Origin of the sequence: Candidatus Sysuiplasma jiujiangense (genome assembly GCA_019721075.1) — an archaeon.
Taxonomy (GTDB): domain Archaea; phylum Thermoplasmatota; class Thermoplasmata; order Sysuiplasmatales; family Sysuiplasmataceae; genus Sysuiplasma; species Sysuiplasma jiujiangense.
Map to the genome: position 1 here is coordinate 53,773 of JAHEAD010000003.1, position 57,671 is coordinate 111,443.

The 57,671-nt window shown below is 50.1% G+C and carries 47 protein-coding genes and 3 tRNA genes (2 of these 50 only partly in view); 33 read left to right on the forward strand and 17 right to left on the reverse strand.

All coding sequences use genetic code 11. From position 1 onward, the window contains the following. The 3 genes from KIS29_03115 to KIS29_03125 all read left to right on the forward strand — a co-directional run. Window positions 1-372: the 3' portion of a PIN domain-containing protein gene (locus KIS29_03115; GenBank protein MBX8639312.1), read on the forward strand. The gene continues 15 nt to the left of window position 1, outside the view; 372 of the gene's 387 nt are visible here — the last part of the coding sequence; its start codon lies off the left edge, out of view; the stop codon is at window positions 370-372. Window positions 373-821: 449 nt separating this feature from the next. Further along, window positions 822-986 (forward strand): cysteine-rich CWC family protein, encoded by a 165-nt coding sequence (locus KIS29_03120; GenBank protein MBX8639313.1) that lies wholly within the window; start codon window positions 822-824, stop codon window positions 984-986. Window positions 987-1,070: 84 nt separating this feature from the next. After that, window positions 1,071-1,856: a nucleotidyltransferase domain-containing protein gene (locus tag KIS29_03125; protein MBX8639314.1), complete on the forward strand. Its 786-nt coding sequence runs from the start codon at window positions 1,071-1,073 to the stop codon at window positions 1,854-1,856. Window positions 1,857-1,912: 56 nt separating this feature from the next. On the opposite strand, the gene KIS29_03130 is transcribed toward KIS29_03125, so the two are convergent. After that, window positions 1,913-2,155 (reverse strand): hypothetical protein, encoded by a 243-nt coding sequence (locus tag KIS29_03130; GenBank protein MBX8639315.1) that lies wholly within the window; start codon window positions 2,153-2,155, stop codon window positions 1,913-1,915. 100 nt (window positions 2,156-2,255) lie between these two features. Between KIS29_03130 and KIS29_03135 the strand changes: the two genes are divergently transcribed. The 3 genes from KIS29_03135 (at window position 2,256) to KIS29_03145 (ending at window position 3,773) form a co-directional block, all read left to right on the forward strand. Next, on the forward strand, window positions 2,256-3,230 hold the full coding sequence (locus KIS29_03135; GenBank protein MBX8639316.1) for an ROK family protein: 975 nt from the start codon (window positions 2,256-2,258) through the stop codon (window positions 3,228-3,230). 85 nt (window positions 3,231-3,315) lie between these two features. Beyond that, window positions 3,316-3,630 carry a hypothetical protein gene (locus tag KIS29_03140; protein ID MBX8639317.1) on the forward strand — a complete coding sequence of 105 codons (315 nt, stop codon included), beginning with the start codon at window positions 3,316-3,318 and terminating at the stop codon, window positions 3,628-3,630. Window positions 3,631-3,685: 55 nt separating this feature from the next. Next, window positions 3,686-3,773, forward strand: a tRNA-Asn gene (locus tag KIS29_03145). On the opposite strand, the gene KIS29_03150 is transcribed toward KIS29_03145, so the two are convergent. Together KIS29_03150 and KIS29_03155 are read right to left on the reverse strand one after the other, a co-directional pair. After that, window positions 3,774-5,816 (reverse strand): DUF835 domain-containing protein, encoded by a 2,043-nt coding sequence (locus KIS29_03150; GenBank protein MBX8639318.1) that lies wholly within the window; start codon window positions 5,814-5,816, stop codon window positions 3,774-3,776. Window positions 5,817-5,882: 66 nt separating this feature from the next. Then, the gene (locus tag KIS29_03155; protein ID MBX8639319.1) at window positions 5,883-7,115 is read right to left on the reverse strand and encodes an MFS transporter; all 1,233 of its coding nucleotides are present in this window, start codon (window positions 7,113-7,115) and stop codon (window positions 5,883-5,885) included. A gap of 129 nt (window positions 7,116-7,244) precedes the next feature. Between KIS29_03155 and KIS29_03160 the strand changes: the two genes are divergently transcribed. From KIS29_03160 to KIS29_03170, 3 genes are all read left to right on the forward strand, one after another. Next, a tRNA-Thr gene (locus KIS29_03160) sits at window positions 7,245-7,318 on the forward strand. Window positions 7,319-7,395: 77 nt separating this feature from the next. After that, on the forward strand, window positions 7,396-7,794 hold the full coding sequence (locus KIS29_03165; GenBank protein MBX8639320.1) for a hypothetical protein: 399 nt from the start codon (window positions 7,396-7,398) through the stop codon (window positions 7,792-7,794). Between the two features lie 104 nt (window positions 7,795-7,898). Beyond that, complete coding sequence (locus tag KIS29_03170) at window positions 7,899-8,372, forward strand: universal stress protein (protein MBX8639321.1); 474 nt, start codon at window positions 7,899-7,901, stop codon at window positions 8,370-8,372. Here KIS29_03170 and KIS29_03175 read toward each other — a convergent pair. Further along, window positions 8,365-9,360, reverse strand: coding sequence for a zinc-binding alcohol dehydrogenase family protein (locus KIS29_03175; GenBank protein ID MBX8639322.1), 996 nt, complete (start codon window positions 9,358-9,360; stop codon window positions 8,365-8,367). The two genes, KIS29_03170 and KIS29_03175, sit on opposite strands and share 8 nt — an antisense overlap. A gap of 78 nt (window positions 9,361-9,438) precedes the next feature. Here KIS29_03175 and KIS29_03180 point away from each other — a divergent pair, with 78 nt between their 5' ends. The 6 genes from KIS29_03180 (at window position 9,439) to KIS29_03205 (ending at window position 22,916) form a co-directional block, all read left to right on the forward strand. Further along, window positions 9,439-10,368, forward strand: a complete 930-nt coding sequence (locus KIS29_03180) for a GNAT family N-acetyltransferase (GenBank protein ID MBX8639323.1) — start codon at window positions 9,439-9,441, stop codon at window positions 10,366-10,368. 183 nt (window positions 10,369-10,551) lie between these two features. Further along, on the forward strand, window positions 10,552-12,477 hold the full coding sequence (gyrB, locus tag KIS29_03185) for a DNA topoisomerase (ATP-hydrolyzing) subunit B (GenBank protein ID MBX8639324.1): 1,926 nt from the start codon (window positions 10,552-10,554) through the stop codon (window positions 12,475-12,477). Window positions 12,478-12,486: 9 nt separating this feature from the next. After that, on the forward strand, window positions 12,487-15,123 hold the full coding sequence (gene gyrA / locus KIS29_03190; protein MBX8639325.1) for a DNA gyrase subunit A: 2,637 nt from the start codon (window positions 12,487-12,489) through the stop codon (window positions 15,121-15,123). Between the two features lie 82 nt (window positions 15,124-15,205). Next, complete coding sequence (locus KIS29_03195; protein MBX8639326.1) at window positions 15,206-15,910, forward strand: RAD55 family ATPase; 705 nt, start codon at window positions 15,206-15,208, stop codon at window positions 15,908-15,910. Window positions 15,911-16,110: 200 nt separating this feature from the next. Next, window positions 16,111-17,043 (forward strand): zinc ribbon domain-containing protein, encoded by a 933-nt coding sequence (locus KIS29_03200; protein MBX8639327.1) that lies wholly within the window; start codon window positions 16,111-16,113, stop codon window positions 17,041-17,043. Between the two features lie 221 nt (window positions 17,044-17,264). Further along, window positions 17,265-22,916 carry a hypothetical protein gene (locus tag KIS29_03205; GenBank protein MBX8639328.1) on the forward strand — a complete coding sequence of 1,884 codons (5,652 nt, stop codon included), beginning with the start codon at window positions 17,265-17,267 and terminating at the stop codon, window positions 22,914-22,916. 33 nt (window positions 22,917-22,949) lie between these two features. Here the strand turns inward: KIS29_03205 and KIS29_03210 are convergent, their stop codons facing one another. Further along, window positions 22,950-23,717: an SDR family oxidoreductase gene (locus KIS29_03210; protein ID MBX8639329.1), complete on the reverse strand. Its 768-nt coding sequence runs from the start codon at window positions 23,715-23,717 to the stop codon at window positions 22,950-22,952. A 172-nt stretch (window positions 23,718-23,889) separates the two neighbouring features. Here KIS29_03210 and KIS29_03215 point away from each other — a divergent pair, with 172 nt between their 5' ends. The 6 genes from KIS29_03215 to KIS29_03240 all read left to right on the forward strand — a co-directional run bounded on the left by KIS29_03215 (window position 23,890) and on the right by KIS29_03240 (window position 30,653). After that, entirely contained in the window at window positions 23,890-24,822 is a 933-nt protein-coding gene (locus KIS29_03215; GenBank protein ID MBX8639330.1) for a hypothetical protein, read from the forward strand. A gap of 2 nt (window positions 24,823-24,824) precedes the next feature. After that, complete coding sequence (locus tag KIS29_03220) at window positions 24,825-26,558, forward strand: type II/IV secretion system ATPase subunit (protein MBX8639331.1); 1,734 nt, start codon at window positions 24,825-24,827, stop codon at window positions 26,556-26,558. Between the two features lie 85 nt (window positions 26,559-26,643). Next, on the forward strand, window positions 26,644-27,627 hold the full coding sequence (locus KIS29_03225) for a type II secretion system F family protein (GenBank protein ID MBX8639332.1): 984 nt from the start codon (window positions 26,644-26,646) through the stop codon (window positions 27,625-27,627). Continuing rightward, window positions 27,624-28,541, forward strand: coding sequence for a type II secretion system F family protein (locus tag KIS29_03230; GenBank protein ID MBX8639333.1), 918 nt, complete (start codon window positions 27,624-27,626; stop codon window positions 28,539-28,541). The genes KIS29_03225 and KIS29_03230 overlap by 4 nt, the downstream gene beginning before the upstream one ends. A gap of 3 nt (window positions 28,542-28,544) precedes the next feature. Then, window positions 28,545-30,269 carry a type II/IV secretion system ATPase subunit gene (locus KIS29_03235; GenBank protein MBX8639334.1) on the forward strand — a complete coding sequence of 575 codons (1,725 nt, stop codon included), beginning with the start codon at window positions 28,545-28,547 and terminating at the stop codon, window positions 30,267-30,269. Window positions 30,270-30,371: 102 nt separating this feature from the next. After that, the gene (locus KIS29_03240) at window positions 30,372-30,653 is read left to right on the forward strand and encodes an antibiotic biosynthesis monooxygenase (GenBank protein MBX8639335.1); all 282 of its coding nucleotides are present in this window, start codon (window positions 30,372-30,374) and stop codon (window positions 30,651-30,653) included. A gap of 1,195 nt (window positions 30,654-31,848) precedes the next feature. Here the strand turns inward: KIS29_03240 and KIS29_03245 are convergent. Beyond that, window positions 31,849-33,789 carry a type IV pilin gene (locus KIS29_03245; protein MBX8639336.1) on the reverse strand — a complete coding sequence of 647 codons (1,941 nt, stop codon included), beginning with the start codon at window positions 33,787-33,789 and terminating at the stop codon, window positions 31,849-31,851. A gap of 246 nt (window positions 33,790-34,035) precedes the next feature. Between KIS29_03245 and KIS29_03250 the strand changes: the two genes are divergently transcribed. The 5 genes from KIS29_03250 to KIS29_03270 all read left to right on the forward strand — a co-directional run bounded on the left by KIS29_03250 (window position 34,036) and on the right by KIS29_03270 (window position 38,488). Next, window positions 34,036-34,710: a DUF47 family protein gene (locus tag KIS29_03250; GenBank protein MBX8639337.1), complete on the forward strand. Its 675-nt coding sequence runs from the start codon at window positions 34,036-34,038 to the stop codon at window positions 34,708-34,710. Continuing rightward, window positions 34,710-35,615, forward strand: a complete 906-nt coding sequence (locus KIS29_03255) for an inorganic phosphate transporter (protein MBX8639338.1) — start codon at window positions 34,710-34,712, stop codon at window positions 35,613-35,615. Before KIS29_03250 ends, KIS29_03255 begins: the two co-directional genes overlap by 1 nt. A gap of 90 nt (window positions 35,616-35,705) precedes the next feature. Next, a complete protein-coding gene (locus KIS29_03260; GenBank protein MBX8639339.1) occupies window positions 35,706-36,398 on the forward strand; it encodes a transcriptional regulator in 693 nt (230 codons plus the stop codon). Between the two features lie 72 nt (window positions 36,399-36,470). Further along, complete coding sequence (locus tag KIS29_03265; protein ID MBX8639340.1) at window positions 36,471-37,625, forward strand: amidohydrolase; 1,155 nt, start codon at window positions 36,471-36,473, stop codon at window positions 37,623-37,625. Window positions 37,626-37,696: 71 nt separating this feature from the next. Beyond that, window positions 37,697-38,488: a hypothetical protein gene (locus tag KIS29_03270; protein ID MBX8639341.1), complete on the forward strand. Its 792-nt coding sequence runs from the start codon at window positions 37,697-37,699 to the stop codon at window positions 38,486-38,488. 18 nt (window positions 38,489-38,506) lie between these two features. Here KIS29_03270 and KIS29_03275 read toward each other — a convergent pair. Both KIS29_03275 and KIS29_03280 read right to left on the reverse strand, forming a co-directional pair. Continuing rightward, a tRNA-Phe gene (locus tag KIS29_03275) sits at window positions 38,507-38,595 on the reverse strand. Window positions 38,596-38,894: 299 nt separating this feature from the next. Beyond that, on the reverse strand, window positions 38,895-39,344 hold the full coding sequence (locus KIS29_03280; protein ID MBX8639342.1) for a single-stranded DNA-binding protein: 450 nt from the start codon (window positions 39,342-39,344) through the stop codon (window positions 38,895-38,897). A 669-nt stretch (window positions 39,345-40,013) separates the two neighbouring features. Between KIS29_03280 and KIS29_03285 the strand changes: the two genes are divergently transcribed. After that, window positions 40,014-40,454, forward strand: a complete 441-nt coding sequence (locus KIS29_03285; protein MBX8639343.1) for a hypothetical protein — start codon at window positions 40,014-40,016, stop codon at window positions 40,452-40,454. Between the two features lie 11 nt (window positions 40,455-40,465). Here the strand turns inward: KIS29_03285 and KIS29_03290 are convergent, their stop codons facing one another. Both KIS29_03290 and KIS29_03295 read right to left on the reverse strand, forming a co-directional pair. Further along, window positions 40,466-42,112 carry a recombinase RecA gene (locus KIS29_03290; GenBank protein MBX8639344.1) on the reverse strand — a complete coding sequence of 549 codons (1,647 nt, stop codon included), beginning with the start codon at window positions 42,110-42,112 and terminating at the stop codon, window positions 40,466-40,468. A gap of 384 nt (window positions 42,113-42,496) precedes the next feature. Further along, window positions 42,497-43,729, reverse strand: coding sequence for an NAD-dependent epimerase/dehydratase family protein (locus KIS29_03295; protein ID MBX8639345.1), 1,233 nt, complete (start codon window positions 43,727-43,729; stop codon window positions 42,497-42,499). Window positions 43,730-43,873: 144 nt separating this feature from the next. Between KIS29_03295 and KIS29_03300 the strand changes: the two genes are divergently transcribed. After that, window positions 43,874-44,446, forward strand: a complete 573-nt coding sequence (locus KIS29_03300) for an SIS domain-containing protein (GenBank protein ID MBX8639346.1) — start codon at window positions 43,874-43,876, stop codon at window positions 44,444-44,446. 115 nt (window positions 44,447-44,561) lie between these two features. Beyond that, a complete protein-coding gene (locus KIS29_03305) occupies window positions 44,562-44,768 on the forward strand; it encodes a hypothetical protein (protein MBX8639347.1) in 207 nt (68 codons plus the stop codon). 139 nt (window positions 44,769-44,907) lie between these two features. On the opposite strand, the gene KIS29_03310 is transcribed toward KIS29_03305, so the two are convergent. Next, window positions 44,908-45,435 (reverse strand): hypothetical protein, encoded by a 528-nt coding sequence (locus KIS29_03310; GenBank protein MBX8639348.1) that lies wholly within the window; start codon window positions 45,433-45,435, stop codon window positions 44,908-44,910. A 461-nt stretch (window positions 45,436-45,896) separates the two neighbouring features. Between KIS29_03310 and KIS29_03315 the strand changes: the two genes are divergently transcribed. Continuing rightward, window positions 45,897-48,107: a CDC48 family AAA ATPase gene (locus KIS29_03315; GenBank protein MBX8639349.1), complete on the forward strand. Its 2,211-nt coding sequence runs from the start codon at window positions 45,897-45,899 to the stop codon at window positions 48,105-48,107. A 175-nt stretch (window positions 48,108-48,282) separates the two neighbouring features. Further along, window positions 48,283-48,888 carry a peptidase C39 family protein gene (locus KIS29_03320; GenBank protein ID MBX8639350.1) on the forward strand — a complete coding sequence of 202 codons (606 nt, stop codon included), beginning with the start codon at window positions 48,283-48,285 and terminating at the stop codon, window positions 48,886-48,888. A 23-nt stretch (window positions 48,889-48,911) separates the two neighbouring features. Here KIS29_03320 and KIS29_03325 read toward each other — a convergent pair whose 3' ends face one another. Then, entirely contained in the window at window positions 48,912-49,157 is a 246-nt protein-coding gene (locus KIS29_03325) for a PRC-barrel domain-containing protein (GenBank protein MBX8639351.1), read from the reverse strand. A 182-nt stretch (window positions 49,158-49,339) separates the two neighbouring features. Between KIS29_03325 and KIS29_03330 the strand changes: the two genes are divergently transcribed. Next, window positions 49,340-49,996 carry a phosphoribosyltransferase gene (locus KIS29_03330; protein MBX8639352.1) on the forward strand — a complete coding sequence of 219 codons (657 nt, stop codon included), beginning with the start codon at window positions 49,340-49,342 and terminating at the stop codon, window positions 49,994-49,996. A gap of 15 nt (window positions 49,997-50,011) precedes the next feature. On the opposite strand, the gene pgk is transcribed toward KIS29_03330, so the two are convergent. Both pgk and KIS29_03340 read right to left on the reverse strand, forming a co-directional pair. After that, window positions 50,012-51,253: a phosphoglycerate kinase gene (gene pgk, locus KIS29_03335; protein MBX8639353.1), complete on the reverse strand. Its 1,242-nt coding sequence runs from the start codon at window positions 51,251-51,253 to the stop codon at window positions 50,012-50,014. Between the two features lie 9 nt (window positions 51,254-51,262). Continuing rightward, window positions 51,263-52,279 (reverse strand): type II glyceraldehyde-3-phosphate dehydrogenase, encoded by a 1,017-nt coding sequence (locus tag KIS29_03340; GenBank protein ID MBX8639354.1) that lies wholly within the window; start codon window positions 52,277-52,279, stop codon window positions 51,263-51,265. Window positions 52,280-52,642: 363 nt separating this feature from the next. Between KIS29_03340 and KIS29_03345 the strand changes: the two genes are divergently transcribed. Beyond that, on the forward strand, window positions 52,643-53,152 hold the full coding sequence (locus KIS29_03345) for a 50S ribosomal protein L16 (protein ID MBX8639355.1): 510 nt from the start codon (window positions 52,643-52,645) through the stop codon (window positions 53,150-53,152). Window positions 53,153-53,184: 32 nt separating this feature from the next. Here the strand turns inward: KIS29_03345 and KIS29_03350 are convergent, their stop codons facing one another. From KIS29_03350 to KIS29_03360, 3 genes are all read right to left on the reverse strand, one after another. Further along, window positions 53,185-53,757 (reverse strand): hypothetical protein, encoded by a 573-nt coding sequence (locus KIS29_03350; GenBank protein MBX8639356.1) that lies wholly within the window; start codon window positions 53,755-53,757, stop codon window positions 53,185-53,187. 178 nt (window positions 53,758-53,935) lie between these two features. Beyond that, window positions 53,936-55,117: a cell division protein FtsZ gene (ftsZ, locus tag KIS29_03355; GenBank protein ID MBX8639357.1), complete on the reverse strand. Its 1,182-nt coding sequence runs from the start codon at window positions 55,115-55,117 to the stop codon at window positions 53,936-53,938. Window positions 55,118-55,355: 238 nt separating this feature from the next. Then, window positions 55,356-57,671 carry the 3' portion of a S8 family serine peptidase gene (locus KIS29_03360; GenBank protein ID MBX8639358.1) on the reverse strand. 2,001 nt of this gene lie beyond the right edge of the window, so 2,316 of the gene's 4,317 nt are visible here — the last part of the coding sequence; its start codon lies beyond the right edge, outside the window — the gene reads right to left on this strand; the stop codon is at window positions 55,356-55,358.

A 57,671-nucleotide genomic window follows, 5' to 3' on the forward strand; every position in this document is an offset into this window, starting at 1 on the left:
TCCTCATATTTCATAGCGCTTGCCGACAAGAAGGATCAGTGGCATCGTAATGCTGTTGCAGTCAAAAGCCGGATTCCGCAAGAGTTCAAGATTTCGACACTGACTGTATCTGAAGCGGTTACCGCAATCGGATACAGAGCCGGAGGAAAAGCAGCAAGGACACTTTATGATTATTTCGCCGACAACTGTTCAGTGGAGACTGTTGACAGACAATTGATGGATCTGGCCATGACTGTTCACCTCAGGTTCGACGGAATCCTTTCTGTTGCCGATTCGGTTTCTGCCGCGATAATGACCAGGGATGGATTCAGGCAAATAGTGTCTTTTGATAGCGACTTCGACAAGATCAAGGGGATACAACGTATCTACTAGGCAGGCGCGCTCATTACTGCTGACCAACTCAGGAAATTGCCAGCCACAGAGTGTGCCTTTGTCCCTGCAGGCGGAGCAAGGTGTCCAGGTCTCTCACGATTAGTGGTCGAGAAGTCTGCCGCATTTCCTTAATGATTCCGTGAAGGAATCGAACCTTGATGCGTATATTTCGGCAGCCACACATAGTTCTGGTTCGGATTCACCTGCGATCAGATGGTTTCATGAACGCTGAATGGAAATACACCCTCATGTGATGAGCGCATCCTACATTTTTCAACCGCCCGGAGTAACCAGTAGATGAAAACATTAAACAAATGAGACAATAATTATTATTGATATGTCTGGCAAAAGCAAAATATCCAGGGGATTCCTGACAATCGTTCCGGGAGAGGTGCCCAGGAAAGTCGATCGGAAAAGCTTAATCAATACCTCCGGAATATCCGCTTGCTGTGACACGAAATAAAAGGTGCGAACTCTGCGGGAACGAGTTTGTGTGCGGCGGCCTGTCAGGATGCTGGTGCAGAAACATCAGCATATCCGCACAGAGGAGACAGATTCTTTCCTCAATAGCAGAGGATTGTGTCTGCCGGAATTGCATTTCGGATAAAAAATGATCCGGCCAGAACAAATAACAGTGACGGGAGTCCCGTTACTGCAAACGCGGAAATCCGTAATGCCGAAGAACGGATGCACATACAATGACCTCAAATACCTACCCGACTGGAAATCACTCAAGAGCCGCGTCTAAATTCGTCGAGCTCTTCAGCAGTGAGAAGAGGATCGTTGCCATACTGCTTGTTGGATCCTGCGCGCGGGGATCAGCGAGCCCGGACTCATGTCTGGACATAACAGTCATGATGGACGATGAACGGGATGCAGATGTTTTCGCAAAGCATGTAGAGAGCATCTGGAACACCACGGAGGAAAGTTCTGAACTGCAACGGACAGGCAGATTTTCGAACCTCGACCTCAACTTCACCGATGGGAAATTCAGACCTGGCAAGAGAGGCTGGACTTCAGGACCGGACTCTTTCGAAATTGAAGTGGGCAATACTTACGTCTACTCTGTGCCGCTGTTTGACAGGGACGGGGCATTTGAAGAACGAGGAAGGGCATTTCTGCCCTATTACGATGATGAGCTGAGAAAGGAAAGACTCGCAAATATCGAGAAATATTTCTACAACAACCTTGACCACATACCGCTTTACGTCAGGAGAGGACTGCATTTCCAGAGCCTGGAGAGACTGATCAATGCCTCCAGGGAATATCTGCAGGCACTCTTTGTTTACAGCAGAATTTATCCAATTTCCTACGACAAATGGATCAGATTCCAGCTCGTGGATATGCTGAAGAGATCTGACATTTATTTCGAACTTGTTGAAATGTTCCAGATAAAAAGGATCGAGAGCAACGAGCTCATTGACAAGAGCGCCAGGCTGAGGGACATGGCGGAGAGAGATCTGGGGTTCTCCGACTTCGGCTGAACCTGTGAGACTCCTTTTGATACTGCACCCCGCTTTTCATTGCACGGAATCAGATATCAATCAGATATCAGCCTGGAGCCGGACTCGGTTATGAATACAGTGAAATCGTCAGGTCCGTTTTCTTCGACAAGTATCGCCTCGTTCTCACTGAGCTTGTGAATCCTCTTTGCAAGGTCTGCGTATGCTATGCCTTTTACAACCTTTCCTAGCTCAAAAAGGAGCTCTTCCTTGTCAATTCCAGCCTTTCCTTTTTTGCTTGCGATCTTGAGGATGTCTATGTCAATTGCGCTGAGATTCACAGTTTCACCGCAGGAGCATAGTGATTATATCCGTTAAAGTTTATCCCTGCGATTCGCGAAAACACTTTCCGCCGTAGTCTGGTCGCGGGAGACATATAAGTTGGCCGAAAAGAAGTTTGCACTCGGATGCGATGTGGGAGCAACAAAGGTTTCTGTCTCGCTGGGCACGCAGCCCGGCATCATTGCAGACAGGATGGTTGACAGGACGCACAGAATGGAGTCCCCTGATGAAATGATATCGGAAATATCCGGTATGGCCCACAGGATGATGGACAAAAACCAGCTGAACATATCCGACTGCCTGGGGATCTGCTTCGCGTTCGCAGGATTTACTAACAGCGAGGAGGGTGTCATCATAACCTCTCCAAACATCAAAGGCTGGCGCAGAACACCTGTAAGGTCAATGCTGGAGAAGGAAATGAAGGTGCCTGTAATTGTTGAAAATGACGCGGACGTCGGAGCATACGGGGAATTCAGGCATGGAGGAAGCATCAGCAGCGAAGATTTCATGTATATGACGATCAGCACCGGCATAGGCGCGGGAATTATAATCGGAGGCAGGCCGTACCATGGGCAGAATCATAACGCAGGGGAGATTGGCCATACGACTGTGCTGGCAGACGGCCCCAAATGCAACTGCGGCAAGAACGGATGCCTGGAAACATTTTCTTCGGGTCTGGGAATAGAGAGGGCTGCAAACGACAGGCTGCAGACGGAGAGAACATCTCTGAGGAGCAGGGCGGATGACAACGGAGGGAGGGTCGACGCCAGGATTGTGTTTGAGGAGGCAAGGAAAGGAGATCTGCTTTCCCTTGAAATTGTTGATACCGCGTGCAGGTATCTGGGGATGTCGATATCCACCGCAGTCATGCTTCTCAGCCTTTCGAGTGTTGTCATCGGCGGAGGACTGTCAAACGAGGGAGAATTTCTTCGTGAAAGAGTCGAGCATCACATGAGGAAGAACATTCCCGCGGGGCCAAACGAAAATGCAAGACTCCTCGTTTCAAAGAAACCGCTTGATGTTGTCGATCTTGGCGCACTTCAGATGGTTTTCGACGCTTTCGCGGGCCGGTAACTTCATTTCGCCATGTAAAACCGGAAACCTAGGTTTAAAAAGTGACATGGGATACTATATGACAGGCAGGCAGGTGGCATTTCCAATGAACCCAGAAAAGAATCTGTTGACGAGCAAGATGGAAGTTGAGATAGATCTGTTGAAGAGGCATGTTGCCGTTCTGAAGGCAATTATCGGCAGCCAGCCGATAGGTATCCTCAAATTATCGGAGCAGCTCAGCTATCCGCAGCACAAGGTAAGATATTCGCTTCGAATCCTTGAACAGGAAGGGCTTATAGTTCCGTCGCCGAATGGAGCGGTGACCACATCGGAGATAAGGCCGTTCCTGGAGCATCTCAAAGGTGTCCTCATGGAGATGAGCGAAACAGTCAACCAGCTGAAACTGGCAGTCGGCGAATGACCTCGGACCCTTCAAAAAGACTTAATACCATTCGGCTTTTGGACGATGTGTGACTGCCGTTGTAGCTCAGCTGGCAGAGCGTGTGGCTGTTAATTGATGCAGCTACCATAAGGTCGACGGTTCAAATCCGTCCAACGGCGCCACTAAATAGCATCCATCTCTCTTTCCAGTATCGCCAGTTCCTGTCTTCCGAGCGTTTCCCTGCCAACCGAGACGAGAAGAAGCGAATTTCTTTCAGACATCTCATCCATCATCCTTCTTATCAGCCGGACGGTTCCTTCAAAGTTTGTATTGCTGATGACGTACTGCAGATCGTCGATGTTGACAATGACCTGGACACCTGCCCTGGAATATTCCTCCAGAAAACTCTTTATTTCGTACTCTATTTTCTCAAGTGACGGAACGAGTGTTGTCTCCTTTTCGCTTTCCCTGTCAGTCAGCCAGACAACCCTGGCATTTGCCAGCCCCGGATATTTGTTCCTCAGCCTGGACGGGTTCATCCGCGTTATGTCGAGCGCCGCCCAGTTTTCAGACAGCTTTTCCTGGACCAGCAGGTGGCATAGGTCCGGCCGATCCTCCTCAATCAGGTATCCATGACCGGATTTGAGCTCAACATGCTCCCTGTTTTCCTTCTTCTGCTCCTGTGAACCGTGAACTATCCTTTTTGCAATTTCGACGGAAGGGGGAAGTTTCATAAGAACACTGTACGCTACAATCCTGTTCAGGGCGCCTGTAAGTTCCCTGATATTTTCTTCAAAGGACTCGGCTATGAATTTAACAACGGCAGCGGGCACTGAATAGTTCTCCTGCTTGATCTTCATGTCAAGTATTCTCTCCCGCATTTCAAAGTCAGGCCTGCGTATGTCCACGATAAGACCCGACTCGAGCCTGGAAGCAATCTGTCCGTCGAGACCTTTGATCTCCTTTGGCAGCCTGTCCGATGCGCAGACAACATGCTTGCCCTCCTTCAGCATTGAGCTCATCACGGCAAGGAATTCGGCCTGTGCCTCCTCCTTTCCCGCCAGAAACTGAATATCGTCGAGAAGAAACAGATCAAGGTTACTGTATCTCTTGACTGCAGAATCGCGGCCGCCGGATCTACGGCTTTCGGCAACCTCGTCACAGAATCTTTCTGCTCCTGTATAGAACACGTGGGCGCCCCGATTCTGTGAAACAAATCTGTTGCCAATGGCGTTGAGCAGGTGAGTCTTTCCCAGACCGGATGCGGAATAGACATACAGAGGGTTGTAGTTTTCCTCCTCCCCGTTGGCTATTGAAAGAGATGCGGCATACGGGAATTTGTTCCCTGCTCCGACAACATAGTTTGAAAACTGCATTGACGGATTCAGACCGCTATGGACGGCATTCCTGGTGGAGTAGCCGCATGAACTGCAGATGCCTCCGGACATCCTGCTGTTGCAACTCGGGCAAAGGTTTGAACCGTTGACCGTCTTTTCAGCTCCGAATACAAGTGAGTAGACGCCGTCGTAATCTCCCTGAACCTCTGAATAATTGCCGCCAGATCCTGACTGCTTTTTTGCCCTGCGCCTGTCGTCTTCTGCAGGCCCTTTTCCGATCTGCTCCACTTTCATTGAAGAAGTAATCGCACCGTCGATGCGTTTGTCTGGCTTTTGCCGGATGGCGCCGGAAACATCCTCTCCGGCATCGGCCGCTTCGGTCCCGCTCCAGGAATAGGTCGTTTCGCCTTCATTGCCTGATGCCTCCCGTCCGATTGTTCCGGCACCCCTGGCGATCGACTCTTTCGGAGAAACCACGGTCCTGTCTGCCGCCCTGTCTTTCAATTTTTTAAATTTTTTTTGCCTTTCCGTATGCTCCGGCACGGATGGCTCAACGGCGGGTCCGGCCTCCTGGCCGGGAATGTAATATACCCTGAGCTTGCTCATTTTATTAAGCGCCTCATGCCAGACATTTTTCAGTGCCTCTCTTCCCTGCTTTGCCTCAACTGTCCCTTCGGGAAGCGATTTCTTGTAAAGTGCCTCTGAAACGGAACCGTTTTTGAAGGATATGTAGCCGCGGATTTTCTCCCTGCCTTCTGAGCGTTCGAGTATAATGACTGCTGAATGCCTGCCTTTCTTGAGTTCATCGGACAGTGTCTTCATGCTGTCTGCTCCGCCTGAAACCGTCCTGATGGCATTCGTTCTTGAGCGATCGCTATCCAGTTGCATGAAATTTCATGATCTGAAACTTGTCGTCATTAAAAACATCATTCTTTTGAATTTGAGATGTGATAATCAGACATAGCCCATTTTGCTAATCTCTGAACGTGCCAGCAGCAGAAAGGCAGCAAGCAGCGCAAGCGCAAAACCGAATATTTCGGCACCGGCGGCAAGACCCGAATAGAGAATAAGTATGCCTAGTGCGAGGTTCCCGCCTCCCCTTCCCATTCCGCGGAGAAGGTATGCGTTGCCCTTCACCCTTGCCATATGGTCGTGATCGACAGTGGACTGAATATATGAGTTATAACCGTTGTAAAAAATCGGATCGAAAGAGCCTACCAGGAACCATATCATGTCAGTAAGCACAATACTGTGCACTGTCACCGGGCTGAGCGCTATCAGAAAGCCTTCGACAAAAGTGGTCAGCAGCATTACGCGGCCAATTCTCGGTGTAGGATTCAGCTTGCCAAAAATGAAATTGCCGGCAAAACCGCCCGCAAGGAGCAGTGCATTGAGTATTCCGTACTCGGTCACATCGTCATGCAGATAGGTGAACGATATGACCGTTATCAGGAGAATCGGTGCGACAGAGAAAAATCCCTGCAATCCCGAGACGAAGAAGAGCTCTCTGAGATCCTTTCTTGCGCCATGCATAACATATCTCCATCCCTCGATCAGGCTGGAAGAGAGGGCACCGGCAGAGAGGGAGCGTTTTTCCGTATGCGGGACATTGACTGTCCTCATAATCGCAGCCGAAGCCAGAAAAGTAATCGCATAAATTGTTGAAACACCCTGGACACCCACAATCGCGATGACAATGCCCGCAAGCGCGTTGATGAATATTGTTGAGCCGCCACCAAACGCCTGCATCAGCGAGTTTGCCTGGAGCAACTTCTGCCTCTTCAGAATCAGCGGGAGCATCGCTGATTGCGCAAGCCAGGGAAAATCCCAGAGAAATGCCATAAGGAATGCAATAAGCAGAATGAGCGGGACTGTCACAGCCCTGAAAATTATCAGTACGGTTACGATGACTGCAATGCCGGCCTGTATCGGAAATACCTTCGTGATAAACAGCTTTTTGTTTGATGTGCTGTCTATGAGCGGCCCGACCACGGCGGTAAGCGAATATGTTGAAAATTCAACAAACAGGACACCGCCTGTGACTGCGGCAGAATGACTCGTCGTTATGACAAGCCATGTAATTGCCAGCTCGAACATGCCGTATCCCAGATCGGCCGAAAGGGTGGATGCCCAGAATCTGAGGAAGTTTCGGTCCTGGAACAGTGCAGAATAATTTCCGCGACTCATCCTTCCGCCAATCCGGGATCCGGAATAATATGCCTTTGTCATCGTAAAACGGCGGAAAGATTGAAATTCAATGCTGCCTGAAAGGCAGCGAACATAAAAAATACTTTCAAATCTTAGTCCGGGCCGGAAGCCACTGTAGCTCAGATGGCTAGAGCGACGGTTTCGTAAACCGTAGGTCGGGGGTTCAAATCCCTCCAGTGGCTACTGACAACGGTTCATATGGAAGTGTGCCATAAAAAGAACTCAGGAACCGGAGAGACTAATGCATGTGCAGCATGTCTTGGTAACTGAACTCCGCAAAACGTTTATCATTCTGATGACCGGTTTGTCTTCAATAATACCCGGGTCAGTTCAGGATCACGCTAATCGCCGGTGGTTACCGGCTAGCCGGCCCAGTGGACAATTCGGCGAAGATAACGTCAGATATAATGATGCAGCCTTAGCCCGGCTGAGACAGGGCGAATTTCTTATCAGAAACTTCTGGCTTTCGTTCGAGCCTACCCGGCTTGGGTGGATGAAAGTCGACTCGTACAGGCCTGAGATTCCTCTGGGCGAAGTGGTGCGGGACATTGCAGTCTGGCAGGTTGTCGAATCGCTGCACACCGGATTTAGGGCCGGGAGATGGTTACATGTCTGTTCGGCTGGCAGGATTACGTCATCACAAACGGATATGACGTGAAACTTGGGCCGGAGGAGAGAGGATAACTTAAGATTAAAACCTGCGCCCGTCATGATGAAAGGCACACAATAGTTTTTTACTGTATGCTTCGATACACTCTCCATATGGAGAAGAATACTGTCTCTAACCCCCTCAAACTCAAATCGGTTCTTGTCGCCATCGACTCATCAAAGAAATCCATGAAAGCGCTTGAGTTCTCCTTCCGTCTTCTGAGCAGCAACAAGGAAGGCAAGCTTTACATACTCAACGCCGTGAACCCGGTGCTGCTGCGCGTCAGCGGTGATGCACCGCAGACTGGCATCATGGTCATCGAGAAGCAGGAAGAGGAGCTGAGGGAAGCGAAACAGCTCATAAATCATGCAGTCGCGCATGCGAAGGCGAACGGTATACTGAATGTTGAGGGAATAGTCAAGGAAGCAGATCCGGTAAGGGCAATAATACAGACAGCCGATTCGGTGAAACCGGATCTGATCGTCCTGGGAAACAGGGGGAGGGGGTTCAGGAGAGGTATTTTCTTCGGTTCCGTTTCACAGAGAGTTGCCGCCGATTCGCCTGTATCGGTGATGATCGTCAAGTGATGTCCAGTACTGCGGCACCGTTTATTCTCGATTCCCTGAGAGCGAGGAGCGCCTCATTTGCCCGGAGCATCGGATATTCCTCCAGGACGCTCCTGATTTTCAAACTACCTGCAAGTCTCATAAATTCATTCGCGTCTGCCCTCGTGTTTGCCTCTACCGTTATAACCTTCTTTTCATGGAACAGATGCTTCTCATAATCCATATCCGATACCGCATTCATATGAATCAGCGGTATCGAGAGCGTGCCGCCGGGCTTCAGGCATTCAAGTGCATCTTTCATTGCAATACCGCTCGGTGCAAAGAGCAGGGCAGAATCAAGTTTTTCCCTGAGGGCTGAAGGGGCATCGCCCGATACAAATGACCCGGAGGCACCAAGCCTCCGCGCTAGCTCCAGGTGTTCTTCGGATCTGGACACGGCGGCAACTTCATAGCCGAGCATGTATGCGACCTGGCAGATTATATGAGCCGAACTGCCAAAACCGAATATACCTATTTTCCCGCCGGGCGAGGGTCTTGCAATCTTGAATGCGCGGTAACCGATAATACCGGAACACATCAGCGGTGCAGCCTGCGCGGAGGAAATTTCATCCGGTATGCGCAATACATAGGAGGAACGGGCAAGAACAAACTCGGCGAATGCGCCGTTTACGGTATAGCCGGTAAAAATCTTTTCCGGGCACAGATTTTCCCTTCCGGAAACACAGTATTCGCATCTGCCGCATGTGCCGTGAAGCCAGGGCACTCCGACCCTTTCACCCGCTTCAACCTCAGTAACACCGCTGCCTGTGGCAACGACCCGTCCGATGCCCTCATGCCCGGGAATCAGCCGTTTGTCTGTCACGCCGAGATCGCCCTCGGCGATGTGCAGGTCTGTTCTGCAGACACCGCAGTTTTCCACCTTCACAAGCACTTCCCCTTCCGCGGGATTGCCGATTTCGACATCTTCCTGCTCCAGCCAGTAACCCGTCTTTCTGCTCGCAAGAGTCATTGCCTTCATCGTAACACAGATAAAAATTAACAGTTCTGGAACTAATAGTTTTTTATCGGATGGCTCAATCCCCAATGCATGATAGGCGTTCAGGAAGTCAACCCGGCTGTTACGGACATAAAGAAGTTCATAATCCAGTTCGGCGAGCTGGTAAGAGCTTCCGGAGAGGATCTTCCAGCGCAATGGGCAGAAGAAAAGATAGACTCGATAAAGAACAGGCAGGAATACTGCTATGCGGCCGTCGATGGGAACAGGATCCTGGGCATTGCCGTGTTCAGCCAGAAGGAGGGAAGGGGTTTCTCATTTGTGTCGTGGGAAAACGAGGAAGTTGACAGGGAAGCGCTGCTTTTGCTTGTCAGAGAATATGTCAGCCGGCTCTCCCCAAGCTCATGGCTGAGAATCAGCGGAATACATCCGAATATACCTGAAGAGACGATGACATCCGTATGCGCCGGCCTCGGATTTCAGAAGAAGAAAAGAATCGAAATGTCAAGGGGTCTGGCAGACATACCGGAGGCGACTGAGCCGGAAGGCTCGTTTGCTCTTGTCCCTATAACGGATTTCACTGAAAGCGTCCTTTCAAGACTCGACTGGGAAAGCTACAGGAACACGCCCGATGAGGGCCTCTTCGCGAACAGTGCAGAGGAAAATGAGAAGATGATGCATTCTCTTCTTACGGGGGACTACGGACCGGTGATAAAGAACGCATCCGTATGTGCAGTGAACGACGGTAACCCGATTGCGATGATTGCCGTTACCGACATGGGTGACAAGGCATTTCTTGCAGATCTGAGCGTATCGCAAAATTACAGGAGAAAGGGACTGGGACGTTTCCTGATAACCAGGGCAATGAAGGAGGCTGCTCTGCTCAGGAAGAAGGAGATGTCTCTCTGGGTGTCTGAAGAGAATCTCGGGGCATTTGCGCTCTATAAGCAGCTTGGCTTCAGTGAGTTGAGGTCCGGGACATACTACGTAAGGAAGAGCATGGCGGAAAATGCGGTCAAATAACTGTTCCGCGGAATATGTTTCCAGCCTTGTGGTATTTAAATATTACTAATTTCGTAAATTGTGCCGGATCGCCGTATTCCGATAGGTTATTTATAGGCTCAGATTATAGTGTTGGCAGCCATCGAAAAATCGCGGTTTTCAGCCGGATAAGGGAAGGGAAAAAGGCTCTAACAACAGGATGTGATTCAACTGCAGGAAAACAGCTACAATGCTGACAGCATCCAGGTTCTGGAAGGGTTGCAGGCTGTCAGAAAAAGACCCAGCATGTACATAGGAAGCACTGACCACAGAGGACTGCACCACCTCGTGTACGAAATACTGGACAACAGCATAGACGAAGCGATGGCAGGCTACTGCAGCAATGTTGAGGTGAAGATATTTCGCGACGGGTCGGTATCCGTCAGGGATGACGGACGCGGCATACCGACGGACATACATCCGAAATACGGCAGATCGGCAATGGAAATCGTCATGTCAACACTGCACGCCGGCGGCAAATTTGACAAGAAAAGTTACCAGGTTTCGGGAGGACTGCATGGCGTTGGTCTTTCAGTCGTAAATTCGCTGTCCGAATGGCTGGAAGCTTTTGTATGGCGCGACGGCAGGGAGCACTACCTTCATTTTGAACGGGGCGTAATGACTGCCCCGATGATTACAAGGGACGCGACACTGGGCCTGTACGACCAGGAGGGAAAACTGAAGACCGGAACAATGATACATTTCAAGCCCGATGCGACCATATTCACCGAAGTATCGTTCGATTATATGACAATCGAAACGCTGCTCAGGGAGCTCGCCTACCTCAACAAGGGGCTGAGGATAACATTCATCGACGAGAGGATTCCAAAAGAGAACATTTTCTACTACCAGGGCGGCATCGTCGATTTTGTAAAATATCTGAACGCGGCCAAGACCCCGCTCCACTCTGAACCTGTCTACCTCTCGGCGTCATCTGACGGCGTACAGATTGAAATTGCGATGCAGTACACCGACTCGTATAACGAAAGCGTTCATACTTTTGTAAACAATATAAACACTGCCGAGGGAGGAACGCATCTGATCGGCTTCAGGGGCGGTCTCACAAGGACGATCAACGACTATGCCAGGAAATGCAATTTTCTCAAGGAAGGAGAAGAACAGCTCACCGGGGAAGACGTCAGGGAAGGGCTGACGGCAATAGTGAGCCTGAGGGTTCCGGAGCCGCAATTCGAAGGACAGACAAAGACAAAACTGGGAAACAGCGAAATAAGGGGAATTATGGAATCCGCAGTCTACGAGAAGCTGAGTATTTTTCTTGAAGAGAATCCAAAAACAGCTTCTGCAATAATCGGGAAGGCACTGCTTGCATCACAGGCAAGAGAGGCCGCAAGGAAGGCAAGGGAGCTCACAAGACGGAAAGGACTGCTTGAGGGCGGAAATCTGCCTGGAAAGCTCGCTGACTGCAGTGAACGCGACCCTGCAAAATGCGAAATATTTGTTGTCGAGGGAGATTCTGCAGGCGGCAGCGCAAAGCAGGGAAGGGACAGGAGCGTTCAGGCAATCCTGCCGCTCCGCGGAAAGATACTGAATGTCGAAAAGTCACGACTCGACAAGATACTTAAAAATCAGGCAATACGGACATTGATAACTGCCATCGGGGCAGGAATAGGAGACGAATTCGACATAGGCAGGACGCGTTACCACAAGATCATACTGATGACGGATGCTGATGTCGACGGTGCGCATATAAGGACGCTGCTGCTCACTTTCCTCTACAGGCACATGACTCCGCTCATAGAGGCGGGCTTTGTCTATATCGCGCAGCCGCCGCTCTACAGGCTAAAGAAGGGGAACAGCGAACTCTACGTCTACTCCGACAGGGAACTTGAACAGAAACTCAAGGAGATGGCAAATGCCACTGTCCAGAGATACAAGGGGCTCGGCGAAATGAATCCCGAACAGCTGTGGCTTACAACAATGAATCCTGAAACAAGGGTCCTTAAGCAGGTGACTGTGGAGGATGCGGTGGAGGCGGAAATGCTCTTCACAACGCTGATGGGCGACGCCGTTGAGCCCAGGAGACTGTTCATCGAGAATCATGCGGCAGAGGTTGAAAACCTGGACGTGTAGGTGTTTTAGATGACAGACGGAAGCATTTCACCGGAGCCTGCACCGAACAGGATAATCAACAGGCCGATTGAAATCGAGATGCGGAAGGCTTACATCGATTATGCGATGAGCGTCATTGTGGGAAGGGCACTGCCCGATGTACGGGACGGACTGAAGCCCGTTCACAGGAAAATACTGTTTGGAATGAATGAGCTTGGCGCCAATGCGGGAAGGGCACACAAGAAAAGCGCGAGGATTGTCGGAGAGGTGCTCGGCAAGTATCATCCTCACAGTGACATCGCAATCTACGATGCGCTGGTCAGGATGGCACAGACCTTTTCAATGCGGTACCCTCTCATAGACGGCCAGGGAAACTTCGGCAGCATTGACGGTGATACGGCAGCCGCAATGAGATACACTGAGTGCAGGCTTTCGCGAATTGCGGAAGAAATGCTGCAGGACATAGAGAAGGAAACAGTCAGAATGGTTGACAATTTCGATGCAACGCTCAGGGAGCCGGAGATCCTGCCCTCAAAGTTCCCGAACCTGCTCGTGAACGGGACAAGCGGAATTGCGGTCGGCATGGCGACCAACATGCCTCCGCACAACCTCGGAGAGGTAGTTGACGGAATGAAGCACCTCATAGATAATCCAGAGGCTGATCTTTCGCAGCTGATGCAATTCATCAAGGGACCCGACTTTCCGACCGGTGGCACAGTATACGGTCTCAGCGGACTTGTCGATGCCTACACTTCCGGCAGAGGCAGGATAACAGTCAGGGCAAAGACACATATCGAGGAGGAGGAAGGCAGAAAGAAGATCATCGTGGACGAAATACCGTACCAGGTGAACAAGAGTGCAATGCTCGAGGACATTGCGCGCCTTGTCAAGGAGAAACGTGTCGAGGGCATCTCCGATCTCAGGGACGAATCGGACAGAAGCGGGATGAGAATTGTAATCGAACTGAAGAGGGATGCGATAGAGGACGTTGTTCTGAATCAGCTTTTCACGCACAGCCAGATGGAAGTCACCTTTGGCATAATCAACATCGCACTTGTCAACAATGAGCCCAAGGTGCTTTCGCTAAGGGAGCTCATGCGCAACTTCATCGATTTCCGCAGGGAAATAGTGAGGAAGAGAACGGAATTCGAGCTGAAGCAGGCAAGGGCGAGGATGCACATTGTTGAAGGGCTGATGGTTGCGATAGAGAACATCGACAGGATGATAGACATCATCAGAAAATCAACTTCAGGCGAAGAGGCAAGACTCAGGCTGATGGATGTTTCAGACTGGTCCACAGTCCCGCTGATAAACCGGCCTGAGCAGACTCGGGGATTCAGCCTTTCGGAGGAACAGGCAAAGGCAATACTGGACATGAGACTGCAGAAGCTCACTGGTCTTGAGATGGACGGGGTGCGGACGGAGTACAGCGGTCTGATCGCAAGGATAGAGGATTACACCAGAACGCTGGGCGATGAAACAAGGATACTCACAATCATAAAAACAGAACTGGACGAAATCAAGGAGAAGTACGGTGACAAACGCCTCACTGAAATAAATTCCGAGGGACTTGAGATGACCATAGAGGACCTCATTCCCGACGAGGAGGTTGTTGTCACAGTGACCAGCAGGGGTTACGTGAAACGCGTCCCTCTGGCAACATACGAACAGCAGCACAGAGGGGGCAAGGGTCTTGCCGGCGTGGATACACATGAAGAGGACTACGTTGTGGACATGTTCGTGGCATCAACGCACAATTACATACTGTTCATAACAAACAGGGGCAGGGCCTACTGGCTTAAAACATATGCCATACCCGCAGGATCGCGCCACAGCCCGGGCAGACCGATCGTGAATCTTCTTCCACGCCTCGAGGAAGGCGAGAAGGTTATTGACAACATACCGCTCAAATCGTTCGACGAGGGGCACTATCTGCTGTTCGCCACAAAGAGAGGGAAGGTCAAGAAGACATCACTGATGGCATATTCGCACGTGAGGGCCATGGGAATAATTGCGGTTGGCCTTGAGGAAGGAGACGAAGTTATCGGCACCGTTCTCACGGACGCCAGCCAGGACGTTGTGCTCGCCACAAGGAACGGTTACGTCATCAGGTTCGGAGAGAGAGACGTAAGACCGATGGGAAGACAGGCGGCAGGGGTCAGGGGCATAAGGCTGCGCGAAGGGGACGAGGTGGTGAGCATGGAATGCTCTTCCAGCGAAGGGAATGTGCTTCTCACGGTAACCGAAAACGGATACGGCAAACCGTCGTGGGTGGGCGAATACAGAAAGATGAGACGCGGCGGAAAGGGCGTAATAACAATAAAGACCACCGAGAGAAACGGGAAGGTCGTCGCTGTCAGGGCATTCAATTCCGGTGACGAAGTACTGCTCACATCGGAAAGCGGGATGGTCATACGTGTACCCATAGACGACATAAGGGTCATGGGGAGAAATACGCAGGGGGTGAGCATCATGAAACTCGAAAGCGGCGACAGGGTCACGGCGATGACGCGGCTCGTCGGCTCGGAGATGGAGGAGAGGGTGATGAAGGAAGGGGAGCAGGAGGAGATGATGAAGAAAACGCTTTCCCGGGAGCCTCCGGCAGACACAAAGCCGCTGCCGGACAGCAAACTCATTGAGCCGAAGGAAAAGGAAACGGATGAGTGATTTTAACAAATTAGTGCAGATGCAACTCGTCTGGTAATCTTTATATTGAATGCGCCTGAATTGTTGAAACGGTGCATATTGATTGCTCAGGGATACTGTTTCAGGTCTGGAAAAAATAATCAGGAATGACGTTGAGGCGCCGAAGGTTGTCCTTGTAATCGGGCCGCCCGGCTCGATGAAGACATCCTTCTGCTTTTCAGTAATGTCGAAACATCTTTCCGGAAGCGGCGAAATAGGGCTCTACCTCACGCTTGAGGAGACCACGGAAAGCCATACAAAGAACATGAAGAGTCTGGGAATAGACTTCGGCCGCAACCTGTTCGTTTCCGACTTCACGGATATCAGGGAACTGGAGCTCGTCGGCGACGATGCGGAAATGGACTACATATCACTGATTGAAAGGCTGGTAAAAAACTTCAAGCAGAAGCATGGAAAGGCATTCACGATGCTTACCATTGACTCGCTCGGAGCACTGTACTCACTGATGGAGGACGGCGTTTCCCTCAGGAAGAGCATGTATCACTTTTTCAAGAATCTGAGGGAAATGGGGCTGTTCACGATGCTTATCATGGAAGGGAGCATCGCAGAAGGCAGATTCTATGCGGGAACCGAAGCGTTCCTGAGTGACGGTGTTGTCTATCTGGGCATGGACAGCAACCGGGGCAAGATCACCAGATTCGTCCAGATTGGTAAAATGAGGGCATGCGACCACAGCATGGAGAGGCACGCGCTGGAAATCGGAAGAGGTGGTCTGCAGGTACTCGGACCGCTTCTCGGCAATATGTAGGCTGATGACGCGAAAGTGACGGCATACCGTGACTGAAAAACAGAGACGAAGAGAGTTGTTTGCTTAAACGATAAGCGGATGAAAAGTGCTTAATATAGTCAGTTCGTGTTATGAAACAGAATGAATAAACATATGTGCTTTCGGATCGTTGACTGGACATCCGGCCTGATGCACGCTTGTTTGTTTCCGGAGGAGTGGTAATGGGTTCAAGTGAAACACCTATATGGCAGGTAATCGAAGAAACTGCGACCAAGCTTAAGAAGCAGCACGAAGAGATGAACACCAGGCAGGAGAGTCTGGACAGAAAGGAACAGGAATTGAATTCCAAGCAGGGACTGCTTGATGAGAAGGAAAGAGGTCTCAATGCAAAGGAAAGCAGCCTCAACGAACTGCAGTCCGTGCTGACGGGCAGGGAGAGCAAAATAGCCCAGAAGGAAAATGACATTCATGCAGCAGAGTCGGCTCTGAACACGAAAATAGCGGAAGTGCAGAGCAAGGAAATTGAGCTCAACGGTAAAGAGAAGCTTATGGCATTCAGAGAGCAGAATCTGGAGGCAAAGGCCTCCGAACTGAATACGCTTGAAAAGGATGTAAAGGAGAAGCAGTCTGCATTGAAGGGCAAGGAAGACGAACTGCTGAAGCAGGAGCAGGAACTCAAGCAGATAATCGAGCAGGTGGTTGCGAGGAGACAGTCCATTGTCATGCTTGAGGAGACGCTGAGAAAGGAGCTTCAGAATATGAGACCGGCGGATGCGACACTGCCGAAGGAGCAGGAAGCGCATGTGCGCCAGCAGCAGCCGCAGGCAAGACCTGAACCGGTTCATGCTGCACCGGATACGAAGAAACTTGCCGAAGACGAAATGTACTGCAGCAACTGCAATGCCATCATAAGCAGGGATGCGGTCATCTGCTACTCATGCGGCGCAAAGGTGAACGAGACGGCACAATCCCAGAGTGATCTCGCCGAAGACGAAATGTACTGCAGCAACTGCAATGCCATCATAAGCAGGGATGCGGTCATCTGCTACTCATGCGGACAGCGAGTTACACCACAGGGGGAAAACGCCAATCACGGGACCCAGAACAGTGCAGGTGATGATTCCAGGAAGATCATAAAAAAGAAGATCGCCTGAATGCACTGAATGCATTGCCGAAACAAACCCTTTTAATATCCCCTTTTCCGGTATTTTTAAAAACAGCTGCGTCAAACCAGCACCTGTTTTGGACGCATTTTCGCTCTTTTTTCAGGCAGCGGCAGTTGGGGATTGCTTTGATAATTACAGAAAAGCATTTTTATATCGCACGATAACTCAAATTTTTTAAACTGTTAATCGCGCTTGAAGCGGGTAAAATTATGCAGAGATCCAGAGCAGAACTGATCAGACTTGCGTGCATGTCTGTTGTTGCGCTGTTTGTAATGTCCGCAATGTTCGGAGGAATAGGGAATACCCCTGGAGCGAATGCTGCAAGGCCGGATGCCCTTATATCCTCGCAGCAGGGAGGCAATGTGACCGTCGGAACGGGATACAGCCTCACCAGCTGGAATTTGAGCGGAGGCACCCAGGTAATGCAGGGCAACCTCACGATCAGGGAAGGGGGCGTTGTCAGGCTGTCCAACGAAACAATGATGTTCGACGAGTTTGCATCTAGCGGAACCTACCCGGGAGCATCGATATTCCACATCACTGTAGAGGACGGAGGCAGGCTCATAATGAGCCATTCGACAGTGACGACCAATCTGCAGCTACTCAACGACATACCGGTGCTGGGCGTATTTGAGAGCAACGGAGCATCAATTCTGATGCAGGACAATTCATCCTTTGTTTTCCCCGGGCAGTTTGTCGTATACAGCTCAAACTTCACTATGATTGACTCATCGATAAGCGGTTTCAGTGCATCCCAGTTCAACCCCAACTACATCAACGAGAGTGTTTTCCCGCCCAATGTGTTTGCAAATCCTCCGGTGTCTTCGTTCTATTCCGCGAACGTACTGCTTCAAAATTCAAAGATTTACATGTATTCACTGCACGGGCCATACAATCAGACTACGGTGTTCGTCGAACACTATCCCTTTGCATCTGACAGCGCACAGAAGAACAGCGTGTCTTACAGCCTTGAGGCCTTACCCACTTCGGTATTCAGGCAGGCACCCCTTGCCGATACAACAACCAACCAGAACATATTCAATCTCACGGCATTTGACCAGTCAAACTATGTGGTTCAGGCCGGACATCAGCTTTCGGTGACTAACTTCACGACCGGGGGCCTGAACGAGCCGCTGGGCGCGGTAACGCTTAATGTGGAATACGAAACGAGCGGAGCAACATCAGGGACACCGGCTACAGTCTACTGGGCATACGGAAACACCACGGATCCTGTGCAGCAGGCTTCACTCATCAATACTGCGACCTACTATGCTCCGAATGCCAACAACTATTACACCTCCTCCATAACCCTCCCTGGAGGGCTTACAGAAAATGATCTCAGCAGGATAATTGTCTGGATATACGTTTCATCTGGAACACTGCTTGTCAACAAGCTCTGGTTCCTGATGACTATTAACCAGCCGGCTTACAAGAATATGACAATAGGCGGTGCTTCAAGTTTCACAGCAATTGACAGCTTCATCGACGCGAATTTCATAGACAGCGGAGCATTGCATGATGCTATTTCCGTTGCAGACACTGCTCATGCCTATCTCTATGGCGTCACGGTAAATCAGTCAGTCACCTCCGGATACACCGGCCCGTTCGTGCCGGCCATAGTGGGACAGATTGCGTCGATGACAGCGAAGGCGGCGACTTTTGGACCTTCAAACACAGCAAGTCCGACGGAATTGAATCTGCTTGACTCCAACACATCCACCTACTACAACATAACCGCTGGAAGCGCTATGCAGACCTATGGAATGAATGTTTCAGGAGGCGTTTCGCTCAACACACAACTCAAGTCTGCGACACTATATTTGTATACAAACACGGTAACAGCGCAAGAAGTATTGATAGGCCAAATAGGAGAACCTATTTCTAATTACGTTTCGACAGGCATTACTATAGGAAGCAACGGAATTGGTCAATATTCTGCGAATCTGAATTCCTTGGGCATAACCAATCTAAATGAACTGAAAAACTTGGTTGTCTATATCGACAATAGCGGCGGTGTAACAATAAGCATAAAGGATCTCAGGGTGCAGGCCCAGATTCTGCCCCAGGCATACATTTACAGATTTGCGGATGTCACCGTCCACAATGGACAGGGACTCCCTGTAAACAACAGCAGACTGAGTTTCAAATACAGCAGCAGCACCCCAACAAACGTTTCTGCGGGAACATCCGCAGGATATTATGTGGCACCTCTCAACAACTATCAGATGACGCCGCCTTCATCCGTCCTCTCATATCTTGGAAAAACATCTTCAAACTACAACGTGACCAACTACTTCGGAAATGCTGTAGTGCCGCTGCTTACAGATCTGATAGATTATTCCACATACCCGGACTCGATGTTTGTCGGAAACTATACAATGACTGTCATTTACAATGGAGCTGATTTCGGTTTCTCAATGGCCTTTGAGCCGTTCCCGAATATTACGGCAGCTTCACAGCTTGTCTACTTTAATGTGTCCATTCCTGTCACTGTACCGCTCCCGCTCGTTCTGGTGGGAAAGCCATATGTCACACCGTCATTTGTTTACCAGAACCAGACCGGACAGATTACTTTCAATATCACCGATGACGCTCAGACCGGAATTAATTCCATTACGATAAATGTATCAGACGGAGCGAACGGACAACTCGTTTCGAGCGAAAATGTAGTTACATCATTAAGTCCGTTAGAGACCAAAACAATCACTCTTCCATGGACTTTTTCCGCTGCCGGCAACAATTCAATAAGCGTGAATGCCAACCCGAACAAGACTGTTCCCGAGTCCAGCTATTCCGGAGACTTCAACTCGACACTCTTCTATGTTGAACCCAATTTACCCGAGCTTGTAGTATCATCTTCGGGAATAACGTTCAACCCGAGCCCGGCTTTCAGCGGAAAGGCTGTCGTGATAACTGCCACCATACAGAATACGCTTGGAAGAGCGGGAGTCAAAAATCTGACTGTCGGTTTCTATTACGGTAACCCGCTCAGCGGCGGAACACTGATCGGCACCGGTATCACCAGCGTGTCAGCAGGCGGAACCAACACCACATCAATAAGCTGGATACCGACAACAATAGGCTCAGTGCCAATCTATGTTTACATAGATCCGTCGCAGACAATCGTGCAATACAGCCACGCGGGAAACCTGAATTACAGCGTGTTGCTGATTTACCTCTCTGTCGGGCAGCAGGATCTTGTTATAAATGATTCAAATTCAGGACCGTCACAACCCTTCCAGATCATATCATCAATAAACATGTCATCGAACATAGTGGTGACACAGAGCGGGTACCTGATGGTCTCAAACGGCGGCATCAACTTCATTGAGTCGTACAGCGGAGAATATGCATTCCTTGTGAATCAGACCGGAAGGACCGTAATTGAAAATTCACTGATAACCTCAAACTACCTTGTAAACCTGTACGTCTTCGGCAGTGCACAACTGGTCCTCATCAACTCGGTTCTGGGTCCCAATATCAACGTTGTAACCGGCGGAAGTGCTGCAGTGTGGATTAACAACAGTGCGGTGCAGGGCAGCCTTGTTACAGCAGCTTTCTCGGGTGCTGTCATCAACTCATTCAACAGCGTATTCTCGAATCCCATATCACTCGGTTACAGCGAAGTTGCAAATCTTTACAATATCTCGGCACCCTCGGTCAGCGCACAGTCCGGTGCAGCCGCGTACATATACAGATGGCTGACGGTTGATGTATACGGGCAGTCAGGAACAACAATAGGAGGAGCGCTTGTATCTGTTTACACATTTGCAAACCTCACCGAACCGCACGGTACGCTGTTCTCGCAGGGCTACAGCAACTCAACGGGTGCGGTCGTGTTTGCCGGCCTGTCTGACATAATCAACTCGCACGGAGACACATACAGGGGAGACTATGTTGTAAACACAAGCTATGTGAATGCAGGCACCTGGTATGCTCCAAACGAGACAATATCACTCGCTCACTACTCAATACCGTTGATCCAGCAGAATTCAATGCTGAGAACAGTTCTTTTCATAAAACTGCCTGATCTTGAAATAAGCTCACAGAACATATTCGTAACGCCGTCGCTCGTGGTTGAAGAGAGCACGGTGAACATAACTGCACTGGTTTACAACATCGGATACGCTGCAGTTACACAGAATTTCACCGTAGAGTTCGGCATATCAGGCAACAACTACAACACAGTCATAGATCAGACGGCAGTAGCGTCCGTCTCGCAGCCCCTGAGCGTCAGCAGCTCCATTCCGCTGCCGGTGATTGCAGAATGGGCCGTACCTCAACTGTCTGGAAATGTTACCGTGACAGTCAATGTAAATCCTGCCAACGCAACGGGAGTCAGGGCAGTTTCCGAAATAAGCTATACGAACAATATCGCGCAGACAGCTGTTGATGTCTATTCTCTCCCGTACCTGTCTCCGACAAGCATGACCGCATCGGGACCACTGCAGGAGGAGACGAACGTCACATTCAATGTCACCGTCCGCAACACAGGGCAGCTGCCGGCAGATAACGTCCCTCTGACAATACTCGAGGGACCATCCGTCGGAAACATAACCACGGCTGTTGCCAACACGACAATCCCTGTGATAGCCGCAGACTCTTCGCTGAATGTGGCGGTTGTCTGGACGGCTCCGGCACTTCCGAGCGGTGTTAAGCAGGAGACAATGCTCTTCCTTGCTGTGGTGAATCCGAATGAAACGATAAAGGAGACAAGTTATACCCAGGACATACTGTCCGCACCGCTTTCCATAAACATCACGATAGCAAAGGTGAATGCCGCGGTGTTGATTTCGAGCAGCTCGGTAAAAGCCGGAACATACATCGTTCTGACAGTAACCGTCACTTCCCAGGTGACACACAAGCCGATGAAGTCATTCCCTGTGAACATTGAGCTCTACAATATCAGGGGCCAGCCGCAGTCATCCACGACATTCAGCGGGACGACGAACTCCAACGGCGTCATGATTGCAAGAATATTCCTGCCCGCATCCCAGACACAGGGGGCATACCACTTCGAAGTGTTTTCCGGCGGCCAGTTCGTGAGCTCTTCACAGTCGTTTAATGTCATCTCACCGCAGACTTCGACAGGCATACCGCTGCTTTACTGGCTGCTTATCGGCATTGTCATAATAGCCGGATTTGTAGGCGTATCGCTATATCTCTACAGATACGGTCTGGCAAGGGTTGTAGAATGCGGCAATTGCGGCGCTTTCATACCCGAGACCTCAAAGAAGTGCTCCTACTGTGGTGTGGAATTCGAGACAGGCACCGCGAAATGCAGCAACTGCAATTCCTGGATACCTGCCAATTCGAAGGACTGCCCGATATGCGGCGTCAGATTCGTGGACGAGGGAGTGGCTGACAAAGAGGACGACACGAACGCCGAAATGAGAAAGGGATACATGGAATTCACCGACAAGTTCAAGGCGCAGGCAAGGGCAGAAATGGGAGGCAAATATTCGGACAAGGCATTCCTTTCCTGGTGGAAGAAACAGCCCACTTACCTTTCGTTCGAGGACTGGCTGGCAAGGCAGCAGGAAATGAAGAAGGCAAAAATGATCCAGTGTCCTTCCTGCGGCGAAATGAATCCGGAGAATTCCATCGAATGCATGAAGTGCGGAACTGTGCTCAAACCTGCAAAGGGCGAGACACCGAAGGAAAAGCCGCCCGAGACACCGCCGCCGCAGAACATCGAGGGAAAGGCGCCGCCACAGGAGCCCAGGAGAATAGTCGTTCCGAAGCGGATAATAAGGAAGATAGAGGACAGGCCACAGGATAAGCCACAACAGCAGGAAAGCCAGCAAACCGACGGTTCCGCAGGCGGGGATCAGCAGAGCAGCAGCGGCGGCAGCCAGTAAAACGGCGCAAAATGAAATCTTTTCAGGGAGCGCTCAATAAGCGCTCCATCCGCCGTCTATGCTCACTGCAGAGCCGGTGATGAATGCGGCATCGCCTGAGGAGAGGTATATTATCAGTTTCGCCACTTCCTCTGCCTTCCCGAATCTTCCGAGAGGATGCAGTGCCTTGTCCTTTTCCACGGCCATATTTTTGTCGTCCACCCTGTTCAGTGCCTCCCACATCATTGGCGTCTCGACGTCCCCGGGACAGACTGCATTTACCCGTATGCCGTCACTGGCATAATCAAGGGCCATTGCCTTTGTAAGCTGTATGACACCGCCTTTTGAGGCGCAGTAGGCAGCCTCGTTTTTCACACCGACAAGACCGCTGACCGAGGCCACGTTGACTATGCAGCCGCTGCTCTTCCTGAGAAGAGGAATGGACTGCTTGCTTACAACATAAACTCCCTTGAGGTTGGTATTCATAATCCAGTCCCATTCCTCCTCGCTGGTCTCATCGATCTTCTTTGCGATGTAGACGCCCGCATTGTTGACAAGTATGTCGAGGCCGCCGTGCTTCCGTTCAGAAAACGAAACAAGTCTTTCGGCATCGCTCTGGCTGCTCACATTGCCCTTGAAAAATTCGACACTGCCTTTTCCCCTGATCTGTGCCAGAGCCCTGTTCCCCTTTTCCCTGTTTTTGCCAGTGATTACGACGTTTGCACCCCTTGCCGCAAAGAGACTGGCGGTTGCCAGACCAATGCCTGATGTTCCTCCTGTTACGATTACCGACTTGCCGTTGAACTCATCTCTCGAGGGCATGATTGATAGTAATTCAGAGGAGGTAAATAAGCTGTCTGAATGTTTGCGACCGGGAAAGACTGTTTTGATGGATGACGTGCGGGGCACAGAAATACAGAATAAAACATGATAACCAGAGCATCACAATTATATAACCAACTGAAGGCTTTTTAACCCCGGAACAGTGCAGTTGATGCCCATTATAGAGAGAGGGAAGACAGCCATAAGGCCATCGAAGAAGATGGCTGACAGGGAGGGAGTGGCCTCTGTAGTCGGAACAATACTGGCGTTACTTGTTTTTCTCTCAATACTTGGAATATTCACAAACCACTATGTGCCTTCGATGATGGCCGGCAACGAGCACAACCATGACAGCCAGGTGATAACGCAGATATCGGAGCTCAAACAGGCGATAGACAACATGATGATGTATTACATCAACTCCCACTCGAGCACTCTTTCAGCCTACACGCCGCTTACGCTTGGCTCATCCGGCGTGCCGATGTTTGCTACCGGGACCCAGGGACAGCTGGGCATAGTGCCTGAAGCTGGGATGCAGGATCCTTCATTCTCGGTTGTATTCAATTACACTGCTGACGGCCACAGTTTCTCTGAGAATTCAACGTCTGGAGGGGGTGTCGTCGTGAACATACCCAACAGGTACTATATCCCTCAGTCAATCCTCTATGAGAATGATGCTGTTATCCTAGGGCAGAGCAGCGGTCAGGTAATGCTCGCGAATCCAGGCTTCAATGTCACTAGCAGCGGCAATACAGTTAGTATGCGTTTGCTGCAGTTGTCTGTGGAGACACCGACATCATCAAATGTCACTTATTCCGGAACAAATACCGTGGGCCTTACTTCGCAGCTGCTTGAATTCTCGCAGGGGACATACAGCGTGAATGGCTCCATCAGAATGCAGATAGTTACGCCATTCGCCTCAGCATGGGAGAATTTCATAAATTCAGCATTCAGACAGGCAGGACTGAGCCAGGGGCATGGATTGAAGGTGAGTGTCGGAAATCTTAGCTTTCAGAATTACATTCTGACAGTAACAGTGACACCCAGTAAGGGATTTCAGATTACACTTTCTACCGCGATTGTGAGTATCGCTGCGGAGGAGTGAAAATGGCATCAACCGCAGAAACTTCACACGAGAGCGAGACACAGAGAAGGAGCATCCCATCACTCATAGGTGAAAGCTACAAACGCTTCCTTTCAAAGAGAGGGAACAGGCGTGTCAAGATCAAAATGCCCAGGGATGAGGTTGACAGGAAGATGGACTGGGCTGAGGGCAAGGGCTCTCCGTACACCGTTATACCCCCCCTCCTCAAGCCGACTATGGAAGTTGTCGAAATATACCCTGTCAGGAAAATGTATTCCTATATCAGGGTCACATACGACAGCGAATCCAGCGAATACCTTCTTGAAGCAATCGAACCGCAGCTGACAGAGACCGAGACGAAACTTCTCTCACTGCTGAAGAATTCACTGCAGCGGACGCTCGATTATGAATACAAGCAGCTCTCGCAGATGGACAGGAAGGAATACCTGAAGCGCAGCATTGAGAGTTTCCTGAGCACAAGGGGCCTTAACCTGACACCCATTACAAAGGACAAGCTTGCATATTACATCATAAGGGACTTCATCGGATACGGTCCTGTGGACATTTTTATAAACGACGTCTTCGGAGAAGACGTGAGCTGTGATGGAGTGGATGTTCCGATATTTGTATTCCACAAGAAGTACGAGAGCGTCAAAACAAATGTTGTCTTCAGGGATGAAGAACAGCTGAACTCATTTGTTGTCTACATAGGCCAGAAATGCGGTAAGCAGATAAGCGTTTCAAATCCCATACTTGACGGCACCACCCCTGAAGGTCACAGACTTCAGGCGACCTATGCGAGAGAGGTGACAAGCAGGGGATCCTCATTCACCTTCAGGCTGTTCAAGGAAAAGCCGTTCACTCCGGTGGACATGATAAACTACGGGACTGCGTCCCCAGAAATGATAGCATACCTCTGGATGAGCGTGGAAGCCGGGGAATCCGCAATGATAATAGGAGGAACGGGAAACGGCAAAACTTCCACACTCAACGCGATCTCCCTCTTCATTCCGCCGAGTGCAAAGATCGTCACGATGGAGGACACGAGGGAAATAAATCTTCCCCATGAAAACTGGATACCTGGAAGCACAAGATCCGGCGTGGGAGAGAAAAACGCCCAGGGGAAGGCGCCCGGGGAAATAGACATGTTCGACCTTGTGAGGGCAGCTCTCAGACAGAGACCTAACTACATCATTGTCGGTGAAGTCAGGGGAAAGGAAGCCTACACGATGTTTCAGGCAATGGCAACCGGGCACACGACCTACTCGACCATGCATGCAGACAGCGTCAAACTGATGATCAACAGGCTGGAGAATCCGCCAATCAACATACCGAGGATACTGCTAACCGCGCTCAGGACGGTTGTGGTACAGCAGCAGGTCAGGGTCGGAAAGGAAAATGCAAGGCGCATCCGGAATATCGTTGAACTCATAGGATTCGAGCCGGGCACCAACGAAATCATAACCAACGTTGTCTTTGAATGGGATCAGGTCAAAGATTATTTCAACTTCAAGGGGCACAGTGCCCTGTTTGACAAACTCATGGATCTGAAAAACTGGACCCACGAGGAGCTGAACGACGAGTTCAACAGAAGGATCGACATAGTGCGGTACATGGTTCTGAGAGAAATGAACAATCACATGGATATCTGGGCCCTCATCAATAAATATTACAGGGATCAGGAAGGAACGATGCAGATGGTGCGGTCGACACTCAGCAGGACTGTTAAAGTTGCGGAGGATGCGGTAGTTGTCTAGTCAGCAGGATGAGTCAAACCTGTTCAGCAGGTTCGAGGGTGTCAAGAAGAGCTACCTGGGAACAAAAACAGTAAAGTCAAAGAGGATGCTGGAAGGGCCGCATCCCATCAGGCTTCCTCATGGAACTGTCCCCGACTATGTGAAACTGACGCCCTACCAGCAGTTCTGCTGGAGAACGATGCACAGGTTTGTCGAGGCACGATTCAGGCAGAACCAGTCGCTTGAGGACAGCCTTATAAAGGCGCATATCAAGATCAGGCCCGAGGAGTACACGGCGTACGTATGGATGTCCACAATCATCGTTTTCATTATCGGTATGGCCGTGGGCGTTGTATTCGGCGGTGTCATACTCGCGCTGCTCAACCAGATTGTTGTTCTCAGAATCTCTGCCCTGATTCTTCCCGCACTGCTGCCTCCGATAATCACTTATTTTGTCCTCAATTCCCTCCCGTCCTCAAAGGCAAACACCAGGGGAAGGGATATCAACAGGCACATCGGGAGCGCAATGAGCTTCATCTCCGCGCTTGCATCCGCGGATGTCAACATTGATGTAATATTCAGCGAGCTCGCAAAACAGCCAATTTACGGAGAGGTACAGAAGGAAGCCGAGTGGATTACTAGGGATACAACACTTCTGGGTGTGGACATACTGACAGCAATAAGAAATGCAGCCGCCAGGACACCCTCGACAAAATTCCAGGACTTCCTGCAGGGTGTTGTGACAACCGCCACTTCCGGAGGCCAGCTGAAGCCTTATTTCCTCGCAAAGGCCGAACAGTTCGAAAAGGAGGACAAACTCAACACAAAGAGGGATATGGAAACACTCGGCCTCTTTGCAGAGACATTTGTGACTGTTGTTGTGGCATTCCCCCTCTTCCTTGTCGTCATTATGGCGATAATGGCGATAGTCAACGGCGGCGGTTCCGCGGCACCTGTTGCAGTCCTGTTCGGAACACCGCTGACCTCCACCGTGCTCCTGCTGTTTGTCGTTGTGCTCCTGATGATACCGGCATCACAGGCAGGCTTCATCTTCTTTGTTTGGAACCTTAGTAAGGAGGCCGCACAATGAACGCAACAGTCTCATCTTACGTTGATCTCAAGCCGCTGATGAACGTAAGGAAGGATCTGGGCAAGCAGATACTCGCTGTCTCGGTAGCAACAATGTTCATTTTCCTGCTCATCGGCATCGTAGGTGCCATGAACAGCCAGAATTACTTGGGATTCGGTTTTCTTGACTGGATTGTGCTGGCGCTGGCAGTAATGACCGGACCGTACGGTATCTATGCAAGCATGCAGGTCAGGAAAATCGCACTGATTGAAGAAAGGGTGCCGGATTTCCTCAGGGATGTTGCGGAGGCTGGACGATTCGGAATGACACTGGCGCAGGCCATCCTCATTGCATCTTCGGGAAAGTACGGAAAACTCACGCCTGAGATCAGAAGGATGTCCGCACAGATTGACTGGGGGGTTCCGGCGACAGAGGCAATCAGGATGTTCTCCGAAAGGATGAACAGCGCACTGATAACAAGAATTTCAAACATAATCATCAAGGCAAGTGACGCGGGAGGGAATGTTTCAGATGTACTGAACATGGTTGCGCACGATGCAAGAGAGAGGATACTCGACAGAAAGGAACGGACAATTGCAATGAGCACATACATGGTTGTAATCTACATATCATTTGCAGTGTTCCTTGCAACCATATTCATACTCGAGGCAACATTCATACCCGAGATAAAGAAGGCAGGCACGCAGCTCCAGAATGCCGGGGGGGTCCTCACCACAAGCGGCATATCGCAGGTCAATGTCCTGGCAATAGGACCGGTAACACTCGCGTTCTACATAGCAGTCATTGTTCATGCAACAGGTGACGGTATTATGGCTGGAGTAATACAGGACGGGAAGATTACGAACGGAATGAGGCACAGCGCCATCATGCTTGTAATCGGGCTTGTCTTCATGCATTTCCTGCTGGGGGTCTGAGAAATGGTAAGCGCGGAAGAGCAGAAACAGCAGGAAGAGGAACAGCAGAAAAGACACATGGGAATGAAATCCAGATACATCCGTTTCCTGAATTCCCTCGGAAACAAGCCCGTGCGTGTCAGGATAACCGAGGAAGAATTTAAGGAAGGACGCAACGAGAAAATAACCCCGGTTCCGCTGATTAACGAGAAGACGGTGGAAGAGGTGGAGCTCATACCTCTGAAGGAGCCCTATTCTTACGCACGCATAAAGTACGACACCATACCGAATGAATACATATACGAGCTCATAGAACCCCCGCTATCCCTGGATGAGCGCAGCGTACTGACTAAACTGAAGGAAGCGCTGGTCTCGACGCTCAACTTGTCCGAACAGGATGAAAAGGAGGAGAGGGAAAAGGTTCTCAAAAAGGCAACCCTTGAAGTAATGCGTGCCCTCGATATTTCACTCAACCCCATATCAATGGAGAGAATATTCTATTACCTGAGCAGGGATTTGGTCGGACTGGGCACAATAGAGGGCGTTATGCTCGACAGCAACGTGGAGGACGTTTCCTGCGACGGCGTCAACATACCGCTGTTCATTTTCCACAGGAAATACGGCTCAATAAAGTCGAACATCAGATTTGAGAAGGAGACCGACCTCGATGCATTTGTTGTCTGGCTTGCACAGCGCTCTGGGAAGACCATATCGGTGGCAAACCCGATGCTGGACGCCACGCTTCCAGACGGCTCAAGGCTGAATGCGACACTGGGAAAGCATGTTACAAAGAAGGGCTCCTCGTTTACAATCAGGCGGTTCAAGGACGACCCGTTCACACCGATAGACCTCGTTCGCTTCAAGACAATGAGCATCGAGATGATGGCCTATCTCTGGCTCTGTATAGAATATGGCAGCTCGATGATGGTCTGCGGAGGTACAGCAAGCGGCAAGACCACTACACTCAATGCTGTTCTGCTCTTCATACCGCCGCAGATGAAGATAATAAGCATCGAGGACACCAGGGAGCTTAACCTTCCGCACGAGAACTGGATTGCATCCGTGACAAGGGAAGGTTTTGGCGGCAAGTCTTCAGGCCAGATGGCCGGAGCTGTTGACATGTTCGACCTGCTGACCGCAGCAATGAGACAGAGACCCCAGTACCTGATGGTGGGAGAAGTCAGGGGCAAGGAGGCGTATGTGGTGTTTCAGGCAATGGCCACAGGCACAATAGCCTATTCGACATTCCATGCCGACGATCTGAGTGCAATGATACACAGGATGGAAAGTGAGCCGATAAATCTCCCGAGGTCACTCATGACGGCACTGAACATAATGCTCCTCCAGGGGCAGGTGAAGGTCGGCACCAAGATGACAAGAAGGGTCAAGTCGCTCACCGAGATCGTCGGTCTTGATCCGGAAACAAACGAGATCATATACAACTCGGTGTTTAACTGGAATCCGGCCGATGACCGCTTCCACTTCTCAGGGCACAGCTACATATTTGAAAAGATAAGATTGTCCAGAGGATGGTCCCCGAGGCAGATGGAGAACGAGATGCGCAGAAGGGTTCTCGTCCTCGAATACATGAGGAAGAAGAACTACAACAACTACAAGAAGGTCGCATCCCTGATATCTGCATACTACAGGGACCCCGACAGGACAACAGAAATGATTGAGAAGGAATTGACTGATGTGGGCCAGCCGGGCGGCCAGGGACAGCCCGGGCAGCCCACAACAAAGGCATAGATTGTATTTTGTAATCTGCAAGAGTGAATATGACCTGAACATCAGTTTCCATTCTCTGAACAATGCTGAAATATCAGGCGCGGCTATCCCGGAATTGATAAAATGCTGACAGTAGGGCTCTATTACGACGTCGTGCCGGGAAAGGAAAATGATTTTGAAAGCTACTTCAACCTGGTCGTCGCGGAAATCAAGAAAAAGAAAGGTTTCGTTTCCGCTCTTCTTTACAAACGGGTGGATAAACCGGGCAGCTATCTCATTTATTCGGAATGGAAGGACAGAGAATCGTTTGAAGAATTCATCAAGTCAAGAGACTTCAGCAGCGCAAAGGAAGGCGGATCCGATATGCTCGCCGGAAGACCATCTCACAAGATTTACAACGCCTGATGAGGAAGCCGTCGCATCATGTGTTCATAAAGTCGAAAACGTTGCCCTTTTCGTGCCTATATTCTTGTTTTTCGGGAATGACCAGCCTCCATGATGAAGAGTCCAGATGGAAGGGGGATGGTTGTGGCGGATTTTCTCATTTTCATTGTTCTGCCTCCTTCTCCTTCAACTCGATGAACTCACCTGACGTCAACGTCACATGGCGAGGGAAGAGGAACGCATTTATCCGTTGTAACCGAGGTTCTACAATGTGAATTGCCTCCCTGGTGAAATGATGATTTTGCGTTGGTAATTTCGATTTATCGTGCATGTGTGTATTGAGTATACGAAACACAATAAATCTACCATTGTTTCTCCGGAAAAGCATTCTTGATGGGGGCTAATTACACCATTGAAGAAACGTACAGAACAGAGCGCATAATGCTGCAGAGAACGTTCAGACAGCGGAACAACTAAGCGACGACAAGGCCAGCAGGCAATTGTTGGTTTAGAGCCTCCAATTTCATCAGGATGAAAGTTCCCAGTATCCACCCTATTGAGACAAGTTTTACTCCGACAAAAATGACAAAAATTGAAATGTCATTTCCAAATTAAGATCATCGCTCGATGTCAGGCCTGTCGGTTACAGGCCTTGTGACAGGATTGCTGAACACATATGGATCTGCGTGCTTGCGTATCTCATCGAACGCATTGCCGAGATCGATGTGAAGACAATGCACGAACGTAATAGCCCGGACAGGCAGCTGCCAGCAATAAGTGCTGAAAGCGTCTTCAGTTCATTCGGCAACATAGTTCTCAGCGAACATGCGGTGAAGGATGATTCGGCACGCAGGTGATTCACCGCAACACAGCGCACAGGATGGCAGACCGCACTCGCAGAGTCGCGGGACATCGGAGAGAAGGTGTTTACGGAAGAGAAGAATGTTCAGTTTGTCTAAACAGACTTCTCTTCTCGATTACCACTACAAACGAAAGTGAAATTCCCGAACAATCACGCAAAAAATCCTGTCGAACTTGGGTAATAAAAGTCGATAACACATGCCAGCAGTTGAGAGATGCAAAGTCTTTCACGAAAGAGGCAAGAAGGATGGATGTTCTCTGTCGAGAATGTCATATCCATTCCTTTTGCGAGAAGTCAGGTTAAACGAGTCTCACGAAAGTGCAGTTCACAAATTGACACCATGATAGACTTCATTCAGTACCAGTAAATTCCAGTGAAAGGAAGCGATTGCCCATATGGTATCCCAGTTGTTGTCAGAGTTGTAGGTGGAGTTTCCGCCGGCCATTGATACCCGAAAAGTATCAGGAAATCAGCAGATACCGCTGGCGTGCCTACACCACTTGACCCGCTACCAAATGCGCCGGTTATAAAAGGACCGCCAGTTGATGTTGGCGGTGGAATCGATGGTTTGGTGCCTAATGATGATTCGGATATTCCAAAACTCACGTTTACTGAAACGGCAACCCCTCCAATCGCTGCTGGAAGGAGTATATAATTTGACGGATTATAGGAGGAAGGACTCCCAAGAGCAGGATAAGTAGCACTGCTTTGACTTACTGTGGTCTGATGGTATCCAGGCGTGCCGGATGAGTTGACGAACCATTCAGTGGCTCCTGCAGATTCGTTCATTACTATGAATGACATATCAGCATAGAATTTATTGGGCGTGGAAAAACTGAAAAACACAAAAGCAATTTGGGAGAAACCATCAAGGTAGATATCATGCGAAGTCGTCACACTTCCAGACCAGTTGTGATTTTCAAGGACGAGATTGAAATAAACGCCTGCGCTTGATTTATGCGGAGTAGATGAATATATCACATCACTGGTAGGTATGCTATATCCGGAATTATAACTCGGATTTGCGCCTGTACTCATGTTTCTCCAGCTGAACTGTGAAAAGCTCATGCTTGTATCTCCAAGATATTTCGATGGGTAAGACTGATTCAATAAGGAGCTCGAATTGAGGGATTGAAGCACCACCAACTCCACAGTGAAGTAAGCTTTATTGCCACTCGAATCGGTCGCTGTTATCAGGAATGGTTCCACGCCAGAAGCTGAGGAGTTTACTTTACCGGACAGGGTGTATATTCCAGGATAGTCCGTGGTATTCATTGGTTTTGGAGAACCGCTGACGGATATGTTCGTCAATGACGGACTGAGAGCCCTCACTGTAATGCTTCCAACACCTTTGCCGTTATTAAGAGGATCAAATGCCAGTTGATTATTGTCAACAACATACGCGGTTATGCTGAACTTACCTCCCATTGTCGTCGGGGTTGTCGGATTCGGGTTAATGCTCGCGGTTACAATATTAGGACCTGTGTTTTCCACTGACACCATAAAAGTGTAATTGGAGGATGTATGAGAGTTCCCGACTGTGTCATTGACAGTTACCGTCACCGGATAAGAACTGCCCACCTGGACCATGGTTGCATTCACACGAAAGGATGTTGTATTATAGAGACCACCCGAAGAGCCTGCTGTGAGCATTGGCATCCACTTTGCCTTGCTGGAGTCATTGAGAAGACTTACGTTCGCGGTAACAGTGATCGCATGGTTGCTTCCATATATACTTGCATACACAGTGATGTTGCTTCCAGGACTTACCGGATTGGGCAAAGCCCAGGCGCTCTGAATTACTGGCCGAACATGTGAAGGTTTTCCTTGAAGAACAGAGCTCCAGACAAGATAGTTATTGGCCTTGTCAATAATTGATACCATTACAACGCTTGTGCTCGTAACGGCTAAAGATCCGGTCAGATTTACTCCCCACAGTATATCTATTGTCCATCGGACAGAATTCCAATGTGAGAAATTCTGGCCATATCCCTCATCCAGGGAAAAAACAGATGTGTTCTGGTTCACCTGCACAACAACGGCCGTAAGGGAGCTTGTGAGTGCCTGGCCCCCTTCATGCGTAATGTTCAGATAAGTGGGAGAGGTGGTGTTAGACAGTGTAGCATTGAAGTCGGCATAGGTCTGGGCATTCGGCGTCGGAAAGGCATTCACATAGAGGAATATTGTCGAAAACAGGGTTACCGTTATTCCCAGTATCAGTATGTCGCCAATGATTTCAGAAACGCCCGAGTCCTTCCTTCCCTTCCTTGAAGTACTCTTCCTCGAATTAATCATGAAACTCAACACCGGTCTGGTTACAATTACCCTCAGAACTGAATATAAAACAGAGCGACATGAGTTTCATAGTTTGATAACATCGGCTGGCATCGGCTGAGGCAACGGTCTGGCCGGTTAAACAGTTTCAATGCATGCAATGTAACGAATATCGTAATTTCCTGTCTGCGGCATAATCGACTTTATAAACTTCACCAGTGTAAGGGCATTTTCACTCAGCTTTGAAAAATTGAACAGGGCGGACCGATGAACTTACGCGATTTGAAGGGAATGCTCATAATAGGCGAAAGAAAGGTGTTCGGAGAGGTGGCAGAGATCATAGACACTGCCAGGGAAGCGGACAGCATAATAACCGCCATGTTCGTCAATCCCCGCGGAGATTCGATACAGCAGGAAAATGAGAAGATAAGGCTTCTCGAGAAGAAGTCGGACAATTTGAGTTTCCGTATTAAAAACGAAATAACAAACGGTGCAATAAGCTCCAACATTATCGACAATCTCCTTGAATGCGTGGAGATGGCCGACAGCGTGATGGACGACTTCTACTACATCAGCAGGGAAATGAACCGCATGAGAACGGTTGATACCCAGAAAGAAGACGGCAAACTTTCAGTTTTCAACGAAATGGCCCTCTCGATGATGAAACTTGCAGATCAGGCTATGGAACTGCTGACAAGGATGCTGAAGTCAAAGGACATAGGCGAAATGAAGGAGGACAGGAAGAGCATCGAGAAACTTGAGGAAGACGGCGACAACATAAAGGATGCGGCATTTGACAAACTTTACAGCATTGCCGCGGAGATCAATTTCCTCCAGTTCAACCACGTAAGCAACATGATACACAAAATTGATGACATACTGGACGGCTGCGAGGATGTCTCCGACCTGGTGCTGGCAATAGCGACATCGATCTCGAAGTGATGCAGACGTTCTACATTACCACGGCAATCGCGCTGCTGGCAGCAGTCTCGCTTGTGGCGGGAAACAACCTGAGCGCCTGCGTGGGCACAACAATCGGGTCAGGCATCCTGGGCAGGAAATCAGGAATTGCGCTCGGAACACTGGGATACATTCTGGGCCTGCTGATACAGGGCTCATATCTGGAAAAGGCTGCCTCAAGGCTTCTGCCGTTCCCGACTCCCGCAATTGTGACGGAAGCCCTCGCGGTCACAGTCATTGTTTTCCTGATAGGTCATTTTCTGAAGGCGCCACTGTCCCTGACTATGTCCCTGGTCGGACTGATGGCCGGCATTTCATATGCACACCACCAGTCGATAGACCTCCATTACTTCGGGGAAGTTGCGGCAATGTGGGTTGTGGCTCCGCTGGTTGCGCTAGTTTCCGCATTCATTCTGACGAAGGCTGTAAACAGATCCGATCCGCGGGACATCTGGAATCGTGTGGCCGTTTACAAAGTCATGCTCATCGCAGCCTCCTTCTTCGCCTCCTATGTTCTCGGCGCAAACACCATTGGCCTAATGGTTTCCGTTGCCGGCTACAGTCTGCCAAACCTCATTGTCGCGATAGCTGCAATTGTAATCGGCACCGTCCTCCTCAGCTCCAGGGAACTCAGGCGTGTCGGTCATGAACTCTTTTCTCTGCGATACTCGAATGCACTCATCACGCTTGCGAATTCCATACTGCTTGTTGAACTTGCCACGCTGTTCGGCATACCGCTCTCCAGCACGCAGACACTGTCCGCAGGTCTCTTTGGCTCCGGTCTTTCATATAAGCAGAGATACATTTCGATGAAGCCCTTTGCAGTCATCGTGCTGGGATGGATCATTGCTCCTGCTGCGAGTTTTCTGGCCGGATACTTGATATAAGCGGAGGACTGTGTAAAGATTTTGAAAATAGTTAAACTATTAAGCTTATAAAAGATAGGGCTCCCGCCGTAACTGTGCCAAAGGAGAGAAATGATGCCCGGAAGAAAACATTACGAGATTGACAACGAGCTGGTCAGGACAGATCTGATGGACAAGGCCAGCCATTCAACACGCAATGCGATTATCGCCATAGTGAAGCAGAACGGAGAGACGAGCATGAAAAACGTAGCCGCATCACTGGGCATCAGCAAAATGGCGGTGAGCAAGCATCTTTCAAATCTGGAGAGAGACAGGCTTGTCCAGAAACGGGTAATGAGGTCAGGTGTCGGCAGGCCGGAGTACAGATATTCACTGACGCCCAGCGCACACTATCTTTTCCCTACATCGTACCCGTACATTGCGTTGTCGGCACTGTCATTTATAGAGGAAAAGGTGGGAAAGGAGGGCATCACGGAGTTCTTTGAAAGGAGGAAGAACGAACTCCAGGAAAGATATTCGGCCAGGCTTTCAGGCCTGTCGTTCGAAGACAGGGTGAAGGAACTTGCACGGATAAGGGAGGAGGAAGGTTTCCTTGCAGAATCCGGGAAGCTCGATGACGGGACAGATGTGCTCGCAGAACACAACTGCCCCCTAATGCAGGTCGCATCAAAATACGGCGCGGCGTGCACAAAGGAACTGGAGCTCTTCAGGGCTCTTCTCGGAGACAGTGTTGAGCGGACTCACTGGATGGTTGAAGGAAAACACATGTGCCGCTATCTGATCAGACCGAAGAAGACAGAATGAAGCATTTCTTTGTGCCGGATATTGTGCGGCATGAATTCATGATAAATATGATCTCAGGCATGCGGTTTCACTATGCCTGACGCCAGATACCTCAGCGAGCTTCAATCGCATGTCAGGAAAATACTTCCCGAATGCATAGAGCTCAGAAGGAAAATACACACCCGTCCTGAACTTTCATTGAAGGAGAATGATACAGCTGCGGCAATTTCAGCATTCCTGAGCGGACACGGCCTGAACCCTCACAGTTACGGGTTCCCGTCCGTTGTCTGCGATTCCGGCGACCCGCCGGTTATCGCGCTGAGAGCCGACATGGACGCCCTCCCCATCATTGAGAATTCCGGAGAGGAATTTTCGAGCAGGGTGGAAGGAGTTATGCATGCATGCGGTCATGATGCGCACTCTTCGATGCTGGCGGGAGCGGCTGCCGTCATACACGACAGGAAGAGGGCTCATGCCAGGTTCCTTTTCCAGCCGGCGGAGGAAATTGGAAGGGGTGCGAAGATGATGATTGAGGCGGGAGCACTCGAAGGAGTGGAAAGGGTTTTCGGTCTGCATGTATGGCCATCGCTTGATACCGGAACTGTTGCAATCCTGGACGGCCCGGCAATGGCCGCACCGGACGAGTTCTCAATTACAGTCAGGGGCGCGGGAGGGCATGGCGCATATCCCCATCTCGCGAAGGACACGATACTTGCATCCTCATCCATCATAGACAGCGTTAACTGGCTTGTTTCCAGGACACTGGATCCGCTGCAGAGCGGGGTGGTATCGTTCGGCGAAATAAAGGGAGGAAATGCAGCAAACGTCATACCTTCCGAGGTTGTGATGAAAGGGACGATGAGAAGTTTTTCAGAGGATGTCAGGAAAAGGCTTTATGAGGGTATGAAGAGAGCCTGTTCGGCAGCGGAGACAAATTTTGGAGTGAGCGCAGAAATCAAATTGCTGAACAGCGGACCGGCTGTGATAAACGACCGTGAATTCGCAGAAAAATGCAGAACTCTTGCCGGCGGATTCATGGGCAATGCAGCCTGCAGTCCCACCATGGGCAGCGAGGACTTTGCATACTATCTCAAAAAAGTGAAGGGGGCATTCGCATTTCTGGGCACCGGAGGGGACTTATCGACAAGGGCTTCCAAGCACAGTGCTGTCTTCCGTTTCGATGAGAATGCCATGTTCTATGGCATCATGCTGGAGGTAATCATTGCAGAGAACTGGAACAGTCCATAGAACTGAGATGCACGAAACCCACTGGAGATGATCTGCTGGTCGAAATATGTGAAATAAACGATCCGGAAAAAATGAAGGAGGTATTAGCCGTTGCTGAAAGCGCCTGGGGAATGGAGGAGCCGGAGTCGTTTGTAGGAGATCTGCTGAATGCAGTCAGATACCACGGCGGACTCGTTCTTGGTGCGTACGATGGCGCAGAACTCGTCGGCTTCCTCTTCGGGATAATAGGAAGGGCCGGGGACAGGTATTACGTTTATTCACACATGACTGGTGTCATAGAGCAAAAGAAATATTCAGGCATTGGCCGCAGACTTAAACTGAGGCAGAGGGAGTGGGCCAGAGAGCATGGTTATGAGCTGGTCGCATGGACTTTTGATCCCCTGATGAGCCTTAACGGCAATTTCAATATCAGAAAACTGGGCGCAATAAGCAGAACATATCTTGTGAACTTCTACGGGACGATGACCGACAGGCTGAACGCAGGCATTGAAACAGACAGACTCATAGCCGAATGGTGGACAGGCGAAGAAAGAGAATCGGAAACATTCAGGCCGGAAGATTACGAGACTTTAACCGAAACCAGGATTGGAAGAAGCGGGATGAGGGAGATTGCCTCGGTGCACGAGCCGGCCGGCGACAGGGTGACTGTCGAAATACCCTATGACTTTGTGCGATTGAAACAAGAAAAGATGGATGCGGCAATCAGATGGAGGATGGAGACAAGAAAATTATTCAGAGAGCTGTTCAGCGGCGGTTATGTCGTGACATCGTTTGTGTCGGAGGGCGGGAGGAGCTATTATCTGCTCGACAGAAAATATCCGATGCCGCCTGCGTGGAAGGATCGCGTCTTCAAACAGGAGTGAGCGGTGCCGGGGAGCATGTGCCGCAGACCGGATTTGAACCGGCGACTTTGAGATTTCCGTGTTGAAACACTTCAGTCTCACACTCTCCCAGGCTGAGTTACTGCGGCGCGTCGAGAAGGTAAACGCTGCCATTATTTAATTTAAATTGCGCGATGACCTGCAGGACGCACATGAATTATGCGACAGATCATCTCAGCACAGGCGACTCGCTTTCTGGAAATACATTCGGAAATCATCTGTTTCACAGGCCATTCCTTTGCAGCTAAAGGGGAAAGCTAAATCTGCCATTGCCATCGGAATGATGAAAAAATGCAAAAATTAAGCCTCAGATTTTAATCTGAGACGATAAAATTAAAGGATTTGGTAGCCGCATATGCAGCAAAGTCAAAACCTGCGGGTCAGTTATTCAGTATCTGTCTCTGTCGTCCCGCCTGCCGCCACCGCCGCCGCCAAATGACCTGCGCCTGTTGTTGAACGGGCGCCTTTCCGGCTGCTCGTATTCCTTGTCGCTTACGTTTACACCGGTGCTCGGGTCAGCTATGTCCACTTCGCTCTTCGCTATCTTTCCGTACTTCCCAACGTTTACTCTTATGTGTCCTTTTACAAGCGATACGTATCCATTTTCAATCTGGATCGTTTCGCCCTCAGAGACTGTTCCAATCTGATCCTGCCAAAGGCTTAGGACCACGCTACCGGACTCGTCTGCTATAGGCACTTCAGCGACCTTTCTCGAAGGTCCAAACTTGGAGGGAATCTCTTTCGGCTCCCCCACTGAGAGTACTTTTGCTATCACATTGACGCTCTTTGATTCGGGCGTCAAATCGGCTATTTTTGTCAATTCCTTGCTCTGTTCCATCTATATTCTTCCTTGTTTACGCTTTTTGTCCCCTTATTCGGAGACTAACATTCAATTTACGGTGCTTTATTTAAAGTATCGCTTCGCAGGGGAGCAAAACAAAAGATACTTTATAACGTGCTATTACAGCTCAATAATGAACATTTATGGCGAATGCACATTCAGAACAGCCGAATTCGAGGCAGCGGAAGCGTTTCGCAAACTTACGAAAAACGAAATTAAACAACTGTTTTGCAACGCGTGTTAATGTAGTTCCCTTCCGGACACTGTTATTTCAGCCCATGTCTTGCAGGCCATGTCCGTATCCGGTTAATGCCTGATTTCTACAGCTACATACAGCTATGTTCATGGAAGTGATGTCCGCGGGGAGAGGTCAATGCCTCAAAACATGATCGGCAACGGTGTACCGGCTGCACGCTGCAAAGCTGGATGACACTCCCTTCAGGGAGTACATATGCCGGATGACATTCAAATGCCAATTTACGATAATCATGGGTTTGGACGGAAATCAGAAATTAAGCAGACCCTGTCGATGGCCAAATGGATTTATAAGCGGGGACATGTCTATGACAATATACTGCCGCAGGAAAAAGGAAGACAGATGCCGGTAATCGTGCACTCTGACGGTTGCCGGAGTCTGCTTCAATTTCAAAGGCGGAGGGATATTTCATGTTGGGAATAAAGGGCTGGGAAGTCAATACACTTGAAGCAAAGAGATTTTCTCAGCTTGGTGAAAAGATGGTAAATGTCAGGATAGACCACAACAGTACCGTGACGGCGATGAATGCAGTAAGCAACACGGATGTCTCAATCGAATTCCGTTTTACAGCCAATTATACCGGAATGGGCTTCATCAAAATCGAAGGCAAGATAACAGTCAGCGATGATTCCAGATCACCGGAATCGGTCGTGAAGGAATGGAGACAGACGGGCAACATGCCGACAGACTTTGCCAATGCTGTCCATAATGCGGTCATGGCCAACTGCATCCCCACAGCGCTGCTGGTATCAAGGGATTTGCAGTTGCCGCCGCCTGTTCCGCTGCCGCAGGTTGACGTGGGACAGCAGAAACAGGGAAACAAGTCGGTCAAGGGGATGGAAGTGGCATAAACAGAAGGCGCTTATTTAATGTGGCCCAGAGTAAAGGACCCTATCGTCAGTGAGCGCTTTGAAGCCGTGTATTTTATCTTATCCCTTGTCTGTGTTTCGCATATACCCTGAATTGAGATGAAGTTGTTCTGCCCGTCCGTCATGAATTCCATGACACCGTCCATTATCGAACTGATTATCTGGACATCCTGATCGTTCATTATCCCCTTCTCCACACTGTACATACCGACGCTTCTGTCCTTCTTCCTCTTTGCGACGAAAGGCCTCATCAGCCTGAAAATGCTCCTGACGTCGTAGCTCGCACTCAGGCTCGAAATTGATCTGAAAACAAGACGGTAGCTCTTCTTCTCGACAATGTCGTTTATCGTCTTGAGGTGCTCCTCGACCATTGTGTTTATGCGCTCAATATCGGCACCATTCTCCAGGTATGCGGCGTTCTTGACTGATGTATTGTCTCCGATGGAACGGGAATATGCATCTATGTAGAAAACCAGACCGAGTTCCTCATACTGGTCGTAGCCATTGATAACAACAGACATCTCCTCCCTTATCTCTGCAACTGTCTTGTCTGTTGTCACCCAGATCAGCGGTATTCCCTTCCTGAGTCCCTCAGCGGCAAAGGAGTTCATCGCAATTTCCTTCCCGACGAATGACGGACCGAAGATGATAACCTGGGCGCTTACCGGCAACCCGCCAAGGAGCAGATCGTCCAGACGCGGAGTTCCTGTCTTGACCTTCTCCTGCCTCAATTCGGAAACTGCAAGTTCCTCCATCGCCACGATCTCCTTTCCTATGAGAGCGTTTTCCCGGTTCCTGATTTCTGCTTCCTTCTGGGAAAGATATTTTTCCGTGGCCCTCAGTTTTTCTTCCTTTTCTTTTATCTGCTCTCTGAGATCCTCAAGGGCCTTCTTCAATTCCACCTCCTTCATCGAGCCGAGCTGCTGCTTCTTTATTTCTATCTGCCTCAATTGCTCCTTCATCAGCTCCTCCCGGTGCTGCAGATCCACCTCATGCCTGTTGAATTCTTCCTCCTTGAAGCGCAGCTTTTCCTCGAGTTCCCTGGATTTTTCATCCTTGAACTTCATTTCGTTTCTCAATTCGTCAATGGTCTTCTCGTAGTCCTTCAGTTTATTTTCATAAACAACCCTGTCTCTGACGAGTTCCTTGACTTTATCCTCGAGATTACCAGAACCCATGACAGATACTGCTTCTATCGCCTTTATTTCAGTCCTCAGACTGTTCACTGTCGATTCGGCCTCTGAAAGTTTCTTCCGGAGCTGAATAACTTCGCTTTCATCCACGGAATTGGGCAAGTCGGCAGTTGACTCATTCTTATGTTCTGTTTGCGTACCTTCGGATGCCGGAGTAGCCGGAGTGCCGGTTTCATCTTCGACAACTGAAACAAAGTGTTCCGAATTGCCCGAGAGCCACTGCAGTATGGGTTCGAGATCCTCCTCGCCGTTTTCAGTGACAGTGGGAGGGTACACTCCAAAACTCGCACTATCATCTCCATTCCGGTGAAATGAGGAATCGCCCAGTGGCCCGCCCGTGCTGATGGAGACTCTATTGCCGCAGTACGTGCAGGAGCCTGACTGATCGAGCTCATTGCCGCATACGCTGCACTTTCCACGTGTCTGCAGACCGCCTTCTCCGTTCAAGAATATTCACTGGCAGAGGATTACCCGATAAGTCCGTATTTAACCGTTCGCTGTAAATTTTCAATAAAAGCATTATTGCATACTCAATAATCTGGACAGGCAATACGCATTCCCGCCCGGCCCTGACACTCCTGACAGCGTGTTTTTGTCTGAAAGGCCCTGCATGCCGCAGAAATTTGCCGATTGAAAAGAGCATGGATGATGTGGTTCAGGTCATTGAGTGGCACCCGGATCCTGGAAACAATCAATACGCATCCAGTTCAGATTAACCGCCACTTCGGTATCCGGGGCGCTATGCAAACCAGGTATTGCATCCGGGCCCTGTCTAATCCTTCTGAGCCCTGGCCTGAAACAGCGTTAAACGGCAGGTGACGCCCGTCTCTCTCACTTCGGTTTCCTGTAATCCATGATAGACTTTGGCATAGCAAAATCCTTCATATTCAGTTCCGTAGCGGTCTTCCAGTAGACGGTGGGGTATATGAGCTTCTTCATCGCAGAAGCCCTCTTCTTGTTCTGTATGACCGCGTCGAATATCTCGTGTATTACTTCATCCATGCTCTTTTCCCTTCTGAATCCCAGCGAAGGAAGTATTTTGTGTTCAACCTCGTAAATATGCTCCTCCTTCTCCACCCTCGGATTCTCAACGTACTCCATGCCCGCATCTATGCCGTATTCCCTGCCGATCTTCTGCACCTTTTCCGCCAGCTGGAGCGTATCGTATATTTCATCTATCTGGTTGACCACCCTGTATTTTCCCTTCTCAGGCGGATTGTCCAGCAGAAGCGTGAGGCAGTTAACGCTGTCATAAAGGGAAAGGAAGCCACGCGTCTGCCTTCCCTTGCCGTATATGAGCAGCTTGTTGAGCAGGACCGACTGAACCACATACTTGTTTATCACGGTCCCCCATATCGAGTCGAAATCGAAGCGTGTGGCGAGTGCGTCGTTTGTGATCTCGTCGACCCTGGTGCCGAATACGACACCCTGCATCACGTCCGTTGCGGTTATGTCGTACACCCTGTTTGCCATTGCCACATTATACGTATCGAATATCTTGCTGAGGTGGTACCAGCTGCCTCCCATCCTCGGAAACATGAGCCTGGCTTTTTTCCCATTCCTTTCCAGCTCTATGTCCCCTTCTGTAATCTCTATTCCGGGTGTTCCGTACTCTCCCATGCTTCCCATCTTCAGCAGATGCGCATCAGGCACGTGCCTCACCATTGAGAAAAGCACGTTGAGGTTTGTTGCTATGTTGTTCAGCTCGGTATAGAGCACATGCTCCTGATCCACCATACTGAAGGGCGCAGATCTCTGCTGTGCAAGGTGGACAATATTTTCCGGTTTATATTTCTCGATTATCCTGTCAACCGCCTTCGGGTCGCGTGCATCGGCCTCCACGAAGGTGATGTTCCTCTTCCCGGTCTCCTTCGTGTATGCTGAAAGCCTCTCCTTCATTGACCGTATGGGGACAAGGGTGTCGGACTTAACCGATTTGACCAGTTTCCTGGTGCACAGGTTGTCAACAATGATTATTCTGTCGTCCCTGCGAGCACCAAGATGAATCGCGAGGGGCCATCCGATATATCCGTCTCCACCAAATATAACAGTATTTGACGTAATGAACACCAGCCGGGATTAAATTCGACAGAATCATGGCACTAATAAACCTTTCCGGTGTCTGCGGCTCCGGCACTCATAAACGGATGAATTGAGGCAGTTCGTCTCATTTTTATACTGACTTCACAATGACTTGAAGGAGTTAGGATGACCGGAGAACTGGAAAGGGAAATTGCCGCGGAGATCGAAGAATCGCTCAATGTCCACAGAATGCTCCTATCCGTCACAAAGGAGATTGCACAGGCTGCGGCAATTTTAATCGGATCTTACAAATCCGGAGGCAGGATGGTCATTTTCGGCAACGGCGGAAGTGCTGCCGACGCCCAGCATATTGCAGGCGAACTGGTAGGAAGATTCAAGAAAGAGAGGAGGGCCATCGACGCAATTGCACTCACAACCAATACGTCGATACTCACGGCAATTGCTAACGACTATTCATATGAGGAAATATTTGCCAGGCAGGTGGAGGCAAACTGCAGCAAAAATGACACGGCAGTCGGCATTTCCACAAGCGGAAAATCAAAAAATGTACTAAAGGCGCTTGATTCGGCAAGGAAAATAGGATGCAGGACGATAGGTCTTGCAGGGGAGAACGGTTTCCCGGCTGGCAAAACCGATATCGACATAAAGGTACCGTCGAAGAATACCCAGCGGATACAGGAATGCCACATACTCATCGGCCACATACTGTCCGGGCTGGTGGAGGATGCGCTGGCATAAGGGATTGCACTGAGCAGGGCCGTATGCGCAGGGGCAGGCAAGAACAGACACAAAAGATAATATCATCACAAATCAATTAATCTTACAGAGGCCGATACTTGAAGCTGGTGCAGGCTTGAACAAAAACGAGAAGAAAATACACGTCAAAATCAAGAAGGGAAGCAAGCTGACGTTGAAGGACGTGTTGAAGAAGATAAAGGAAATTCAGGCCTCGAATCCGGATCTTGATGTTTTCTTTGACGGTGACGAATACGCAATCTGCAGCAGGCCGATAAAGAAAGAAGGACAGTTGACTGAAGCGAGAAACGGAGAAAGAAAATAGCCGGGCTGTTCAAACTGTGGAATACACCACGCCTGCGGACATGGACAGTTTTTCTCCGCGATTCCGCTTCCGAAATGGGTTGTTCATTCCGATCTTAAACAACCGGAATGAAATACGGGTTTTTCCTGACACCGGGATTTCAGGCTTCCTGGGCTGCGGTCTCCTGATAGTTTCCAGCGCTTTCCTGATGTACCGGATTTGCGATGTCCTCGACCGACTGGATATATTTTTCAACAAAAGACTGCATTACTCTCTGGAACGGAGCAAATTCATGCGTCTTCACATACCCTGGATATGTGTTCTCTATCCATTCCTTCTGGTTGTATGTCAGTTTTACGACAAACTCCTGGCCGCCCGGGCTTCCTCTCTTCAGTTTCGGAGGTTCGTTTGCCAGTAATGCCGCGATCTTGTTCAGAGTGTCGTTAGCCTCCGCCTCAATTCTCTGCGAGGGAAGCTCGGCAGCACTTGCGAGCGCAGTAACAACCGCCTCTTCTGCAGCGAGTGTCTCCTCAGGTGTGGGCGAGGTCACAACAGAACTTTCCGCAGATACGGCTGCTGCCGTCACATTGCCTTTTCTCCGACCGAACGCACGTTTCAATCTGTCAAACATTTTCCCATCCTCTTCTTCGTTTTGTTTCACCGAATAGGGAAATCTTCCGATTTCCAATTCCAGCAGGCATATTGCATTTCAAGTATAAAATATTGTCTGACGATCGTATGACATATCTGGAAATTGGTAAAAAAGCGGAAACTGCAGGGTTATTTTCATTTCTGTCAGGCATACACAATATAAATAATGAATTTATTATTAAAATATATTTCGATGACCAGCTGCTGATTTATTTTAATCGCAAATTGTGGTTGAGCACACGGTGAAATATCCCTGATCCTGGCATTGGGAGGGGGTGTCATTCAATCTCCGGGCGGAATGCCCTCCACTCACCGTAAGAATTCCGGAAAGCGGAATCCAGAGCAGGTTTCGCCGCAGTCAGGGCGTATTGTGATTGAGTCCCGTGACTCCCGCAATCTCAAAATGTAAGCAAAAAGACTTAAAGCAAAAGGAATTGAATCAGTAGCGATCGAAGGAATGCTTTGAACCGTTCGGGAGAATTGCAGAGTGATTGAAAAATGAGTGAAGGAATTACGCTGAAGGTTGCGCGTGCACACCATCAATCGGAAGTCGGCCTGGGAAGGGCCAGAATAGACACTGCGACAAGAAAGGAACTCCAGATTGAAGTCGGGGACATCATAGAAATCATAGGAAAGAGGAGGACAGCGGCAAAAGTCTTCAGGGCTTCGCATGAGGATGAGAACAAGGGCATAATCAGGATAGACGGCATGATCAGGGGCAATGCCGGCGTCAGCATTGGCGAGAAAGTGGTTGCCAAAAAGGCAGACGTGCAGAAAGCCGGAAAAGTGGTTGTCGCTCCGAAGATACCGCAGGGCAAAAAGGTGAAATTCGGCCAGGGCGTGGAAGAGCTGTTCAAAAAGGGGCTGATGAACCGGCCGCTTGTCAAGGGCGATGAAATAATAATTCCGAATATAGCGCTGATAGGCGACTTCCTTCCGTTTGTTGTAATCTCGACAACACCGGCAGGTGTTGTCCTCGTTGTTGACACGACTGAACTCGTAGTCAAAAGCGAGGCTGTCGAGGTAAGCGAGTCGGCAGCGCCAATGATAACATATGATGACATCGGAGGGCTCGAAAATGAACTTCAGAGAGTCCGTGAGATGATAGAGCTCCCGCTGAAGCATCCCGAGCTCTTTGAGAGACTCGGTATTGATCCGCCGAAGGGTGTCCTGCTTTACGGTCCGCCCGGTACGGGCAAAACACTGATTGCCAGGGCTGTGGCGAGCGAGGCAGGTGCCAGCTTTTACTCGATTCAGGGACCGGAGATAATGAGCAAATATTACGGCCAGAGCGAGGAAAAACTGAGGGAGAAGTTTGAGGAGGCGGAGAAAAATGCGCCAAGCATCGTATTCATAGATGAGCTCGACTCCATCGCTCCGAAGAGAGAAGAGGTACAGGGCGAGGTGGAAAGGAGGGTTGTTGCGCAACTGCTCACGTTAATGGACGGACTGAGCAAGAGGGGCCATGTGATAGTCATAGGGGCGACAAACAGGGAGGATGCAATTGATCCTGCTCTCAGGAGACCCGGACGTTTCGACAGGGAAATAGAGATCGGAGTTCCGACGAGGGACGGCAGGAAAGAGATAATGCTCATACACACCAGAAGGATGCCTCTTGAAGAAGGATTCGACCTGAATAAATTCATTGATCTTACATACGGTTTTGTCGGAGCAGATCTCGCCGCCCTTGCGCGTGAGGCGGCAATGAAGACGCTTGTGAGATATATTCCGGAGATTGATCTCGATAAGCCGATTCCCGCCGACATGCTGGAAAAGATGAAGGTTACTGAACTTGATTTCATGAACGCACTCAAAGAGGTCGAGCCCAGCGCCATGAGGGAAGTGCAGATCGAAATACCGACGGTTGCCTGGAAGGATGTCGGAGGGCTTGAAGCAATCAAAAGACAGCTGTGGGAGGCAATAGAAATGCCGCTGAAATCGCCGGAAAAGCTGCAGAGACTTGGGATAACACCACCCAGGGGTATACTTCTTTACGGTCCGCCCGGTACGGGAAAAACACTGATTGCCCGGGCTCTGGCGAATGAGTCCAAGGCAAATTTCATAGCTATAAAGGGCCCGGAAGTAATGAGCAAATGGGTCGGCGAGAGCGAAAAAGCTGTCAGGCAGATATTCAAGAAGGCAAAACAGGTTTCCCCGAGTATCATATTCCTGGATGAGCTGGACGCAATCGCGCCGCAGAGAGGAATGAGTTTCGATTCCGGTGCAAGCGAGAGAGTGGTTGATCAGATACTCACATCCCTTGACGGCCTGGAGTCGCTTGGTTCGGTTACAGTACTTGCGGCCACGAACAGGCCCGACATTGTTGACAAGGCTCTTCTCAGGCCGGGACGATTTGACAAGATTGTGCTCGTGCCGGTGCCTGACAAGGAGGACAGGCTGGATATTCTCAGGGTTCACACCTCAGGAATGCCTCTGAAAAACGTGGATCTTGAGGATCTGGCAGAAAGAACCGAAGGCTTTGTCGGAGCAGACATTGAAGCGCTGTGCAGGGAAGCCGCATTCAATGCCATCAGGGAAAATCCTGATGCCAGGGAGGTGAAAATGTCAGATTTTGAGAAGGCTCTGACAACAGTATTCCCCTCGACAAATGAAGAAACAATGCGCTACTATGAGCGCTTTGGCCATGACCTCAGGTCTGCTCTCATAAGAAAGGGAGAGAGTGCCGGAGGATACGGATACTACAGATAGGAAATATCCCGCAGTTAGCCACCTCTTCCGGCATGTTTCAGTATTGAAACCGCAAAACGCAAAACTTTTTTTCCCTGCGAATGAGCGGTTGGCGAAAATAACCTGTACCTGGCAGCTGAATGCCTGAAGCGGAATAACTTGAAATATCAGAAAATCGAAGCGGAAACGAAGCAGAATGAAGCTTGAAGTACCGTTCTACAGACAGACAATGGATTTCACATGCGGAGCAGCCTGCCTTGTCATGGTACTCTCTTTTTTCGACAGCGGCTTCGTGATGGGAAGGGACTCGGAGATGGATCTCTGGCGGGAGGGAACGAGTGTTCTTGCACTCGGAATGGGAAGATACGGCATTTCGCTGCCGCTTCTCAGACGGGGTTGCACAGTAAAAATCAGAACAAACGTGAAGGGAATAGAGTTCCTTGAGAGGATCAGCAGAAGACTGGGACCGCATGAAATGTCGATTTTCAGGGAAATCTACATGGAAAGGAAGGACAGGGCAATCAGGATGGGACTTGTCGAGGAAGAGACGGATGATTTTGGCGAAAAGGAGATCCTTGAGGCTTTCCATGAAGGAAGGGTTCCTGTACTTCTAACCGATGCTTCAGCGCTCGGTGATGACGAGGCACCTCACTGGATTGTCATTACAGGCATTGAGGACAGCATGCTGTATTTCAACAATCCACTCGACAGAAAGGAAAGTATGCTGCCACTCTCCGAATTAAAGCGAATCAACGGTTTCCACGGGGAGAAGATACTCCTGGTAACAGGGCCGCGGAAGTGACAGGGCGCAGTCACTTCACGCAGTCACTTCATATTCATGACAACAACGTCCTTGACTGCCCTCATTTCACTGAATGGCAGGACGAGTCTTCCCTGATCGTCTGTCCGGAAGAGTCTTGGTTCTATTTCCTCCGCAGGTATTACAAGAACGTTTTCTATCATACCAGTTGCAGTCTCAATTATGAAATTGTCAATCAGACCGAGAATCTGCCCGTCCTCGGTCATCACAGTCTTACCCTTAAGTTCGGTTATGAATTTTCTTGAAGGCATTCCGGCACCATCACTGTCGTTCCGATACCCTGAAGACCATATTTAATCATGTCGAACTGCTCCACGAGCGTATCGGAGCAGGCTTTGCATGGCCTCCGGCAGCGTCCTGTCCAGCTCACCGGGAACCGCCGCAGAGAGCGGTAAATTCTTGACCATGCAGATTATGCGTGAGAGGGACCACTATGCCGAAAACGGTTACCGCAAGACTGGTCGAGTGGAAGGAAATAGTCCAATGGTGTTCGGCCATAGCCGAGAAAGTTATGAACAGCGAATTCAGGCCGGATGTAATCGTAGGCATGGCCCGGGGCGGCTGGGTTCCCTCCAGACTCGTGTGTGATGAACTGGTCGTCAAGAATCTCATTTCGGTGAAGACGCAGCACTGGGGAATGACAGCAACGAGAGACGGGAAAGCTGTCTTATCCTCCGGAATAAGCGAGAATCTTCAGGGAAAGAGGGTTCTGATAGTCGATGATATCACGGATACCGGGGAAAGCATCAGGCTCGCTTTTGAGCATGTGAAGTCACTTGGACCGGAAGAAACAAAATGCGCCGCGATGCTTCACATAAGCCATTCGAAATTTGTTCCGGACTATTATGCAGAGGAGGTTAACGCGGCGAACTGGAAATGGTTTGTATTCCCCTGGAATTACAATGAGGATATGGCTGCATTCATCACCGGAATACTGTCAGACTCACAAAAAACACTCAGTGAAATATCCGAACTCCTCCGGGCTGACAACGGCATAACATTGTCTGAAAAGCAGCTGCTGACTACCCTGGTGCGTTTTTCCAAACTCGGGATAGTGTCCAGGACCGGCGGTCTGTGGCGCAAAAACTGATTCGGCAGGAGCACATTATCTGAAAGCGCCGCTGAAGATTTCTGCGCTCCTCCTCAGATCTTCCAGAACATCGAGTTTCTTTCCTGACAGAAGTGCCTCCAGGGCACCTCCGCCCGTGCTGACGTATGAGAAGTGCCCCGTAAAACCGAGACTTGAGACGGCCGATGCCGTATGGCCTCCGCCGACAATGCTGTATTTATCTCCTTCAGTTGCGGCTCTGAAGATTGCACTTGTGCCCTTCCCGAAGCCCTCCTTCTCGTAAACTCCCGCAGGACCGGAAATGAAAACAGTCCTTGCGGATGAAATAATTCCCGAGTACCGGGAAATGGTCTCATCACCTATGTCCCATGCCTCCCTGCCCTGAATCCACTGATCGGCTTTCGCATTCACCCTTCTGCCGTCCACATTGAATGCAAGGTCAGTGGGCAGATATATCCTGTCCGAGGCTTCAAGCAGTTCGGCTGCCGCGGATACAAAGTCGTCACCCGACTCTGCCAGTATGTAGTCACGCGTTTTTTTGTCTGCTTTTACACCCTTTGCGACAAGAAAAGCGACAGAAAGGAGTCCGGAGAGAAGAATACTGTCCGCGTGTCTGCCGGAACTGACGCTGTTCAGCACCGGAAGAAAATCGGAAAATTTCTTTCCTCCGAAGACGTAAACGGCCGGTCTCTCCGGATTGTCCAGAAGACCGGAAATATGGGAAAGTTCATCCTGCATGAGCCGCCCTATGGAAGAAGGGAGCGTTCTGGTAAACCCCACCATGGAACAGTGGGCCCTGTGTATTGCTGCAAATGCATCGTTTACGAAATAGTCGAAGAGGGGAGAAAGCACAGTAACAAGTTCACGCATTGAATGTTCTTCCGCACTTGCATTCTTCTGCTCATAATCCAGCCCTCTGACGTTGTCAAGCACAAGCGCATGTCCCGCTGACAGACTGTGAATGGCATCCGCAGCAGATTTACCGCAAATATCAGGAACAAAACGGACATCTGCGCCCGCAGCCTCTCCGAGAATCCGGCTGTGCTGCTCGAGAGATATGAAGTCGTAACCACCTGGTCTTCCCTGATGTGCGATAACGGCTACCGAGGCGCCCTTCTCCAGAAGTTCGCGGAGCGTACGTGAGGCGGCAACTATCTTCTCCCTTCCCTCGATCCTGCCCGTTTTCCTGTCCACAGGTGAGTTGAGATCCAGGCGGAGAAGGATCCTTTTACCGCGTGGTGAGAAGGAGTCGATAGTTTTTATGCCGTCCAGGAGCATGCAACCACTTCATACAATTCCAAGAGATTTGTCTGTCTTCCTGATGCTTCTTGACGCATCCTTCTCTATCTCCATCATGGAACGGATACAGTCTATATTTTCAGGTATTACATCACTCTCCTGGTGGACTGCCTGATAGTAATACAGGCTGTTTCCTTCGACATGAGTGCCGTCCTCCCAGACTATTGTTTCCGCAAAATCACCCCCGTGCCTGCCCAGATCCCTTGCTATTTCCATTATCTGGCCGCTGGTCTTTATTCCATGCTTGCCGCTGACAAACTTTATTCTCGGCATCTGATCCCAGAGTGAAAGGACGTCCGCAGTTGTAACGCCCTGTTTTCTGAGCCTGACATACAGGCAGTGGACATGCATGTTGGTCGTCGGAACCTTGGCTGCCATAGTGCTTATCTTCAGATCAGGCAGGACCGTCCGGACATCCTGACCGTGATGAGTGGGAACATGGAGCGACGGTTCGACAGCGTTAAGTGCGCTTCCCCTGGATTCGGCAGGATCCGCGCCCCGCCTGATTATGGCCGCAAAGGCATCTTCCACCTTGAACATTCTGTCCAGAGGATAGAGAGTTCTTATCAGTCCCGTGGTGTTGCATGAGACAACCCTCGAATATTTCCTTCCAAGTGCCATTTCGTAGGAGGCAAATGCATTGAAGGAAAAACCTGCCACTTCATGTTTCTCACCGCCCTGGAATATCGCCTTGACACCGGCCTCCTCGTACAGTTTCTTGTTTTCACTGCCTACGCCCTCGGGGGTGCAGTCTACGATCAGATCGGTTTTTGTCAGAAGATCGTGGATATCGCCCTCGACATCTATGCCCTGTTTCCTGAATTCATCCACATTTGCGCTGTCTGCCACATAAAGGGGAAAACCTTCCCTGTTAGCAAGCCTTGCCTCGTAGCTCGGCTTTGTCTTCGTAACACCGATGAGTTCCATATCGTCCTGGAGCTTGACAGCCCTGGCTACTCTCTTCCCGATGGTGCCGAAACCGTTGACTGCAATTCTCGCGGTCATAACGTACAACTCAAGCAGACCCGCCGGTCATCTTGACATGAATGCGCCATTCCGGCACTATGACACTGTGCCACAATGCAAAACGCCGGACATCTGCATGTTGGTACCTGCTCAGGGATTAAAAAACTTATAGCTTGCCATAATTGAGCATGCGTCGCAGAAACTTATGAAGCAGTCATGCAGATAATATCGCCCGCCGTGAGTTCGGTGCCTGGTGACAGTGACTGAGGTGCGGCGCACATTTCCAAATTCCGGACAATACCATCAGGCAGGCAGGATGGCGTCTCAGGAGCCGGTTATTTCTGTCAAAACTGTTATATAATTATCGTATGTAGGCTCACAGGAAGCAGAGTTGGTGTGTAAATGGCGAGAAAACCGGCCAGAATGTACAGTCGAATACGCGGACAGTCGTACACGCGAAAAGAATACATGGGCGGCGTACCTGCGCCACGGATAAATCAGTTTGAGCAGGGCGATCTGCGTTCGAGCTTTCCGGTATCTCTGAGCCTGAATGTAAAGGAAGCCTGCCAGATAAGGCATACGGCACTTGAGGCCGCAAGGATTTCCGCAAACAGGGCGCTCTCCAAAAAGGCGGGGGCAAACGGCTTCTTCATGAAAGTGAGAGTCTATCCACACAACGTTCTGAGGGAGAACAAACTTGCAACGGGAGCAGGAGCAGACAGGGTATCCGACGGAATGAGGGCTGCTTTCGGAAAAGCCGTCGGAACGGCAGCAAGGGTAAAGAGAAATCAGACGATTATGACCATCAAGGTCGGCAAACAGCACATCGATGCAGCAAAAGAGGCGCTGAACAGGGCTGCCGTCAAACTGCCGAGTCCATGCTACATTACAGTCGAAGGAGCTACAGCCTGAAGTTCCTGTCAGCTTCAATCACAAATTTCGCCTCAGACCTCCAGACAGGTTCCGTCAGGCTGCTGGCCGGCAATACTTCTTATAAAATCGTTCGCCTCATTTCTGCTATGAAGGATATATATGGTCTTCCCTCGGGATCTTTCAGAGTGCAGCATTGCTACAGTTTCCCTCCTCCCTGTTGACGGATAGAACCAGATGAACTGAAGAAATTTGAGGAACTCTCTATTGAATCTTTCTTCACATCCTTCTGTCATATCTTTCCTATCCCTCCAGCCGGCTGGGAAAAGCCTCCTGAGAGCGCCGGCAATGCATACAATCCGGTTGAAGTCGAGGAAAATCACTGTGTCTGCCGCTTCGAATCTTTCATTCAGCGTTGACTGATAGTTGCCATCTATTATCCATGAAGGAGAGGAAATAACCTCCCTGAGTTGTTCCAGGAATTTTTCCCTGTCCACTGGAACCCATCCTGGCTTCCAGTACAATCTGTCGAGATGGCAGAGCGGTAATCCGGTTATACAGGAAATGGCCGCGGAGAAGGTTGATTTTCCTGCTCCTGGCGATCCTATGACAATAATCCTTTGACCTGATGCAATGTTCACTTTCATGGAAAACGGATACTTTTCGAAGCATCGGTATGCAATAAAACCTTTTGTTCCGGCACGGGAACAGGATTGCGCGGTATGGCAGCGCATGGTCACATGATAAAAGTTGATTTAAGGTGTTTGAGACAGCGAATAAGGTGCTGAAGGCGGGCAGTTACGGTCCGCGGTCTGCGCAGTCCTTTTACCTTATGGTGTCTATGCCGTCGTCCACATTATGGGAAGAGTACCCGGTGGCGTGAACCGCACGGCTCACTTCGGGAACATTCTCCACATTGTCCTCCTTTGCAAGCATGTACTTGGACCTTGCACCGGTGACTATGAGAAGAACCCTGACAGTGCCGTCGAGTCCGTCGTCAACCGAACATCCCCAGATGATCCTTGCATTCCTGCTTATCGTGGAACTTACAATTTCCGCAGCCTTTTCAGCCTCGGAAATTGTGAGGTCATGACCGCCCGTAACCCTTATCAGGCATCCAGCCGATTCTGACAGGTTTATCTCGCCGAGCAGAGGGGAATTGAGCGCTTCACTGACTGCCTCCTCTATTCTCTTGTCGTCCGAAGTACTCTCTCCTATGCCGACGAACGCCACCCCGCCTTCATTCATCACCGTCATTATGTCGGCATAATCCAGATTCACCAGCCCGGGCTTGGTGACAATCTCGGTCAGGCCCTTAAGCGTCTGCATCAGGACTTCGTCCGCGACCTTGAAGGCAGCTTCAATCGGCAATTTCGGAACTAGGTCGAGCAGTTTGTCATTCGGTATGACTATCGTTGTGTCGCAGATGCGTCTGAGTTTCTCAAGACCGGCCATGGCATTCTCCATTCTCAGATCGCCCTCTGCCTTGAACGGCAGAGTTACGACGCCTATCGTAAGTGCCTTCATCTCTTTGGCGAGTCTGGCCACGTAATGCGCCGAGCCCGTTCCTGTTCCTCCGCCCATCCCGGCGGTAATGAAGACTATCTGTCCTCCCTGAAGAAAGGATCTGATGTCAGGATCTGCTTCCCTTGCTGCCTCTTCCCCGACTTCCGGAATAGCTCCCGCACCGAGCCCCTGCGTGAGGCGCTTTCCTATCAGTATCTTCCTTGGCGAATGGACAGAGAGCAGATGTTTTGCATCTGTGTTCACTGCACACATCTGGGCGCCCTGTATTTGAGAGTCGTAGCAGCGGGTGATTGTATTCGTGCCGCCCCCGCCGCAGCCTATGATCTTTATACATACGTCCAGAGCGGAGGCTATTTTGGCCAGCTCTTCGTCGTCCTTGCTCACAGGAGGTGTATCCGTCGCAGACTGAGAATACGCCACCTTTTCTACGGGTACGGAAAATTCCGAACCCAGTGCATTCTTTACTAGAGAATTCGGCATAAGTGCATCCCTTGGCACTCCTTATAGACAGCTGGTATTATAAATTTTTCTACACTGTCTAACCAAAAGAGGGGTTTTGTACGCCAATTGTCAGACGAACAGAATATGTAATTTGCTGCAAATCGGCAAAAACAGAAGACACGGCAGCACATTCGGCCGCACGGATTCCGGAAGTCCCGGGAAGGTGTAAGTTTTAGGCGGGAGCGAAAACCGCTGATCTGTCCGTTTCCATGAACATCTACGGACGCGGAGGATGTCTTCCTCTTCGTGATTTCTCGAAGAATAAACCGATCAGGACGCCGGCAATGAATGTAAGGGCCGCTATGACGCCAGCCAGGGGAGAGACAGCTGTCAGATTTGAGGCGGCAGTCTGAGAGGGTGTCGAAACAATTACGAATGCAACGGAAGAGGTGGCATTTGAACCGTCGGAACTTTTCACCGTATATAGAAGATGATATGTTCCGCTGGAAAGTTTTCCCACGGTCAGGGAATATTTACCTGTTACATTGAAAAGCAGTTTCCCCGAAGGGCCTGTGATCTGCAGTGTTTCGCCGCTCAGATATTCGCCTGAAAAGGACAGGCCCACTGTCACCGAACCCGTTGAGTTGAAGCGTTCCCCCTCTGACGGCGAGGTTATATGAGCGGAAGGAACCGGATGCGGTGCGGCGTAAAGCGTTATGGACCGCTGCGAAGATGCGCCGTTGTAGTTTACAGCTGTGAGTGTGATGGACAGAGGGCCATAACCGAACGAACTTGCATTGAAGGTGAATGCCCGCAAACCCATGACATCGTATGTGAACTGGTTTACTGCAAGCAGTTCAGACAGAAGATAATGTGACTGCGTAACGCTGAAATCGATGGTCGTCTGTCCGCTCACATAGGAACCTGAAGAGGGGGAAACAAAGCTGACGCCGGGTGCCGGATCCGTGCCATTGCCTATTACATAAAAGACGCCATAGACAGAATAACTGAATCCGAAGGAGTCATTGAAGTCTACAGTCAGGTTGTGTTCTCCGGCAGGAAGGCCGTCCAGCGGGAAGGACCAGTAGAAGGACTCCTGCCCTGTGGCAGGCAGGGGCACGGAGACCTGAGACCGGTTGTCAATCCGGTAGGAGAGGTTTGTTATGTTGTTATATCTCATAAACGGCGAAACCACAGGCGTTGAGACGTAAAGCGCGCCCAACGCATTTTTTGTGCCTATGTAAGAGGTGGACAGTACTGCGCCGGAACTGAGACGTATTCCCGTGAGAACGGCACCGGTAACACCCTGAACAAGCAGAAGTGCAGCGTTGCTGTCGTTTGTCAGGAACGGAATGGAGCCCGCAGCAGTTGTTACATACTCCGAAGAGTAGCTGCTGTTAAAGGCCTGTATGAGGAGTATGCCGTAAGGCTGGGCAAGCGACGAAATCTGGTAGTTTACAGTCAGTTCTGCGATGCCGAACGCATCCGTTGTTGTCTGTGTGCCTGCTATCGATACAGGAGAAAACGGCGGCGAAACGAGATTTGGCACCGCAATATCCACATGGACGAATGCAGCCGCCGTCCCGTTCCAGTATGTCACCCGGACAAAGAGCGGATAACTTACTCCCGGGGATGCGACAGACGGAGCCATCATAGTGCTGTTGGCACCGCTTCCGACATACCCTTTCAATCCACCGTAAAGTGTGGAATACATCGAGGAGAATGCATTCAGCGTCTGAATATCAAAATGGGGTGTGACAGTCAGCACAGTACTGTTTGAAAGGCCCAGATAGGATGCCGAAACAGTGTAATTCTCATTCGACAGGACATTCCAGGTTTCCACATAGGCTATACCTGAGATGTTGGTGAAACTCAGTGATCTCTTCTGCGTGTAATTGAGCGCTCCGTATGAGGTGTAGTTGGCATTTGCATAAAAGGGAGGGGAGGAAACAGGATCATAGGGTGATGAAGCTGTGACAAGCGCATTGTATACCGGCAGGTCGGGGGAGGACGGCCCCGCCCGGTACATGACCCTGACGGCAACAGTGTTTGGCATCAGACTGCCGAGAGCAGGGGAGGCACTGTCCATAAAACCGTTGAAAAAGTCGAAGCCGCCCATCACTGAACTTTCCCCGACGACGGAGACTGTCAGCTGGCCGGAAGTGAGATTTGGACGTGATATCCATAAGAACTGAAAACCGCTTCCAATTCCGGTTGCGTTGCTATACAGCGAAAGATAGCCATGTTTCGATGTCGCGTTGAAGCTGAAGTTCCCCCTGACACCTGTTGTGACAAGGGACGACTCGGTGATACCCCCCGACCCCGTGAAGGTGAGGTTGACCGTCGCACCGGCCACTGTGGATCCGGTTGTCGTGTTTATCAGTGTCAGATTATAATTTCTTCCTCCCTGAAGCACCGTAAGCGGCTGACCGTTCAATTCGGCAGCAAGCCTGTCAGACGTTGACTTGCTGTTCAGCAGGAGTTCGGCATCGAATGCGAGATTCGACGCTTCCGGAACACCCCAGCCGTCAAGCGGGTTCCAGTTTTTTCCTGCACCCTGGAAGTCTGAAGTCCAGTTCTGACCGCCCGGCCA

What these genes read in the sequence shown, in the direction of transcription:
- KIS29_03125 (MBX8639314.1), top strand. Translation starts at nt 1,071, where the DNA reads ATGACCTCAAATACCTACCCGACTGGAAATCACTCAAGAGCCGCGTCT.
- KIS29_03140 (MBX8639317.1), top strand. Translation starts at nt 3,316, where the DNA reads ATGAACCCAGAAAAGAATCTGTTGACGAGCAAGATGGAAGTTGAGATA.
- KIS29_03150 (MBX8639318.1), bottom strand. Translation starts at nt 5,816, where the DNA reads ATGCAACTGGATAGCGATCGCTCAAGAACGAATGCCATCAGGACGGTT.
- KIS29_03155 (MBX8639319.1), bottom strand. Translation starts at nt 7,115, where the DNA reads ATGAGTCGCGGAAATTATTCTGCACTGTTCCAGGACCGAAACTTCCTC.
- KIS29_03170 (MBX8639321.1), top strand. Translation starts at nt 7,899, where the DNA reads ATGGAGAAGAATACTGTCTCTAACCCCCTCAAACTCAAATCGGTTCTT.
- KIS29_03175 (MBX8639322.1), bottom strand. Translation starts at nt 9,360, where the DNA reads ATGACTCTTGCGAGCAGAAAGACGGGTTACTGGCTGGAGCAGGAAGAT.
- KIS29_03180 (MBX8639323.1), top strand. Translation starts at nt 9,439, where the DNA reads ATGATAGGCGTTCAGGAAGTCAACCCGGCTGTTACGGACATAAAGAAG.
- gyrA (MBX8639325.1), top strand. Translation starts at nt 12,487, where the DNA reads ATGACAGACGGAAGCATTTCACCGGAGCCTGCACCGAACAGGATAATC.
- KIS29_03200 (MBX8639327.1), top strand. Translation starts at nt 16,111, where the DNA reads ATGGGTTCAAGTGAAACACCTATATGGCAGGTAATCGAAGAAACTGCG.
- KIS29_03205 (MBX8639328.1), top strand. Translation starts at nt 17,265, where the DNA reads ATGCAGAGATCCAGAGCAGAACTGATCAGACTTGCGTGCATGTCTGTT.
- KIS29_03210 (MBX8639329.1), bottom strand. Translation starts at nt 23,717, where the DNA reads ATGCCCTCGAGAGATGAGTTCAACGGCAAGTCGGTAATCGTAACAGGA.
- KIS29_03215 (MBX8639330.1), top strand. Translation starts at nt 23,890, where the DNA reads ATGCCCATTATAGAGAGAGGGAAGACAGCCATAAGGCCATCGAAGAAG.
- KIS29_03220 (MBX8639331.1), top strand. Translation starts at nt 24,825, where the DNA reads ATGGCATCAACCGCAGAAACTTCACACGAGAGCGAGACACAGAGAAGG.
- KIS29_03225 (MBX8639332.1), top strand. Translation starts at nt 26,644, where the DNA reads ATGCTGGAAGGGCCGCATCCCATCAGGCTTCCTCATGGAACTGTCCCC.
- KIS29_03230 (MBX8639333.1), top strand. Translation starts at nt 27,624, where the DNA reads ATGAACGCAACAGTCTCATCTTACGTTGATCTCAAGCCGCTGATGAAC.
- KIS29_03235 (MBX8639334.1), top strand. Translation starts at nt 28,545, where the DNA reads ATGGTAAGCGCGGAAGAGCAGAAACAGCAGGAAGAGGAACAGCAGAAA.
- KIS29_03240 (MBX8639335.1), top strand. Translation starts at nt 30,372, where the DNA reads ATGCTGACAGTAGGGCTCTATTACGACGTCGTGCCGGGAAAGGAAAAT.
- KIS29_03245 (MBX8639336.1), bottom strand. Translation starts at nt 33,789, where the DNA reads ATGATTAATTCGAGGAAGAGTACTTCAAGGAAGGGAAGGAAGGACTCG.
- KIS29_03250 (MBX8639337.1), top strand. Translation starts at nt 34,036, where the DNA reads ATGAACTTACGCGATTTGAAGGGAATGCTCATAATAGGCGAAAGAAAG.
- KIS29_03255 (MBX8639338.1), top strand. Translation starts at nt 34,710, where the DNA reads ATGCAGACGTTCTACATTACCACGGCAATCGCGCTGCTGGCAGCAGTC.
- KIS29_03260 (MBX8639339.1), top strand. Translation starts at nt 35,706, where the DNA reads ATGATGCCCGGAAGAAAACATTACGAGATTGACAACGAGCTGGTCAGG.
- KIS29_03265 (MBX8639340.1), top strand. Translation starts at nt 36,471, where the DNA reads ATGCCTGACGCCAGATACCTCAGCGAGCTTCAATCGCATGTCAGGAAA.
- KIS29_03270 (MBX8639341.1), top strand. Translation starts at nt 37,697, where the DNA reads ATGAAGGAGGTATTAGCCGTTGCTGAAAGCGCCTGGGGAATGGAGGAG.
- KIS29_03280 (MBX8639342.1), bottom strand. Translation starts at nt 39,344, where the DNA reads ATGGAACAGAGCAAGGAATTGACAAAAATAGCCGATTTGACGCCCGAA.
- KIS29_03285 (MBX8639343.1), top strand. Translation starts at nt 40,014, where the DNA reads ATGTTGGGAATAAAGGGCTGGGAAGTCAATACACTTGAAGCAAAGAGA.
- KIS29_03300 (MBX8639346.1), top strand. Translation starts at nt 43,874, where the DNA reads ATGACCGGAGAACTGGAAAGGGAAATTGCCGCGGAGATCGAAGAATCG.
- KIS29_03315 (MBX8639349.1), top strand. Translation starts at nt 45,897, where the DNA reads ATGAGTGAAGGAATTACGCTGAAGGTTGCGCGTGCACACCATCAATCG.
- KIS29_03320 (MBX8639350.1), top strand. Translation starts at nt 48,283, where the DNA reads ATGAAGCTTGAAGTACCGTTCTACAGACAGACAATGGATTTCACATGC.
- KIS29_03325 (MBX8639351.1), bottom strand. Translation starts at nt 49,157, where the DNA reads ATGCCTTCAAGAAAATTCATAACCGAACTTAAGGGTAAGACTGTGATG.
- KIS29_03330 (MBX8639352.1), top strand. Translation starts at nt 49,340, where the DNA reads ATGCCGAAAACGGTTACCGCAAGACTGGTCGAGTGGAAGGAAATAGTC.
- pgk (MBX8639353.1), bottom strand. Translation starts at nt 51,253, where the DNA reads ATGCTCCTGGACGGCATAAAAACTATCGACTCCTTCTCACCACGCGGT.
- KIS29_03340 (MBX8639354.1), bottom strand. Translation starts at nt 52,279, where the DNA reads ATGACCGCGAGAATTGCAGTCAACGGTTTCGGCACCATCGGGAAGAGA.
- KIS29_03345 (MBX8639355.1), top strand. Translation starts at nt 52,643, where the DNA reads ATGGCGAGAAAACCGGCCAGAATGTACAGTCGAATACGCGGACAGTCG.
- KIS29_03350 (MBX8639356.1), bottom strand. Translation starts at nt 53,757, where the DNA reads ATGAAAGTGAACATTGCATCAGGTCAAAGGATTATTGTCATAGGATCG.
- ftsZ (MBX8639357.1), bottom strand. Translation starts at nt 55,117, where the DNA reads ATGCCGAATTCTCTAGTAAAGAATGCACTGGGTTCGGAATTTTCCGTA.